This is a genomic window from Dickeya ananatis (genome assembly GCF_019464615.1).
Classification (GTDB): Bacteria; Pseudomonadota; Gammaproteobacteria; order Enterobacterales; family Enterobacteriaceae; genus Dickeya; species Dickeya oryzae.
In genome coordinates this window covers 576,717-634,387 of record NZ_CP040816.1, presented here as the reverse complement: position 1 = coordinate 634,387, position 57,671 = coordinate 576,717, and the positions used below count along the sequence as shown (strand labels likewise).

47 protein-coding genes, 6 tRNA genes, 3 rRNA genes, 1 pseudogene and 1 other annotated feature (2 of these 58 cut by a window edge) are annotated in these 57,671 nt (G+C 50.9%); of the genes and pseudogenes, 19 read left to right on the top strand and 38 right to left on the bottom strand.

Annotation, left to right across the window (positions count from 1 at the left end; genetic code table 11):
- Positions 1–68, top strand: partial view of a ribonuclease HI gene (gene rnhA / locus FGI04_RS02750; protein WP_029456420.1) — the 3' end only. Its footprint begins 499 nt before the window's first position; the window shows 68 of its 567 coding nt (coding positions 500–567); its start codon lies off the left edge, out of view; its stop codon occupies positions 66–68.
- Positions 69–96: 28 nt separating this feature from the next.
- On the opposite strand, the gene FGI04_RS02745 is transcribed toward rnhA, so the two are convergent.
- Complete coding sequence (locus tag FGI04_RS02745; RefSeq protein WP_342700137.1) at positions 97–816, bottom strand: class I SAM-dependent methyltransferase; 720 nt, start codon at positions 814–816, stop codon at positions 97–99.
- A 46-nt stretch (positions 817–862) separates the two neighbouring features.
- On the opposite strand from FGI04_RS02745, the gene gloB reads away from it, so the two are divergent.
- Together gloB and mltD are read left to right on the top strand one after the other, a co-directional pair.
- Positions 863–1,618, top strand: a complete 756-nt coding sequence (gloB, locus tag FGI04_RS02740) for a hydroxyacylglutathione hydrolase (RefSeq protein WP_407273915.1) — start codon at positions 863–865, stop codon at positions 1,616–1,618.
- A 70-nt stretch (positions 1,619–1,688) separates the two neighbouring features.
- Positions 1,689–3,086 (top strand): murein transglycosylase D, encoded by a 1,398-nt coding sequence (gene mltD, locus FGI04_RS02735; RefSeq protein ID WP_342700135.1) that lies wholly within the window; start codon positions 1,689–1,691, stop codon positions 3,084–3,086.
- A gap of 52 nt (positions 3,087–3,138) precedes the next feature.
- Here mltD and FGI04_RS02730 read toward each other — a convergent pair.
- From FGI04_RS02730 to rluD, 10 genes and pseudogenes are all read right to left on the bottom strand, one after another.
- Positions 3,139–4,495, bottom strand: a pseudogene (locus FGI04_RS02730) (IS3 family transposase).
- A gap of 89 nt (positions 4,496–4,584) precedes the next feature.
- On the bottom strand, positions 4,585–5,376 hold the full coding sequence (locus FGI04_RS02725; protein WP_407336207.1) for an endonuclease/exonuclease/phosphatase family protein: 792 nt from the start codon (positions 5,374–5,376) through the stop codon (positions 4,585–4,587).
- A 204-nt stretch (positions 5,377–5,580) separates the two neighbouring features.
- Positions 5,581–5,657 (bottom strand) — tRNA-Asp (locus tag FGI04_RS02720).
- Between the two features lie 67 nt (positions 5,658–5,724).
- A 5S ribosomal RNA gene (gene rrf / locus FGI04_RS02715) occupies positions 5,725–5,840 on the bottom strand.
- Between the two features lie 125 nt (positions 5,841–5,965).
- Positions 5,966–8,871 (bottom strand): 23S ribosomal RNA (locus FGI04_RS02710).
- Positions 8,872–9,064: 193 nt separating this feature from the next.
- A tRNA-Glu gene (locus FGI04_RS02705) sits at positions 9,065–9,140 on the bottom strand.
- Positions 9,141–9,226: 86 nt separating this feature from the next.
- Positions 9,227–10,768 (bottom strand): 16S ribosomal RNA (locus FGI04_RS02700).
- The 16S, 23S and 5S rRNA genes sit together here with 2 tRNA genes alongside, the layout of an rRNA operon.
- 488 nt (positions 10,769–11,256) lie before the next feature.
- Positions 11,257–13,830 (bottom strand): ATP-dependent chaperone ClpB, encoded by a 2,574-nt coding sequence (gene clpB / locus FGI04_RS02695; protein ID WP_407336206.1) that lies wholly within the window; start codon positions 13,828–13,830, stop codon positions 11,257–11,259.
- A 134-nt stretch (positions 13,831–13,964) separates the two neighbouring features.
- A complete protein-coding gene (gene yfiH, locus FGI04_RS02690) occupies positions 13,965–14,690 on the bottom strand; it encodes a purine nucleoside phosphorylase YfiH (protein ID WP_342699949.1) in 726 nt (241 codons plus the stop codon).
- Between the two features lie 19 nt (positions 14,691–14,709).
- Positions 14,710–15,687: a 23S rRNA pseudouridine(1911/1915/1917) synthase RluD gene (rluD, locus tag FGI04_RS02685; protein WP_407321683.1), complete on the bottom strand. Its 978-nt coding sequence runs from the start codon at positions 15,685–15,687 to the stop codon at positions 14,710–14,712.
- 133 nt (positions 15,688–15,820) lie between these two features.
- On the opposite strand from rluD, the gene bamD reads away from it, so the two are divergent.
- The 3 genes from bamD to pheA all read left to right on the top strand — a co-directional run bounded on the left by bamD (position 15,821) and on the right by pheA (position 18,694).
- Positions 15,821–16,552, top strand: coding sequence for an outer membrane protein assembly factor BamD (gene bamD, locus FGI04_RS02680; protein WP_342699870.1), 732 nt, complete (start codon positions 15,821–15,823; stop codon positions 16,550–16,552).
- A gap of 288 nt (positions 16,553–16,840) precedes the next feature.
- A complete protein-coding gene (gene raiA / locus FGI04_RS02675) occupies positions 16,841–17,176 on the top strand; it encodes a ribosome-associated translation inhibitor RaiA (RefSeq protein WP_342699871.1) in 336 nt (111 codons plus the stop codon).
- A 211-nt stretch (positions 17,177–17,387) separates the two neighbouring features.
- Positions 17,388–17,514 (top strand) — a sequence feature (Phe leader region).
- Between the two features lie 22 nt (positions 17,515–17,536).
- Positions 17,537–18,694 (top strand): bifunctional chorismate mutase/prephenate dehydratase, encoded by a 1,158-nt coding sequence (gene pheA / locus FGI04_RS02670; protein ID WP_342699872.1) that lies wholly within the window; start codon positions 17,537–17,539, stop codon positions 18,692–18,694.
- Positions 18,695–18,783: 89 nt separating this feature from the next.
- Here pheA and tyrA read toward each other — a convergent pair whose 3' ends face one another.
- The gene (tyrA, locus tag FGI04_RS02665) at positions 18,784–19,905 is read right to left on the bottom strand and encodes a bifunctional chorismate mutase/prephenate dehydrogenase (protein WP_016942116.1); all 1,122 of its coding nucleotides are present in this window, start codon (positions 19,903–19,905) and stop codon (positions 18,784–18,786) included.
- An 11-nt stretch (positions 19,906–19,916) separates the two neighbouring features.
- Positions 19,917–20,981 carry a 3-deoxy-7-phosphoheptulonate synthase gene (locus FGI04_RS02660; protein ID WP_019845307.1) on the bottom strand — a complete coding sequence of 355 codons (1,065 nt, stop codon included), beginning with the start codon at positions 20,979–20,981 and terminating at the stop codon, positions 19,917–19,919.
- A gap of 370 nt (positions 20,982–21,351) precedes the next feature.
- On the opposite strand from FGI04_RS02660, the gene FGI04_RS02655 reads away from it, so the two are divergent.
- A complete protein-coding gene (locus FGI04_RS02655; protein ID WP_407336205.1) occupies positions 21,352–21,957 on the top strand; it encodes a DUF2799 domain-containing protein in 606 nt (201 codons plus the stop codon).
- Positions 21,958–22,087: 130 nt separating this feature from the next.
- On the opposite strand, the gene rplS is transcribed toward FGI04_RS02655, so the two are convergent.
- From rplS to ffh, 5 genes are all read right to left on the bottom strand, one after another.
- Positions 22,088–22,435: a 50S ribosomal protein L19 gene (rplS, locus tag FGI04_RS02650; RefSeq protein ID WP_012768745.1), complete on the bottom strand. Its 348-nt coding sequence runs from the start codon at positions 22,433–22,435 to the stop codon at positions 22,088–22,090.
- Positions 22,436–22,505: 70 nt separating this feature from the next.
- Positions 22,506–23,255 (bottom strand): tRNA (guanosine(37)-N1)-methyltransferase TrmD, encoded by a 750-nt coding sequence (gene trmD / locus FGI04_RS02645; RefSeq protein WP_248589200.1) that lies wholly within the window; start codon positions 23,253–23,255, stop codon positions 22,506–22,508.
- A gap of 38 nt (positions 23,256–23,293) precedes the next feature.
- Positions 23,294–23,842: a ribosome maturation factor RimM gene (gene rimM, locus FGI04_RS02640; protein ID WP_016942120.1), complete on the bottom strand. Its 549-nt coding sequence runs from the start codon at positions 23,840–23,842 to the stop codon at positions 23,294–23,296.
- A gap of 18 nt (positions 23,843–23,860) precedes the next feature.
- The gene (gene rpsP / locus FGI04_RS02635; protein WP_012885817.1) at positions 23,861–24,109 is read right to left on the bottom strand and encodes a 30S ribosomal protein S16; all 249 of its coding nucleotides are present in this window, start codon (positions 24,107–24,109) and stop codon (positions 23,861–23,863) included.
- Between the two features lie 158 nt (positions 24,110–24,267).
- Positions 24,268–25,629: a signal recognition particle protein gene (gene ffh / locus FGI04_RS02630; protein ID WP_038905329.1), complete on the bottom strand. Its 1,362-nt coding sequence runs from the start codon at positions 25,627–25,629 to the stop codon at positions 24,268–24,270.
- 172 nt (positions 25,630–25,801) lie between these two features.
- Between ffh and FGI04_RS02625 the strand changes: the two genes are divergently transcribed.
- Positions 25,802–26,596, top strand: coding sequence for a cytochrome C assembly family protein (locus FGI04_RS02625; RefSeq protein WP_407273917.1), 795 nt, complete (start codon positions 25,802–25,804; stop codon positions 26,594–26,596).
- A gap of 107 nt (positions 26,597–26,703) precedes the next feature.
- On the opposite strand, the gene luxS is transcribed toward FGI04_RS02625, so the two are convergent.
- From luxS to FGI04_RS02555, 14 genes are all read right to left on the bottom strand, one after another.
- Entirely contained in the window at positions 26,704–27,219 is a 516-nt protein-coding gene (luxS, locus tag FGI04_RS02620; protein WP_342699878.1) for an S-ribosylhomocysteine lyase, read from the bottom strand.
- 166 nt (positions 27,220–27,385) lie between these two features.
- Entirely contained in the window at positions 27,386–28,936 is a 1,551-nt protein-coding gene (gene gshA / locus FGI04_RS02615; RefSeq protein WP_407336204.1) for a glutamate--cysteine ligase, read from the bottom strand.
- Positions 28,937–29,016: 80 nt separating this feature from the next.
- Complete coding sequence (locus tag FGI04_RS02610; RefSeq protein ID WP_342699880.1) at positions 29,017–29,445, bottom strand: YqaA family protein; 429 nt, start codon at positions 29,443–29,445, stop codon at positions 29,017–29,019.
- Complete coding sequence (gene yqaB / locus FGI04_RS02605) at positions 29,442–30,008, bottom strand: fructose-1-phosphate/6-phosphogluconate phosphatase (RefSeq protein WP_342699950.1); 567 nt, start codon at positions 30,006–30,008, stop codon at positions 29,442–29,444. Before yqaB ends, FGI04_RS02610 begins: the two co-directional genes overlap by 4 nt.
- Positions 30,009–30,191: 183 nt before the next feature.
- Positions 30,192–30,268 (bottom strand) — tRNA-Arg (locus FGI04_RS02600).
- 58 nt (positions 30,269–30,326) lie between these two features.
- A tRNA-Arg gene (locus tag FGI04_RS02595) sits at positions 30,327–30,403 on the bottom strand.
- A gap of 73 nt (positions 30,404–30,476) precedes the next feature.
- Positions 30,477–30,553: transfer RNA gene (locus tag FGI04_RS02590), tRNA-Arg, on the bottom strand.
- A gap of 7 nt (positions 30,554–30,560) precedes the next feature.
- Positions 30,561–30,653: transfer RNA gene (locus FGI04_RS02585), tRNA-Ser, on the bottom strand.
- 310 nt (positions 30,654–30,963) lie between these two features.
- The gene (csrA, locus tag FGI04_RS02580) at positions 30,964–31,149 is read right to left on the bottom strand and encodes a carbon storage regulator CsrA (protein ID WP_005972168.1); all 186 of its coding nucleotides are present in this window, start codon (positions 31,147–31,149) and stop codon (positions 30,964–30,966) included.
- Positions 31,150–31,471: 322 nt separating this feature from the next.
- Entirely contained in the window at positions 31,472–34,099 is a 2,628-nt protein-coding gene (gene alaS, locus FGI04_RS02575; RefSeq protein WP_342699881.1) for an alanine--tRNA ligase, read from the bottom strand.
- A 137-nt stretch (positions 34,100–34,236) separates the two neighbouring features.
- Positions 34,237–34,725 carry a recombination regulator RecX gene (recX, locus tag FGI04_RS02570; protein ID WP_407336202.1) on the bottom strand — a complete coding sequence of 163 codons (489 nt, stop codon included), beginning with the start codon at positions 34,723–34,725 and terminating at the stop codon, positions 34,237–34,239.
- 42 nt (positions 34,726–34,767) lie between these two features.
- Positions 34,768–35,850 carry a recombinase RecA gene (recA, locus tag FGI04_RS02565; RefSeq protein WP_168366262.1) on the bottom strand — a complete coding sequence of 361 codons (1,083 nt, stop codon included), beginning with the start codon at positions 35,848–35,850 and terminating at the stop codon, positions 34,768–34,770.
- Between the two features lie 109 nt (positions 35,851–35,959).
- On the bottom strand, positions 35,960–36,448 hold the full coding sequence (gene pncC / locus FGI04_RS02560; RefSeq protein WP_407336201.1) for a nicotinamide-nucleotide amidase: 489 nt from the start codon (positions 36,446–36,448) through the stop codon (positions 35,960–35,962).
- A 1,796-nt stretch (positions 36,449–38,244) separates the two neighbouring features.
- Positions 38,245–38,652, bottom strand: coding sequence for a hypothetical protein (locus tag FGI04_RS02555; RefSeq protein ID WP_342699884.1), 408 nt, complete (start codon positions 38,650–38,652; stop codon positions 38,245–38,247).
- Between the two features lie 111 nt (positions 38,653–38,763).
- Between FGI04_RS02555 and FGI04_RS02550 the strand changes: the two genes are divergently transcribed.
- Positions 38,764–39,273, top strand: a complete 510-nt coding sequence (locus FGI04_RS02550) for an SRPBCC family protein (protein WP_342699885.1) — start codon at positions 38,764–38,766, stop codon at positions 39,271–39,273.
- Positions 39,274–39,332: 59 nt separating this feature from the next.
- On the opposite strand, the gene cybB is transcribed toward FGI04_RS02550, so the two are convergent.
- The 3 genes from cybB to FGI04_RS02535 all read right to left on the bottom strand — a co-directional run bounded on the left by cybB (position 39,333) and on the right by FGI04_RS02535 (position 41,684).
- Complete coding sequence (cybB, locus tag FGI04_RS02545) at positions 39,333–39,866, bottom strand: cytochrome b561 (RefSeq protein WP_038905345.1); 534 nt, start codon at positions 39,864–39,866, stop codon at positions 39,333–39,335.
- A 412-nt stretch (positions 39,867–40,278) separates the two neighbouring features.
- Entirely contained in the window at positions 40,279–40,908 is a 630-nt protein-coding gene (locus FGI04_RS02540) for a LysE family translocator (RefSeq protein ID WP_038905346.1), read from the bottom strand.
- A gap of 122 nt (positions 40,909–41,030) precedes the next feature.
- Positions 41,031–41,684, bottom strand: coding sequence for a hypothetical protein (locus tag FGI04_RS02535; protein ID WP_038905347.1), 654 nt, complete (start codon positions 41,682–41,684; stop codon positions 41,031–41,033).
- 335 nt (positions 41,685–42,019) lie between these two features.
- On the opposite strand from FGI04_RS02535, the gene FGI04_RS02530 reads away from it, so the two are divergent.
- The 3 genes from FGI04_RS02530 to FGI04_RS02520 all read left to right on the top strand — a co-directional run bounded on the left by FGI04_RS02530 (position 42,020) and on the right by FGI04_RS02520 (position 45,476).
- Positions 42,020–42,793 carry a (S)-acetoin forming diacetyl reductase gene (locus tag FGI04_RS02530; protein WP_019845287.1) on the top strand — a complete coding sequence of 258 codons (774 nt, stop codon included), beginning with the start codon at positions 42,020–42,022 and terminating at the stop codon, positions 42,791–42,793.
- A 483-nt stretch (positions 42,794–43,276) separates the two neighbouring features.
- Positions 43,277–44,824: a catalase KatB gene (gene katB, locus FGI04_RS02525; RefSeq protein WP_407273918.1), complete on the top strand. Its 1,548-nt coding sequence runs from the start codon at positions 43,277–43,279 to the stop codon at positions 44,822–44,824.
- A gap of 58 nt (positions 44,825–44,882) precedes the next feature.
- Entirely contained in the window at positions 44,883–45,476 is a 594-nt protein-coding gene (locus tag FGI04_RS02520) for an ankyrin repeat domain-containing protein (RefSeq protein ID WP_342699887.1), read from the top strand.
- A gap of 87 nt (positions 45,477–45,563) precedes the next feature.
- Here the strand turns inward: FGI04_RS02520 and mgtS are convergent, their stop codons facing one another.
- Positions 45,564–45,659 (bottom strand): protein MgtS, encoded by a 96-nt coding sequence (gene mgtS / locus FGI04_RS02515; protein ID WP_012885835.1) that lies wholly within the window; start codon positions 45,657–45,659, stop codon positions 45,564–45,566.
- Between the two features lie 1,022 nt (positions 45,660–46,681).
- On the opposite strand from mgtS, the gene ytfQ reads away from it, so the two are divergent.
- From ytfQ to eutR, 7 genes are all read left to right on the top strand, one after another.
- Positions 46,682–47,638 carry a galactofuranose ABC transporter, galactofuranose-binding protein YtfQ gene (ytfQ, locus tag FGI04_RS02510; protein WP_016942208.1) on the top strand — a complete coding sequence of 319 codons (957 nt, stop codon included), beginning with the start codon at positions 46,682–46,684 and terminating at the stop codon, positions 47,636–47,638.
- An 83-nt stretch (positions 47,639–47,721) separates the two neighbouring features.
- The gene (ytfR, locus tag FGI04_RS02505; protein ID WP_342699888.1) at positions 47,722–49,224 is read left to right on the top strand and encodes a galactofuranose ABC transporter, ATP-binding protein YtfR; all 1,503 of its coding nucleotides are present in this window, start codon (positions 47,722–47,724) and stop codon (positions 49,222–49,224) included.
- 10 nt (positions 49,225–49,234) lie between these two features.
- Entirely contained in the window at positions 49,235–50,275 is a 1,041-nt protein-coding gene (gene ytfT, locus FGI04_RS02500) for a galactofuranose ABC transporter, ATP-binding protein YtfT (protein WP_342699889.1), read from the top strand.
- On the top strand, positions 50,262–51,254 hold the full coding sequence (gene yjfF / locus FGI04_RS02495; RefSeq protein WP_016942211.1) for a galactofuranose ABC transporter, permease protein YjfF: 993 nt from the start codon (positions 50,262–50,264) through the stop codon (positions 51,252–51,254). Before ytfT ends, yjfF begins: the two co-directional genes overlap by 14 nt.
- 416 nt (positions 51,255–51,670) lie before the next feature.
- Positions 51,671–53,095, top strand: a complete 1,425-nt coding sequence (locus FGI04_RS02490; RefSeq protein ID WP_407321691.1) for a phosphatidylserine decarboxylase family protein — start codon at positions 51,671–51,673, stop codon at positions 53,093–53,095.
- A 515-nt stretch (positions 53,096–53,610) separates the two neighbouring features.
- A complete protein-coding gene (locus FGI04_RS02485) occupies positions 53,611–54,957 on the top strand; it encodes an aldehyde dehydrogenase family protein (protein ID WP_342699952.1) in 1,347 nt (448 codons plus the stop codon).
- Between the two features lie 317 nt (positions 54,958–55,274).
- A complete protein-coding gene (eutR, locus tag FGI04_RS02480) occupies positions 55,275–56,318 on the top strand; it encodes an HTH-type transcriptional regulator EutR (protein WP_342699891.1) in 1,044 nt (347 codons plus the stop codon).
- 83 nt (positions 56,319–56,401) lie between these two features.
- Here the strand turns inward: eutR and FGI04_RS02475 are convergent, their stop codons facing one another.
- Both FGI04_RS02475 and yjiA read right to left on the bottom strand, forming a co-directional pair.
- On the bottom strand, positions 56,402–56,848 hold the full coding sequence (locus tag FGI04_RS02475; RefSeq protein ID WP_342699892.1) for a hypothetical protein: 447 nt from the start codon (positions 56,846–56,848) through the stop codon (positions 56,402–56,404).
- Positions 56,849–57,122: 274 nt separating this feature from the next.
- On the bottom strand, positions 57,123–57,671 hold the 3' portion of the coding sequence (gene yjiA, locus FGI04_RS02470; protein WP_407336200.1) for a GTPase. Its footprint extends 444 nt past the window's final position; the window shows 549 of its 993 coding nt (coding positions 445–993); the start codon falls outside the window, past its right edge; it ends in the stop codon at positions 57,123–57,125.

Sequence of the window (57,671 nt, the reverse complement as noted above, 5' to 3'; positions counted from 1 at the left end):
GCGATGAGTTGGCACGCCAGGCGGCTAATGCACCAACCCTTGATGACACCGGCTATCAGCCTGAATAATCTGCACTATCACTCGCCTGTCAGGTGATTAATCATGCCGATACCGGTAGCTTTTCGTCGCCCCTACTGGGCGGTGCATCGGTGATTTTCTTAACAAGCTTTTGCTCGGCGTCATGGTCAGTGGGATGGTACGTTTGCGTGCAACGATCAGATTCAGGCACCCCAGTAGTGGTAGCGTATTGTTCCATTTGCCTTGACCTGGCTCACGCCACGGTAGTACCTGCAAACTATTATGATGCACAACTTCGTAGTTCAGCAGACTCAGCCAATCCATCACCCGCATTTGGCTAAACATACGGCTACAATAGGGTTGGCGTCGGCGCATTCCCGGTACCAGGCGCCCCATCCCCACCAGACTAACCGGGTTGAAACCACTAATGATGACCCATCCATCATTAATCAAAACCCGGTCTACCTCACGCACGATACGGTGAGGATCGGCAGAGTAAGCCAGAACATGGGTCAATAGACAAGCATCCACGGATTTCTCTATAAATGGAAGTTGGTAGGGATCAGCCATAACATGCGCCTGTTGATCGCGACTGACATTCACCTGATGTGGGATAGTGCACGTCTGGCTGTCAATCGCGATACTCAATCCGCCAATTTTCAGCAGATGAAATCCGAATATCCGGCTCCACCAAGGGGCCAGCGCAGTATTCAGGGTGTGAAGATAGTTTTCTCCCCAGGGAATGGCTTCCCAACTATCAGGCGCCACGATTTTCTGGGATGTTTGTGCTGGCTTCATGTTTTAGAATCGTCCACAAGCTAACCATCAACAACGAGGATGCAGCATGAATCTTATCAGTGTACCGGCTTTCAAAGATAACTACATTTGGCTGCTGGCTAATGATGAAAAACACTGTGTGATTGTGGACCCTGGAGATGCCGCCCCCGTACTTCAGGCACTGGAACAGTATGGACTATCTCCCACCGCGATTCTGTTGACCCATCATCACAATGACCATACCGGTGGTGTCCAGCAATTGGCCACTCATTACCCCGACATACACATTTACGGCCCACAGGAAACTAAACACTGTGGCGTGACACATACAGTACAAGAGGGAGACAAGATTACGGCCGCAGGTTCGGAATTTTCTATTTTTTTCGTGCCCGGACACACCGCTGGACATATCGCGTACTATAGCCACCCATATCTGTTCTGTGGCGATACGCTGTTTTCTGCTGGGTGCGGTCGCATTTTTGAAGGTACAGCACAACAAATGTTCGAATCATTGATCAAGTTGGCTGATTTACCCGATGAAACCCAAGTATGTTGTGCGCATGAGTACACATTGTCCAATCTGGCATTTGCCCACCAGATTTGGCCAGAAGATGTAGATATTTATGATTACCTTGTAAAAATCAGGCAATTACGTGAAAAAGGAGAATCATCCCTCCCCTCCACACTGGGTCGGGAACGAAGAATAAATATTTTTTTACGCTACCATGACATTGATTTAAAAAGAAAATTGTCCATTAACTCGGACACCCAGGGTGATTGGCAGATTTTTGCGCATTTACGCGCATTGAAAGACCAATTCTGACGGTTTTTGTTGTACTGAATTGCCAATCAAAGTATCATTGCCTGTCTTTTAAGCAACTATTGACACAGATATGAAGACTAAAGCGATATTCATCGCCTCAGTCGTGTTGACAGGTTGCCAGGTGCCACCCAATGACACCTCTCAACCCAGACAGCATGCACAGAGTCTGTCTTCGGCAGGTCAAGGTGAAGCAGGAAAGTACACAGATGGTCGAGAGACCGGTACGCGATGGCTGGATGATGAAAGCATCGCGCAGCAAGACCTGTGGAACTTCATTGGCGACGAGCTGAAGATGGAGGTTCCGGAAAATACCCGGATCCGCGAGCAAAAACAGCGTTACTTAAAAAATAAGAGCTATCTCCACGATGTAACATTACGGGCAGAGCCGTACATGTACTGGATAGTCGGGCAGATTAAAGAACGTAAGATGCCGATGGAACTGGTACTGCTACCCATAGTGGAGAGCGCTTTTGACCCAAATGCCAGATCATCATCCAACGCCGTAGGGCTTTGGCAAATTGTTCCTGGCACAGGGCGCAATTATGGGTTGAAACATACCCAGTGGTACGATGGACGTCGTGATGTTGTTGCATCTACGACTGCTGCGCTGGACATGATGCAGCGTCTGAACCGTATGTTTGACGGCGATTGGTTATTGACCGTAGCCGCCTACAACGCCGGTGAAGGGCGAATCATGCAAGCGGTGAAAGCGAATAAAGCGAAGGGTCGTCCAACAAATTACTGGGCGCTGGCGTTGCCATATGAAACGTCAACCTATGTGCCCAAAATGTTGGCGCTGAGCGATATTCTCAAGCACAGCAAAAAGTACGGAGTTGAACTGCCGAAACCTAATGAAAATCGTGCATTGGCACGCGTTGATTTAGGCCAGCAGATGGAGTTAACACAAGCTGCCGAGCTGGCAGGATTGTCTGTCACTAAGCTTAAGAGTTACAACACGGGCTACACACGTGATGTTACCGCACCTAACGGTCCGCATTACATTATGGTGCCCAAGTCCCATGTAGGACAGTTGAAAGACTCATTGGCTGATGGTGATATTGCTGCGATCCAGCCGACTAAAACTGTTCAGCCGACTGTGGCGACTCGCTCTGCCGGATATAAAGTTCGTTCTGGTGATACATTATCGAGTATCGCTAAACGAATGAATGTCCGTACGCAGGACCTGCAAAGCTGGAACCACCTTAAGGGTAGTGCCCTGAAAGTGGGTCAGACATTGCAGGTTGCTAAGGCAACCACACCCGTGACGGCAGGTGTAGTAGCAAGCAATAAGTCGAACTCGATTATTTATCAGGTTCGTAAAGGTGATTCGCTGGCAAGCATTGCCAAACGCCACGGCGTTAACATTGCTGATGTCATGCGCTGGAATACGGTTATTAAAGATGCCAACCTTCAGCCAGGCGATCGATTGACACTTTATGTCACCAGAAGACAATCACCCGACTCCTGATACAAAAAAACCGCCACTTATGAACTGACCCCATAAAGTTGGACGGTTTATATCAGGCGGCTATCTGGGCCTGGGTTCGGTACTCTACCGGACTCAGGCCTTTTAGTTTCTGTTTTATTCTTTCATGGTTGTAATAGTAAATGTACTCGTCAATAGCAGCTCGTAATCCACTGATACTGCTATGTTCTTCCAGGTAAAAACATTCTGACTTCAGCGTGCCAAAGAAGCTTTCTATCACCGCATTGTCATAGCAGTTTCCCTTTCGCGACATACTCTGTTTCAGCCCCGCTTCTTTCAGCCGCTTCTGATAGTGCGATATATGATACTGCCAGCCCTGATCTGAATGCAGCATCGGATATTCACCTTCACTCAGAACTGATAACGCCTTAGACAGCATGCTATCCACCATCGACAGTTGCGGTCGATGATCCATTTGATACGCCACGATCTCTCCGTTATACAGGTCAAGCACCGGAGATAAATAGAGCTTTTCCCCACCGACCTTAAACTCCGTCACGTCCGTTACCCACTTCTGGTTGAGCTTATCCGCACTAAATCGCCGGTTCAGGACATTACCGGCGGCCTTACCGTAGCGGCCTGTGTAAGAGTTGTATTTTTTCACCCTGATACACGATACCAACTGTAACTCCTGCATCAGCTTCTGAACCGTTTTATGATTCAGTGAACTCCCTTCCCGACGGCTGGCAAGCGTGATCCTGCGGTATCCAATCGCCCTTTATGTTTATGGAATAACGTTAGAATCCGGCGCTTGTCATCAGCGTATTTGTCCGGTTTTTTTGCGCAGGATAACTGCCAGTAGAACGTGCTTCTGTCCAGTCCTGCTGCCCTTAACAGGCGAGTCAGAGAATACTGTTGCCTTAACTCATTCACGACCAGCGCTTTGTCGCGCGTTTTGGTGTGTTTTTTTCCCTGAGTAAGGCCTGCAGCTTTTTTAGATAAGCCACTTCAACGCGTAACTGCTCAAGCTCTTCGCGTTCGTCCGGGTTGAGAACGGCCGAAGCTGGAGCGACTGTCTTATTTTCAGGGAGTTGCGGCATCGTTTTTTTCCTGCGTCGGCTGTCTGTGAAGGCTTCAAAACCGCCTTCATCATACAGTCGTTCCCACTGACAAACCGAGGAAAAGGCAGGGATAGTGAACTTTGCACACCCTTCGCGAACAGACAGACGATGTTCACGCATATGAAGGATAACGGACTCTTTGAAGGCCGGAGAGTAGATGAAATGCCGGGTCGTCAGTCCTGCTTCACCATGAAGTTTCCAGGCGGCAGACCGCTTTCGAACGGTACTGTGATCGATACCAAAACGCTTTGCCGTCGCCTTTTGTCCCTCTATCCCGGAGATATAGTGCCGCACGACCTTAAGCTTGAAACTGAGGGAATACTTATTCATAAAAAACTGCACCCCAAAAGTTGGGTATCCAACTTTTGGGGTGCAGTTCACACAAGGCGGGTTTTTTATTGGTAGTGATATAGCAGCTCTCACGCAATACCGAACTCGACCAATAAGGGGTTGTGATCTGAAGCATCTGTAACCAGTACCGATGAATCAGTTACCGCCAGTTCCCGATAAAAAACAAAATCCAGTGGTCTGCCAAACGCCCTACGCCGCTGATCATTGGAAAACAACACTTCACAAAGCCCCATCCGATGTGCAAACCGATAAAGTGCACTCACCCTAGGCTGACTCCATGCATTAAAATCCCCTGCCATAATCACTGGCCCAGAGTGACGCTTCAATTGCTCACCAATGGTCTCAAGCTGATTGGTATAGGCCTCTACTCCCAGGCTAAAGTTGACAGCATGGATATTAATGACCATTAACAATCGTCCATCACTCAACGAATACACGGTGATCAATGCTGATTTGGCCAGACGAATTAACGGCTCTCGTTCACGTAGAGGAAAGCAATACATGGGCTGGGTAGAAGATAACGTCATTACGCCTGAAGGATGGGTAGGAAGTACAAAAGCGGGTACCTGTTCAGCGGAAAGATAGTGTGTTGTGGCAAAACGAATCAGCTCGGGGGACGATTGCGCTTCCTGCAATAACATGAGCTGTGTGCATTCACAAAAATGCTTCAGGACGGACAACCAATTCGTACGTTGTTGTTTAAAAATATTCCATACCATTATCCGTAGAGGATCCTCCGTTACCATCAGAGGTCCTGAGGATGCCGGCTGCTGTTTTAAATAATGCATTGCCGAGGGCTGAAAGATACGCTCCACCGGTTGCCCGGCGACGTACCTCATCGCATAGGTTTTCTTGTGCACTTTATTCCTGCTATACCCGTGTACTGTTAATCGTTATAGGGTTTTTACCTTCACGTTTCAATGGGTATAAGCCGTCAGATGAGAAATTCGACACAGTAAGCCATGATAATACGACGGATAGGAGAAGAACGGCGTTGTCTCTTTCGAAGATAGAGTCTTAGAAAAGTAAAAAGCCCCGAGCTTATGCTCAGGGCTTTTATAAGTTGGCGGTGCGGACGGGACTCGAACCCGCGACCCCCGGCGTGACAGGCCGGTATTCTAACCGACTGAACTACCGCACCACCGATTCTGTATGTTATCAGAGGAGTCAATCCGATAACCGGTGTCTTACTTACACCACAATTTGATGCCTGGCAGTTCCCTACTCTCGCATGGGGAGACCCCACACTACCATCGGCGCTACGGCGTTTCACTTCTGAGTTCGGCATGGGGTCAGGTGGGACCACCGCGCTCTCGCCGCCAGGCAAATTCTTTTGACGTCTTTCAACGTCCTGATTCTTCATGTCGCCGTGTATCGCTACACCACGACATCCAATCCTCGAACAAGCTAAAAATTCCGTCTCTCTCACCAAAACACCTTCGGTGTTGTAAGGTTAAGCCTCTCGGGTCATTAGTACTGGTTAGCTCAACGTATCACTACGCTTACACACCCAGCCTATCAACGTCCTCGTCTCGAACGTCCCTTCCGGGGAATCAAGTTCCCAGGGAAGACTCATCTCGGGGCAAGTTTCCCGCTTAGATGCTTTCAGCGGTTATCTCTTCCGCACGTAGCTACCGGGCAGTGCCATTGGCATGACAACCCGAACACCAGCGGTGCGTTCACTCCGGTCCTCTCGTACTAGGAGCAACCCCCCTCAATCTTCCAACGCCCACGGCAGATAGGGACCGAACTGTCTCACGACGTTCTAAACCCAGCTCGCGTACCACTTTAAATGGCGAACAGCCATACCCTTGGGACCTACTTCAGCCCCAGGATGTGATGAGCCGACATCGAGGTGCCAAACACCGCCGTCGATATGAACTCTTGGGCGGTATCAGCCTGTTATCCCCGGAGTACCTTTTATCCGTTGAGCGATGGCCCTTCCATTCAGAACCACCGGATCACTAAGACCTGCTTTCGCACCTGCTCGAGCCGTCACTCTCGCAGTCAAGCTAGCTTATGCCTTTGCACTAACCTCCTGATGTCCGACCAGGATTAGCTAACCTTCGTGCTCCTCCGTTACTCTTTGGGAGGAGACCGCCCCAGTCAAACTACCCACCAGACACTGTCCCCGGCCCGGATGACGGGCCCAGGTTAGAACATCAAACATTAAAGGGTGGTATTTCAAGGTTGGCTCCATGCAGACTGGCGTCCACACTTCAAAGCCTCCCACCTATCCTACACATCAAGGCTCAAGGTTCAGTGTCAAGCTATAGTAAAGGTTCACGGGGTCTTTCCGTCTTGCCGCGGGTACACTGCATCTTCACAGCGAGTTCAATTTCACTGAGTCTCGGGTGGAGACAGCCTGGCCATCATTACGCCATTCGTGCAGGTCGGAACTTACCCGACAAGGAATTTCGCTACCTTAGGACCGTTATAGTTACGGCCGCCGTTTACCGGGGCTTCGATCAAGAGCTTCTCCTTACGGATAACCCCATCAATTAACCTTCCGGCACCGGGCAGGCGTCACACCGTATACGTCCACTTTCGTGTTTGCACAGTGCTGTGTTTTTATTAAACAGTTGCAGCCAGCTGGTATCTGCGACTCCCGTCAGCTCCATCCGCAAGGGACTTCACCAACAGGAGCGTGCCTTCTCCCGAAGTTACGGCACCATTTTGCCTAGTTCCTTCACCCGAGTTCTCTCAAGCGCCTGAGTATTCTCTACCTGACCACCTGTGTCGGTTTGGGGTACGATTCAATGTTACCTGATGCTTAGAGGCTTTTCCTGGAAGCAGGGCATCTGTCACTTCAGCACCGTAGTGCCTCGTCATCACGCCTCAGTGTTGACAGCAGACCGGATTTGCCTGGTCCACCCACCTGCACGCTTAAACCGGGACAACCGTCGCCCGGATGACATAGCCTTCTCCGTCCCCCCTTCGCAGTAACACCAAGTACAGGAATATTAACCTGTTTCCCATCGACTACGCTTTTCAGCCTCGCCTTAGGGGTCGACTCACCCTGCCCCGATTAACGTTGGACAGGAACCCTTGGTCTTCCGGCGTGCGGGTTTTTCACCCGCATTATCGTTACTTATGTCAGCATTCGCACTTCTGATACCTCCAGCAGCCCTCACAGGCCACCTTCACCGGCTTACAGAACGCTCCCCTACCCAACAACACATAGTGTCGCTGCCGCAGCTTCGGTGCATGGTTTTAGCCCCGTTACATCTTCCGCGCAGGCCGACTCGACCAGTGAGCTATTACGCTTTCTTTAAATGATGGCTGCTTCTAAGCCAACATCCTGGCTGTCTGGGCCTTCCCACATCGTTTCCCACTTAACCATGACTTTGGGACCTTAGCTGGCGGTCTGGGTTGTTTCCCTCTTCACGACGGACGTTAGCACCCGCCGTGTGTCTCCCGTGATAACATTCTTCGGTATTCGCAGTTTGCATCGGGTTGGTAAGCCGGGATGGCCCCCTAGCCGAAACAGTGCTCTACCCCCGAAGATGAGTTCACGAGGCGCTACCTAAATAGCTTTCGGGGAGAACCAGCTATCTCCCGGTTTGATTGGCCTTTCACCCCCAGCCACAAGTCATCCGCTAATTTTTCAACATTAGTCGGTTCGGTCCTCCAGTTAGTGTTACCCAACCTTCAACCTGCCCATGGCTAGATCACCGGGTTTCGGGTCTATACCCTGCAACTAGACGCCCAGTTAAGACTCGGTTTCCCTGCGGCTCCCCTATTCGGTTAACCTTGCTACAGAATATAAGTCGCTGACCCATTATACAAAAGGTACGCAGTCACACCTAAAAGGTGCTCCCACTGCTTGTACGTACACGGTTTCAGGTTCTATTTCACTCCCCTCGCCGGGGTTCTTTTCGCCTTTCCCTCACGGTACTGGTTCACTATCGGTCAGTCAGGAGTATTTAGCCTTGGAGGATGGTCCCCCCATGTTCAGACAGGATACCACGTGTCCCGCCCTACTCATCGAACTCACGACCTGTGCATCTTCGTGTACGGGACTGTCACCCTGTACCGTGCGCCTTTCCAGACGCTTCCACTGACACACAAGCCGATTCAGGTTCTGGGCTCCTCCCCGTTCGCTCGCCGCTACTGGGGGAATCTCGGTTGATTTCTTTTCCTCGGGGTACTGAGATGTTTCAGTTCCCCCGGTTCGCCTCATTAACCTATGGATTCAGTTAATGATAGTGTGACAAGTCACACTGGGTTTCCCCATTCGGGTATCGTCGGGTATAACGGTTCATATCACCTTGCCGACGCTTTTCGCAGATTAGCACGCCCTTCATCGCCTCTGACTGCCTAGGCATCCACCGTGTACGCTTAGTCGCTTAACCTCACAACCCGAAAGTGTCTCGGGATGCGAGTATTTTGAGAGACTCGAACAACACATGAATTCTCATTCACATGCTGTCGTTTCAATTTTTCAGCTTGTTCCGGATTGTTAAAGAGCAGATAACATAAACCTGACTATCTCTAATCAGTTTTAGGTTAGCGTTGACCGTGCCTTTCACCCACTGTCAGTCATACTGGCGTCCCCTAGGGGATTCGAACCCCTGTTACCGCCGTGAAAGGGCGGTGTCCTGGGCCTCTAGACGAAGGGGACATCACTTGTCAGCTTCGCAAGACGCTTTTGACTCTTTCTTATCATCAGACAATCTGTGTGGACACCACGCAGGCACTTCTACTCGGTAAGGAGGTGATCCAACCGCAGGTTCCCCTACGGTTACCTTGTTACGACTTCACCCCAGTCATGAATCACAAAGTGGTAAGCGCCCTCCCGAAGGTTAAGCTACCTACTTCTTTTGCAACCCACTCCCATGGTGTGACGGGCGGTGTGTACAAGGCCCGGGAACGTATTCACCGTAGCATTCTGATCTACGATTACTAGCGATTCCGACTTCATGGAGTCGAGTTGCAGACTCCAATCCGGACTACGACGTACTTTATGAGGTCCGCTTGCTCTCGCGAGGTCGCTTCTCTTTGTATACGCCATTGTAGCACGTGTGTAGCCCTACTCGTAAGGGCCATGATGACTTGACGTCATCCCCACCTTCCTCCGGTTTATCACCGGCAGTCTCCCTTGAGTTCCCACCCGAAGTGCTGGCAACAAAGGATAAGGGTTGCGCTCGTTGCGGGACTTAACCCAACATTTCACAACACGAGCTGACGACAGCCATGCAGCACCTGTCTCAGCGCTCCCGAAGGCACCCTCGTATCTCTACAAGGTTCGCTGGATGTCAAGAGTAGGTAAGGTTCTTCGCGTTGCATCGAATTAAACCACATGCTCCACCGCTTGTGCGGGCCCCCGTCAATTCATTTGAGTTTTAACCTTGCGGCCGTACTCCCCAGGCGGTCGATTTAACGCGTTAGCTCCGGAAGCCACGGTTCAAGACCACAACCTCCAAATCGACATCGTTTACAGCGTGGACTACCAGGGTATCTAATCCTGTTTGCTCCCCACGCTTTCGCACCTGAGCGTCAGTCTTCGTCCAGGGGGCCGCCTTCGCCACCGGTATTCCTCCAGATCTCTACGCATTTCACCGCTACACCTGGAATTCTACCCCCCTCTACGAGACTCTAGCCTGTCAGTTTTGAATGCAGTTCCCAGGTTAAGCCCGGGGATTTCACATCCAACTTAACAGACCGCCTGCGTGCGCTTTACGCCCAGTCATTCCGATTAACGCTTGCACCCTCCGTATTACCGCGGCTGCTGGCACGGAGTTAGCCGGTGCTTCTTCTGCGGGTAACGTCAATGAACAGACGTATTAAGCCTGCTCCCTTCCTCCCCGCTGAAAGTGCTTTACAACCCGAAGGCCTTCTTCACACACGCGGCATGGCTGCATCAGGGTTTCCCCCATTGTGCAATATTCCCCACTGCTGCCTCCCGTAGGAGTCTGGACCGTGTCTCAGTTCCAGTGTGGCTGGTCATCCTCTCAGACCAGCTAGGGATCGTCGCCTAGGTGAGCCTTTACCTCACCTACTAGCTAATCCCATCTGGGCACATCCGATGGCAAGAGGCCCGAAGGTCCCCCTCTTTGGTCTTGCGACGTTATGCGGTATTAGCTACCGTTTCCAGTAGTTATCCCCCTCCATCAGGCAGTTTCCCAGACATTACTCACCCGTCCGCCGCTCGCCGGCGGGGAAGCAAGCTTCCCCCCGCTGCCGCTCGACTTGCATGTGTTAGGCCTGCCGCCAGCGTTCAATCTGAGCCATGATCAAACTCTTCAATTTAAAGTTTGATGTGTTTTCCGAAGAAAACGGTGCTCAAAGAATTTACTGTTTATTCGTAATGAATTAACTGTTGTCACTCTTCAAGACTTTCACTAAATATTTTTAGTGAAGTGTCCTGCGAGTGCCCACACAGATTGTCTGATTGATTGTTAAAGAGCAGTGCGACCGGCCTGAGCCTGCTGTCGCGAGGTGGCGTATACTACGCTTTCCTCATGAAGTGTCAACGATTATTTTCGTTTCCGCTTCCTGACACCGCGCTGCGTTGCCGCTGTTGCCGTGTCAGTGGAGGCGCATTATAGGGAGTTATTCCGGCCTGACAAGCGTAATTTTCACAAAAAAACGCGACAGCTCACTTTTTCACCCAAAACACCATTATCAGAATATTTTTTATACAGATCGGTGATAAAAAACCCGAACTCCAGCAGTAAACCGGTGTTCGGGTTTTAAAGACACGGCTCTTCTATTCGTGATCAACGACTCGTGAACAACTACTGTCGGGCAACAATGGTGTCGTTTTCTACATCCAACGTCACTGCTTTCCCAGGTACTAAAGCCCCAGACAGTATTTGCTGTGCCAACGGATTTTCAATCATCTGCTGAATAGCTCTCTTCAGCGGACGAGCACCGTAGACAGGGTCAAACCCTGACTTACCCAGTAATGCCAGAGCAGCATCAGAGATAGACACGGTATAACCCCGCTCTTCCATGCGTTTATAAAGACGCTGCAATTGGATCTGAGCAATAGACGTAATATGGGCTTGTCCCAATGGATGGAACACCACGACCTCATCAATACGGTTGATGAACTCAGGGCGAAAATGATGGCTGACAACGCCTAACACCATGTCACGCATCTGACCATAATTCATTTCGCCGAATCGCTCCTGAATAAGGTCCGACCCGAGGTTAGAGGTCATGATCACCACCGTATTGCGGAAGTCCACCGTACGGCCTTGCCCATCAGTCAAGCGCCCATCATCCAGCACCTGAAGCAGAATATTAAACACATCAGGATGCGCTTTTTCCACTTCATCCAGCAAAATAACGGAATAAGGCCGACGACGTACCGCTTCAGTCAGATATCCGCCTTCTTCATAACCAACGTATCCAGGAGGCGCACCGACAAGCCGAGAAACCGAATGCTTTTCCATAAACTCGGACATATCAATACGCACCATCGCGTCATCACTATCGAACAAGAATGACGCCAGTGTTTTGCATAACTCGGTTTTACCCACACCGGTCGGGCCAAGAAATAAAAATGAACCAATAGGACGATTGGGATCCGACAACCCGGCACGGCTACGGCGAATCGAGTTAGCGACAGCCTCTACCGCTTCATTCTGTCCAATGACCCGCTGGTGTAGCTCTTGCTCCATACGCAGCAGTTTTTCTCGTTCGCTTTCCAGCATCCGTGAAACCGGAATCCCCGTCCAGCGGGCCAGAACCTCAGCAATCTCAGCATCAGTTACGCGATTGCGCAGCAGATGCATGGTTTTACCTTCAACCTGCGTGGCTGCCGCCAGCTGTTTTTCCAGTTCAGGGATTTTGCCGTACTGCAGTTCTGACATTCTCCCTAAATCCCCCTGGCGTCTTGCCTGCTCCAGGGAAATCTTGGCTTGTTCCAGTGCTGCTTTAATATTTTGCGTACCAGTCAGCGACGCTTTTTCCGCTTTCCACTCTTCTTCCAGTTTCGAGTATTCGCGCTCTTTCTGCTCCAGTTCGGTATTGAGGATCTCCAAACGTTTCAGACTGGCCTCATCAGACTCTTTCTTTAAGGCCTGTTGTTCCAGTTTTAACTGAATAATCCGGCGATCAAGACGATCCAACGGCTCTGGTTTCGAGTCAATCTGCATGCGGATACTGGAAGCGGCCTCATCAATCAGGTCGATAGCTTTATCCGGTAATTTTCTATCTGAGATATACCGATGCGACAGCATAGCCGCAGCAACAATCGCGGGGTCGGTAATTTGCACGTGATGGTGCAACTCATACCGTTCTTTCAGACCACGCAGAATGGCGATAGTGTCTTCAACCGTCGGCTCAGCGACGAACACCTTCTGGAAACGACGTTCGAGTGCCGCATCTTTTTCGATAAACTGGCGGTACTCATCCAGTGTGGTAGCACCGACACAGTGCAGTTCGCCACGCGCTAACGCTGGCTTCAGCATGTTGCCTGCATCCATCGCACCATCAGCCTTACCAGCACCGACCATGGTGTGCAGCTCGTCGATGAAGAGAATAACGCTACCTTCCTGTTTAGACAGGTCATTCAGTACGCCTTTCAGGCGTTCTTCAAACTCACCACGGTATTTTGCCCCGGCAACCAGTGCGCCCATATCAAGTGACAGCACTCGTTTATTTTTCAAACCTTCGGGGACTTCACCATTGACGATACGCTGCGCCAGTCCCTCGACAATCGCCGTTTTACCGACGCCGGGTTCACCAATTAAAACCGGGTTGTTCTTGGTTCTGCGTTGTAGCACTTGAATGGTACGGCGAATTTCCTCATCACGGCCAATCACCGGATCCAGTTTGCCTTGCTCAGCGCGTTCTGTAAGGTCGATCGTGAATTTTTTCAGCGCCTGACGTTGATCTTCAGCGCTCTGATCGTTGACTTGCTGCCCACCACGAACCTGCTCGATTGCGTGAGTCACGTTCTGTTGTGTCGCTCCAGCGTTCTTTAAGAGATCGCCAAGCGTCCCGCGCGATTCAAATACCGCCAGCACAAATAATTCTGAAGAAATGAAAGTGTCGCCCCTTTTCTGCGCCAGCTTGTCGCAAATATTGAGCGTCCGTACCAGCTCGCTGGACGGTTGAACATCGCCACCGGTGCCTTCCACCTGTGGTAAACGACTGATTGCCTGCTCGATTTCATTTTTAAGGCGATTGACGTTCGCACCGGCGGCCGTCAGCAACGGGCCGACAGTCCCCCCTTCCTGATTAAGAAGGGCGCTCATCAAATGCAATGGTTCCATGAATTGATGGTCTCGCCCGAGGGCGAGAGATTGGGCATCAGCGAGGGCAAGCTGGAATTTGTTGGTAAGACGATCCAGACGCATAACTCCTCCCATACATACTGGTCAAAATTGCTACTGGAGATTAAATGAGGTCATTCCTCAAAAATTCAAGATTATTTTGCCAGTAATAATAGAAGGAAAAACGTTAATCCTCCGGATCGTCTTAATTCAATAGGTTATATCAGCCAAATCAAAGTTGCCATACGCCCGGTCATACCATCGCGTCGATAGGAGAAAAATCTACCCGAATCGCTGACCGTACAGTACTCGCCACCAAACACCTGGGTGACGCCAGCAGCCTCCAAACGCAAACGGGCCAGCTGATAAATATCGGCAAGGAATTTACCATTGCGGGGAACGAAAGCGCAATCGGCGATGGGGTCAACTTGCAGAAAAGCCTCACGAACCTCCCCCCCGACTTCAAATTGCTGCGGACCAATAGCAGGCCCCATCCACGCCAGAATATCTGCTGGGCGAGCATGAAAATGGCGTAGCGTCTCTTCGAGCACACCGGCCTGTAAACCCCGCCAGCCTGCATGTGCAGCTGCAACTTCATCGCCATTAGCAGAACAAAACAGAACCGGTAAACAGTCTGCCGTCATTACTGCACATACCCGGTCCTGACGGGTGGTATAAGCGGCATCCCCTGTCAGTGAATCAGATGACACCTGATCAAGATTAATCACTTGAGTACCATGCACCTGCTGTAGCCAATGTGGCATGACAGGCAATCCGGCGGTGGCGAGCAGACGCTGCCGGTTGTCCTGTACGTGCAGCGGAGAATCTCCCACATGATTCCCCAGATTGAGTGAATCATAGGGCGCGTTGCTGACCCCACCTAAACGTGTAGTACTGCAGGCCCGCACCCGAGCCGGAGCAGGCCAGTCCGGTATTAACATCATGCTGTCAAACGACATGCCATCACCAGTCAAGTTGATCTTTGAACGCTTCGGTATCCGCTTTCAGTGCGGCGATCAGATCTACCATATCCTGCGGCAAAGGTGCATGCCACTCCATCTGAATACCACTAATAGGATGATAGAGTCGTAACATGGTGGCATGCAGCGCCTGGCGATCAAAATTGCGCAGTGTTTCGATAAATGCGTCAGATGCCCCTTTAGGCAGACGCGGACGACCGCCATACAGCGGGTCTCCCACCAAGGGATGATTGATGTGTGCCATGTGGACACGGATCTGGTGGGTTCTTCCTGTTTCCAACCGTAAACGCAAGCGGGTATGCGCACGGAAATGTCCCATAATACGATAGTGCGTGACGGCAGGTTTCCCCATCGGATGCACCGCCATATGGGTACGCTTGGTCGAATGGCGTGCGATTGGCTCATCCACTGTACCGCCTGCTGTCATTGTACCGATGGCTACTGCTTCGTATTCACGGGTGATTTCACGCGCCTGCAGCGATTCAACCAATCTGGTTTGTGCGGGCACCGTCTTCGCTACCACCATCAGTCCGGTGGTATCTTTGTCTAAGCGGTGAACAATACCGGCACGTGGCACATCCGCAATCTCCGGATAATGATGTAACAACGCATTCAACACCGTACCATCCGGGTTGCCGGCACCAGGGTGTACGACCAGATCGCGAGGTTTATTGATCACCAGGATATCGTCGTCTTCGTACACAATATCCAGCGAAATCGGCTGGGCTTCCCAGCGAGCGTCTTCCTCAATAAGGGCATCAATGGCAACGGACTCTCCACCAAGCACTTTCTCTTTTGGTCTATCGACCATATTGCCGTTAATCTGTACCCGCTGTTCCAAAATCCATGTTTTTATGCGAGAACGCGAATAATCAGGGAACAATTCGGCCAAAGCCTGATCTAAACGTTGTCCAAGTTGAGATTCGGCCACCGTCGCGGTGAGTTGTACTTGTTGGGACATAGTATGCTGCTTCTTATTAACGTTGGGTTTTAACGGCGATGCCGTTTAAAATAATGTACCATTGTAGCTGGTCTTAATCGGGAGCTTAACGGACAGTTTCCCGGAAAAACACTCTGAGGATAATCAAATCGTCATGACGCGTATGAAATACCTGGTGGCTGCTGCCACGTTGAGCCTGACGCTGGCTGGTTGCTCCAATTCCAAAGATGCGGTTCCCGACCGTCCACCTTCAGAACTGTATGCCACCGCCCAGGAAAAACTGCAGGACGGCAACTTTAAAGCAGCCATCACGCAGTTGGAAGCGTTGGATAACCGTTATCCATTCGGCCCTTACTCCCAGCAGGTCCAGCTAGACCTGATTTACGCCTATTACAAATCCGCCGAGTTGCCGTTGGCTCAGGCGTCGATTGATCGTTTCATTCGCCTTAACCCAACACATCCAAACGTGGACTATGTCCTCTATATGCGTGGGTTGACCAACATGGCGCAGGATGACAGCGCACTGCAAGGTTTCTTTGGCGTCGATCGTTCAGACCGTGATCCTCAGTATGCCCGTGCGGCATTTAAGGCGTTCAATCAGTTACTCCAGGGGTACCCGAACAGCCTGTACGCAACGGACACCAGTAAACGCCTGGCATTCCTGAAAGAACGTTTGGCCAAGTATGAACTCTCTGTCGCACAGTATTACACGAAACGCGGTGCCTATGTTGCGGTGGTTAACCGTGTAGAGCAAATGCTGAAGGACTATCCAGACACGCAGGCGACGCGCACTGCGCTACCGCTGATGGAAAATGCCTATCGGGAATTGCGACTGACTGCAGAAGCCGACAAGGTGGCCCGGATTATTGCCGCCAATCCTGCCTGAAGGAACACCTGAATCTGCATTATCACGGCAACTGAGGTTGCCGTTTTTTTTACCGTCGTATCGACGAATTTCGCCAATTTACCTGCAAAAATCAGTCAATACATCCAATAGATAATGGCACACGCCTGATGAAGCGACAAGCCCGCCGCACCGATTCTCCAAAGCCGCTCACAAATCAATTCACATGACGGAAAAGTGACCAAAAAAAGTGATCAAAATCACCCACTTTGCATCATCTAGGGGTATGCTGAAATCACCAAGACGGAAAAGGCAGAGAGGTAAGTTTTTATGACTATCAACATTACCAGCAAACAGATGGATATTACCCCCGCAATACGTCAGCATGTCGAAGACCGTCTCACCAAACTGGATAAGTGGCAGGCCCAGTTGATCAATCCGCACATAATCCTGTCTAAAGAACCTCAGGGGTTTGTGGCTGATGCGACCATTAGCACGCCAAATGGCCCACTGGTGGCCAGCGCCAAACATGAAGATATGTATGCTGCCATCAATGAACTTATCGCCAAACTGGAGCGGCAGTTGAACAAAGTCCAGCATAAAGGCGAAGCTCGCCGGGCAGATACTGGCATCAAAGATGTAAACATACAGGCTTCGGCGGAATAACAGGAGCTGGTGGAGAAACTACCGCATCCTTATGTTGAGTGACAGATTCTCTCCGTTGTCTGAAACGCGCCGTAAGGCGCGTTTTTTGTGTCGGCAGCGTCGGTACTGCTAAACGGCACGCGACATTGCTCATCAATCCCTGTGATTTTGTGTTGACAGGATGAAAAGGCAACAGTTACCTTAAACAGCATTCCCCATAAGGATATAGTCACATGACGCCACAACTGTTTTTCTTCGTATTCTTCTTTACTCTCCCCAACGCGGGGGCCGATTTGTCGTGTGAGTAAGAATACGAAGACGAACAAAAAAAGCCTCCTCACCCAGGAGGCTTTTTTATTGGACAGCAAACAGGTACACACCATGACCGATAATCCATTACTGGCACTGCGCGAACGTATTACCGCGCTGGATACACAACTACTCGACCTGTTAGCGCAACGGCGAGAACTCGCGCTCGATGTGGCGAGGGCCAAACAGCATTCTCATCGCCCCATTCGCGACAAAGAACGTGAGCGGGATTTACTGTCCCGGTTGGTTGACGAGGGGAAAAAACGGCAGCTCGACGGTCATTATATTACCCGTCTATTCCAGTTGATTATCGAGGACTCCGTTCTGACTCAGCAGGCGCTGCTGCAGCAGCATCTGAACGCGGGCGAATCTCACTCTGCCCGCATCGCTTTTCTCGGCCCCAAAGGTTCCTATTCCCATTTAGCCGCGCGCCAGTATGCAGCTCGCCATTTTGACCAGATCGTGGAATGTGGCTGTCAACGTTTTCAGGACATCGTCAACCTGGTGGAAACCGGGCAGGCAGATTACGCCGTGCTGCCGATAGAGAATACTAGTTCCGGTTCAATCAACGATGTTTACGACCTGCTGCAACATACCGGGTTATCCATCGTCGGCGAACTGAGCACCCCCATTGACCACTGTGTGTTAGTAGCAGTAGATACGCAGTTGGATCAAATCCAGACTGTTTATAGCCACCCACAACCTTTCCAGCAGTGCAGTCATTTTATCAACCGGTTTCCACACTGGAAAATCGAGTATTGTGAAAGTACTGCGGCTGCCATGGCAAAAGTCGCTGAACTCAATTCTCCGCATGCCGCGGCCCTGGGCAGCGAGGCTGGTGGAATGCTTTATCAATTGCAGGTGTTAGAACATAACCTGGCTAATCAGGCGCAAAACATCACCCGATTCATCGTTCTGGCTCGCAAACCTATTGACGTCACCGAGCAAGTTCCGGCTAAAACCACCTTGATCATGGCGACAGGCCAGCAATCCGGTGCACTGGTGGAGGCACTGTTGGTGCTACGTGAACATGGTATTGTGATGACAAAACTCGAGTCACGCCCCATAAATGGCAACCCGTGGGAAGAGATGTTTTATATTGATGTGCAGGCGAATCTACGTAACGACACAACCCGTAAAGCACTACAGGGACTGGCGACGATTACACGTTCACTCAAGGTTCTGGGCTGCTACCCTAGTGAAAATGTAGTGCCGGTAGAGCCGTCATAACCGGTGTGAGGCCAGGCGCACACTGCGATTTTATCAGCAAAAAAACCACCATCTCGGATGGTGGTTTTTTTATGAAGACCTATGACTGACTACTGGCGAATATCGTTCGCCTGGCGCAACAGAGTGCGACTTTCCGCCATGAACCGCCGGGAATAATCGCCGAACCAGTGTTCAACCTTCTCAAAACTGCGGACAAAGGCCTCCTTGTCCCCCGCTTCCAGCAACGAAATCGCTTCACCAAAACGCTGGTAGTAGCGTTTGATCAACGCAAGATTATTGCCCGAAGACATGATGATGTCGGCGTAGAGTTGCGGGTCTTGTGCAAACAAGCGCCCCACCATCGCCAGCTCAAGGCGATATATCGGCGAAGAGAGCGCCAGCAATTGTTCCAGTTGCACATTTTCTTCTGCCAGATGAAGCCCATAGGCAAAGGTCGCGAAATGACGCAACGCCTGAATGAACGCCATGTTCTGGTCATGCTCCACAGCACTGGTGCGATGTAACCGGGCTCCCCATACCTGGATTTGCTCAAGCAACCATTGATAGGCTTCAGGTTGACGCCCATCGCAATACACCACAACCTGTTTAGCCAGGCTGCCTGTATCTGGGCCAAACATGGGGTGCAATCCCAGAACCGGACCATGATGTGCCGCCAACATCGCCTGCAGAGGCCCATTTTTAACCGAAGCCAGATCAACCAGAATACAGTCATCAGGTAGTCGGGGAAGACGAGCAATAACCTGCTCAGTCACATGGATAGGAACGCTCACAATAACCATGCCAGCATCGGCCAGCAGGGCTTGTGCCTGTGGCCAATCCTCTTGCTCCAGAATACGCACCTGATAGCCAGACAGCGTCAGCATTCTGTCAAACAGACGCCCCATCTGCCCACGTCCCCCGACGATCACAATCGGTCGTAGCGACGGGGACAGTGTTTTAAATCCTTTGTCATTCTCACTGGCATAGGACTCTCGCATCACCCGACGCAGAACATCCTCGATCAAATCAGGAGGAACACCTAACGCTTCGGCTTCCTTACGTCGTGAACTCAGCATTGCTGCTTCCCGATCAGGCGCATAAATTGGCAAACCATAACGACTTTTCACCTCGCCGACTTCCGCCACCAGGCGCAACCGGCGCGATAACAACGCCAATAATGCTTTATCTACCTCATCTATCTGATCACGCAATGCGGTCAGTTCAGCGACCATTGTTCTTCTCCTTACTGATTGGCGCTTATCGCACCCAGTTCCTTATGAACCGAGCGCAACAATGTTTCTGTGCTTTCCCAACTGATGCAGGCATCGGTCACCGACACACCATAGCGCATGTTCGCTCGCGGTTGCTCGGATGACTGATTGCCTTCATGGATGTGACTTTCCAGCATCAATCCGATGATAGAACGATTGCCCGATTTGAGCTGTTCAATCACAGACTCGACTACCAGCGGCTGCCGACGGTAGTCTTTGTTGGAGTTACCGTGGCTACAATCTATCATCAGCGCCGGATTCAGTCCCGCATCGCGCATCTGTTTTTCGCATTCAGCGACGTCTTCTGCACTGTAATTCGGCGTTTTACCGCCACGCAGGATTACATGCCCATCTGGGTTCCCGTGTGTTTGCAGCAGACATACCTGCCCACTCTGGTTGATGCCCACAAAACGGTGTGGCATTGAAGCGGCTTTCATCGCATTGATAGCCGTCCCCAGACTACCGTCTGTACCGTTCTTGAACCCTACAGGCATAGACAACCCGGAAGCCATTTCCCGATGGGTCTGGGATTCGGTGGTTCTGGCGCCAATCGCCGACCAGCTAAACAGATCACCCAGGTATTGCGGGCTATTGGGATCCAATGCCTCGGTCGCCAGCGGCAACCCCATATTGACCAGTTTCAACAACAGGTCACGGGCGATATGTAACCCCGCCTCCATATCAAAGGAACCATCCATGTAAGGATCATTGATAAGCCCCTTCCAGCCAACGGTAGTACGAGGTTTTTCAAAATAGACACGCATAACGATATACAACCGATCGCTCAATTCGGCTGATAAAGACTGCAGACGACGGGCATATTCCAGTGCGGCATCCGTATCATGAATAGAACAGGGACCACACACCACCAACAGACGCTTATCATTGCCATGAATAATGTCAGCAATGGTTTTACGCGCTTGCGCTATCGCCAGTTGTTCCGGCTCGTTAAGCGGGAATTTGGCTTTCAGTTCGTCAGGCGTGATGAGAATCTGTTCGGCGCTGATATGGATATTATTGAGCGTGTCTTTTTGCATGATGGTGATCCTGTTTATTCCTTTGGTATGAAGGGAGCGGTCGTCATTATCAGTAACAGGCTCCCACCTTAGCACACAGACCGTAAACACCACAAGCCATAAGTGTAAAGTTAAAGTTACTAGTGGAAAATCGTACCTGCATCACAGATGCTGGCAGTGTGGATTAAAAGAATATGTTGTCACTACAGCAAAACAGGAAAGAAGTAACGTACCACTCCGATCTCTTTTTACAAAACCTCGCTAAAAATACGAAAAAAAACCAATAAATATGAATACATTAAAGAACAAACACACTGTTTCTCACCAATAACGATAAATGAATGCAATCTGATTATTGGACATCTTGTCACCGACTCCTGGTTGAAACCAGTTGGCATACACAAACCACAACCGTAAAGTATTTTATACACAACCTATTCTTTACGCTATCAACATCCCCTACTCGCTTTCAACATCACGGTTGAAGGGAGAGCTCAGGCGTTCAATCTGGCAGCAAAAAGCCGTGAATAGCCGTTCTCTATCTGAAATCATTAAAGGAAAAACAGGGAATTGCGTAATATTAGGGGTAATCATCTATCCAGCAGCAAATAGTACAGGTTCAATCATGAGAAACGGTATGGTACTCGTGGGGTTATTGCTTCTTGTCGGCTGTCAGCCTCCACCATCAACGTCACCGACTAAAAACGAGCATAGCGTCTGGTATGAGGCTGGGTATAACGACGCAAGCAGTGGACTTATCGTCAAAGATGACGAAACACTGTCAGAATGGTTTGGTAACCCAGATGTAGATCGCCACGCTTATCTGGATGGATATCAGGCCGGTCAGCGCGCATGGTGCAATACCAGTAACATTGATGCCTGGGGACGAGCGGGAAAACCCTTTCCTCCCAGTTGTGATGGGGCCAATGACGCAGAAACGTTAAAAAAAGTGTGGCAGCGTGCTGCAGATGCTCTCCCAGTCCATTCATCCCGCTAGCGCTTTTATCATACAGACCGGCTGGAAACGCACTGCATATACCATAAAGGTACACATACCATAGGTACAAAAGAAAAAGGGGTGGCAAATGCCACCCCTTATCGCTTTCGGATGTTGCGAAAGCGGATGCTTAGTTAAGACGCTCTTTGATACGAGCAGACTTACCAGCACGCTCACGCAGGTAGTACAGTTTGGCTTTACGCACAGCACCACGACGTTTAACGGTAATGCTATCCACTACCGGAGAGTGCGTCTGGAATACGCGCTCTACACCTTCGCCGTTAGAAATCTTGCGAACAGTGAATGCAGAATGCAGACCGCGGTTACGAATTGCGATAACCACGCCCTCGAATGCCTGCAGACGTTTTTTAGAACCTTCAACGACCCATACCTTAACTTCCACGGTGTCACCCGGACGGAATGCAGGTACGTCTTGCTTCATCTGCTCTTGTTCAAGCTGCTTGATAATATTGCTCATAATATGTCTCTTACCCTAGGTAAACTGATATTTGGGTTCGCCCGGCACTGCCGCAACGCCCCCCTAATACTCATTGTTGTTCAGACTGATATTCCTGTTGAAATTCAGTCAACAACGTTGCTTGCTCGTCAGTCAGAGCTAGGCTTTTCAGAAGTTCAGGTCTTCTAAGCCAGGTTCGGCCCAGCGACTGCTTCAAACGCCAGCGGCGTATTTCAGCATGATTGCCCGACAGCAACACCGCCGGTACATCCATACCTTCCAACACTTCAGGACGGGTATAATGGGGACAATCCAGCAATCCATCGGCGAAAGAATCTTCTTGTGCCGATGCCTCATGACCCAGAACACCGGGAATAAACCTGGCGACCGAATCAATCAGCGTCATTGCTGGCAGTTCGCCACCACTGAGAACGTAGTCACCGATTGACCATTCTTCGTCAATTTCGGTTTGAATGACTCGCTCATCAATGCCCTCGTACCTTCCACAAACCAGAATCATCTTCTGGTGTGCGGCGAGTTGACGTACGCCTTGCTGATCCAGTTTGCGACCCTGCGGTGACAGATAAATCACCCGGGCCCCTTCGCCTGCCGCTGCTTTCGCTGCATGGATGGCATCCCGCAAAGGTTGCACCATCATCAACATACCGGGACCGCCGCCATAAGGGCGATCGTCCACAGTACGGTGTCGATCGTAAGTGAAGTCTCGAGGACTCCAGTACTGTACGCTCAGCAGGCCATTTTTAACTGCCCGGCCAGTGACTCCATAATCAGTAATAGCGCGGAACATCTCAGGAAACAGGCTAATCACCCCAATCCACATAGTACCGTTCCACTCATTGACTGCAGACTCTATAGAGTTCAAAAACCAGGATCCCAGTCTACTTCAATACGATGCGTAGACAGGTCAACATGCTTGATAACCTGTTCAGTCAGAAACGGAATCAACCGTTCCTTAACCCCGTAAGCATCTTTCAGGTTGGCTCTTACGACCAAAACGTCATTAGAACCGGTTTCCATCATATCGATGACTTTTCCCAGTTCGTAGCCACCTACGGTGACAACGTCGCAACCAATAAGATCCTTCCAGTAATAATCACCCTCATCCAAGTCAGGCAATTGAGCCGAATCCACGACAATTTCGCAATTGGTCAATAAATTCGCTGCTTCCCGATCGTCAATATCTTTAATCTTGATGACCAGGTCCTGATTATGGTGCCGCCAGCTCTCGATCTCGATCGGTTGCCACAGCCCTTTATTCCGGATAAACCAAGGTTGATAATCAAAAATGCTTTCGGCGTCTTCGGTGGATGAAAACACTCTGAGCCAACCTTTAATGCCGTACGTCGACCCCAATTTTCCCAATACAACCGGGTTGACCGGGGCTTTCGGGCTGAGTTGCTTGCTCATTACCACCACCGCAACAGATTATGCTGCTTTTTTCGCGTCTTTGATCAGCGCGGAAACGCGATCAGAAACGGTAGCGCCCTGGCCAACCCAGTGCTCGATACGGTCAAGGTCCAGACGCAGAGCTTCTGCTTTACCGGTAGCGATCGGGTTGAAGAAACCTACGCGCTCAATGAAACGACCGTCGCGCGCATTGCGGCTATCGGTCACAACGACTTGATAGAACGGGCGTTTTTTAGCGCCGCCACGTGCCAAACGAATTGTTACCATAACATCCTCTTTAGTTAATAAAACAACCGGGCCCCATCGAGGAACGGGGCCCAGTGTCATATAAAAAGCCCGAAGATTTTACTCATTTTGGTGCAAAAAGCAATCTAAAACCATGCGTTCACACCATCGACTTTTCTTTCGGGGTCATACATTACGTCTTAACGGCCCGGAAAACCTGGCGGCATCATTCCTTTCATGCCACGCATCATCTTGGCCAGACCGCCGTTCTTCATCTTTTTCATCATGCGCTGCATATCGTCAAACTGTTTCAGCAACCGGTTAACGTCCTGCACCTGCATACCAGACCCCATTGCGATGCGACGCTTGCGCGACCCTTTGATGATTTCTGGTTTGGCACGTTCCTGTAGCGTCATGGAGTTGATGATAGCCTCCATACGCACCAGCACTTTGTCATCCATCTGCGATTTGACGTTATCTGGAATCTGCCCCATGCCCGGCAGCTTGCTCATCATGCTGGCCATGCCACCCATGTTGCGCATCTGTTTGAGTTGATCCAGAAAATCGGTCAGGTCAAAGCCATCGCCCTTTTTCAGTTTCTTGGCCAGCTTTTCTGCCTGAGAGCGATCAACCTTGCTTTCTAACTCTTCGATCAACGAGAGTACGTCGCCCATCCCCAGAATACGGGAGGCGATACGATCGGGGTAAAAAGGCTCCAGTGCGTCGGTCTTCTCGCCCACACCTAAGAACTTGATAGGCTTGCCGGTGATATGACGGATGGAGAGCGCCGCACCGCCGCGAGCATCACCATCGATCTTGGTCAAAATCACCCCAGTCAACGGCAACGCTTCATTGAAGGCTTTCGCGGTATTCGCAGCATCCTGCCCCGTCATCGCGTCAACAACGAATAGCGTTTCTACCGGGTTGATCGACGCGTGCACCTGCTTGATTTCGTCCATCATCGCGTCATCAACATGCAGACGGCCGGCGGTATCCACTAACAGCACATCATAGAACTTCAGTTTGGCATGCTGTAGGGCGTGATTAACGATATCAACGGGTTTTTCATTCGCATCAGAAGGAAAGAAATCAACACCAACAGTCTGTGCCAATGTTTCCAACTGTTTGATAGCTGCCGGGCGATACACGTCCGCCGAGACAACCAGAACTTTCTTTTTCTGCTTTTCACGCAGGAATTTACCCAGTTTAGCAACACTGGTAGTTTTACCTGCCCCTTGCAGGCCAGCCATTAACACGACAGCCGGTGGTTGAGCCGCCAAATTGAGCGCCTGGTTGACTTCGCCCATGGCTGCCACCAGCTCGTTTTGCACAATTTTGACGAACTCTTGACCCGGCGTCAGGCTCTTATTGACCTCATGGCCCACCGCTTGTTCTTTGACACGGTTAATGAAATCACGCACCACTGGCAGCGCCACATCCGCTTCCAGCAAAGCCATACGGACTTCACGCAACGTATCCTTGATATTGTCTTCCGTCAGCCGCCCACGGCCGCTGATATTGCGCAGAGTGCGCGATAGTCGATCGGTTAAATTTTCAAACATATCTCATGCTCAATGTGAAACTGGCCGCTACCGCGACGCGAATGGCGGTAAGTATAACACGAAAGCCAGACCAATCTGCGTGCAACGGCACGGATAACTGGTTGGTGGCGGTGTCGACTACGGCTATACTGACCTTTCATTTTACTTAGTTGATAGCGAATAACCCATTGCTATGTCTGTCTTCGCCATTGTAGCTTTAGCGACCTATTTCCTCAGTCTGGGATTGATTATTCCGAGCCTGGTGCGGAAAAACGGAGCCTACCGCCGTCTGGCCGTCGTCTCCGCCACGATCGCCCTGATCTGCCATGCAGTGGCCTTGTATCAGCGTATTTTCAACGTACAGGTTGGGCAAAACCTGAGCCTGCTCAATATGGGCTCACTAATAAGCCTGATTATCTGTACCGTGATGACTATCGTAGCGTCACGTAATCGCGGCTGGTTTTTGTTGCCCATCGTCTACGCCTTTGCCTTCATCAATCTGGCCTTTGCCAGTTTCATGCCTGGTGAATTTATTACCCACCTCGAAGCACAACCAGGCCTGATGGTACATATCGGTCTGGCGCTGTTTGCGTATGCCACGCTGATGATTGCCGCGTTGTATGCATTACAACTGGCACTGCTGGACTATATGCTGAAAACCAAGAGGCTGGGGTTTACCGCTGATATGCCGCCATTGCTAGGTATCGAACGAAAAATGTTCCACATTACCCAGATCGGCGTCATTCTGCTGACGCTCACGCTGTGTACCGGGCTTATCTACATGAATGATCTGCTCAGCAATAAAGAGAACCTGCATAAAGCGCTGTTCTCCTTGCTGGCATGGTTTGTCTATATTCTGCTGCTTTGGGGTCACTACCACGAAGGTTGGCGCGGGCGCCGGGTTGTATGGTTCAATCTTATTGGCGCATTACTCCTGACGCTTTCCTACTTTGGCAGCCGGGTCATCCAGAACTTTCTGGCACACTGACGCTCGTAACCTGCCGAAGGCGGTGGGCGCGATGAGGTATAAAAAAAAGAGAGCAATGCTCTCTTTTTTACAACGCGAGTGTTTACAACGCGAAGTATTCACATCGCTTAGATATGCAACTCGGCCAGCTTGTCTTCCGGCAGCGCCAGATCGTCGTTCTTATTGACGAGAACCCCCTGATCCAAAATATGACGCGCAATATCCTGTGCCTCGATCAGAGAATGCATCTCATAGGTACCGCATTGATATTCGTTCAACTCAGGGATCTTACGTTGATCCGTAACCTTGAGCACATCCGCCATCGCCGCTTTCCAGGCATCAGCCACACGCTGCTCTTGCGGCGTACCAATCAGGCTCATGTAGAAACCGGTGCGACATCCCATTGGAGAGATATCGATAATTTCCACACCATCACCGTTCAGGTGATCACGCATAAATCCAGCGAACAGATGCTCCAGAGTATGGATACCGCGCTCTGGCATGACCTCATGGTTCGGGCGACAGAAACGCAAATCAAACACGGTAATCGTATCACCATGAGGGGTTGTCATGGTTTTGGCTACCCGAACGGCAGGTGCAGCCATACGAGTATGATCGACAGTAAAACTATCCAGTAATGGCATGTTGCTACCTCCTCGTGAAAAATTTATTTCTCGTTTCCAGGAAACTTTTCTTATCGATACCGGTCATAACATATGAAAGACGCGCATTTATTATCATCATCCCTATTATCAGAGATGTTTCTTTGGCCACCCGATGACAATCGGGTGGCGTTTTCTTTTATAGACCTTACTGATCGGCCAGATAAACGTCAAAGCTTAGCGTATCTTCCGACTCCAGTTGACGCTGGTGCTGCCATGAGCGCTCACACTCTGAAGCAAACTGGGTTTCAGACAAAATTTCCAGTGGCTCTTGCAATAATTGCTCACGGTATTGAGCGGACAGTTGAAGGCCCACACCACCGCTCCCCTGCTCCAGCATCATCGCCAGTATCCGGGCGGAGAAAGTCTTGTCGGGATCATCGAACCCTTCCACCAGTTGGTCACAGACCTGTCGATAGTACGGCGTAGTCTGCTCTTGATCCAACAGTTCCGCCACACGACGTAAATCAGCAAACAACGCGCGCCCAACCTCTGCGATAGGTTGACGGGCCGTGTCACATCCCACCCCTACTGTTTGTCCGGGCTTACGTCCTTCCAGGATAACCTGATTCCAGTTTTTGCGTGTACAGAGCAATTCTGCTTCGCTCATTTCCGGCGCATCCGCCAGTGCACACCAGATCAGGAACAGATCGAGGAACCGAACCTGCTCTTCGCTGACACCTGTCGCCGAGAACGGGTTGATATCCAACGAACGCACTTCAATATACTCAATACCGCCCCGCAGCAACGCGTCGGAAGGTGACTCTCCAGGACGAGTGACGCGTTTGGGACGAATCGGGGCGTACAGTTCGTTTTCAATCTGCAACACGTTGGTATTCAGTTGCAGATAACGCCCATCTTTCTTAAGACCAATCCTGGCATACTCTTGCGAGGGCGTTCGAATAGCCTTTTTCAGTGCCGATACATAGCCTTCGAGGCTATTAAAGGTAATACCGAGATTGCTCTGCGACTTATTGGTATAACCCAGGTCGCTCAATCGCAATGATGTAGCATAGGGCAGATAGAGCATGCCTTTTGAACGCTCAAACGGCAGATGAGTTTCTTTACCTTGCAAGAAAGAGGAACAAATAGCCGGAGAGGCTCCAAACAAATAAGGGATGACCCAACCGAAACGGTAGTAATTACGGATCAGTTGGAAATACCCGGCAGAAATCGCTTCCTTACCGCTGTCGGCATCGGCAATCCCTGCCCGGGCCTGCCAGAATGCTAACGGCAGCGAAAAATTATAGTGCACACCGGAAATGGTCTGCATCAACGCGCCATAGCGATTCTTGAGCCCTTCACGATATAGGGTTTTGAAGCGACCAATATTCGATGATCCATATTGAGCCAGTTCGATATCCTGCCCTGCTTCAATAAAGCAAGGCATGCTCAACGGCCACATGCGCTCATCATCCAGATGACGGGCAACATACCGATGAATATCACGCAAAAAGGCCAGGAGGTGATCAATATCCTTGTCAACTGGCGTTATGAACTCTAGCAGCGCCTCGGCAAAATCCGTCGTAATCCAGGGATGAGTCAACGCCGCCCCGAGATTCTCTGGATGCCCAGTCGTCGCAAGATGCCCATTTGCCATCACACGCAGTGTTTCACGCTCAATACCACGCTGGATCCCTATTATCGACTGAGGATGTTTTTCCAGCCAGGACAGCGCTTTTGATACGTCCGGGATCAAATTGACCTCCCGCTATGAAGATGTAGTTGTGTTAATAAGAATAATGGATGGTATATGGGGGCAACAATCATGATTACAACTCACCCGGCTCCCATCGTCCATTGCAGCGTTACACCAGCGATGATCAGGTAGCGCAACGTTTTTCCGATAAAAATACACATGACTGAACCCACCCAGGGCATCCTCAGCCAACCTGCCAGTACACACAATATATCGCCGACTATCGGCACCCAGCTAAATAATAGTGCTGCCGTACCATAACGCTGCAACCAGCGGCGCGCCGTCTCCAGCCCTTTTTGCGGTTTAAGCTCAGGAGCCAGACGCCCGATAACAATATTGGTGATGCCACCGAGCGTATTACCGATAGAAGCAATCAGAATGAGCCACAGCGGGCTAGCGCTGTGGGTCGATAGCAACGAGATCAATACGACTTCTGAGCTGCCCGGCAACAACGTTGCACTCAGAAAGCTACTCCAGAACAGGGAAAATACTGCCCAGAACTCACTCACAACGTTCTTACGTCAACAACAGCCATACCAGCGCTGATTGCTGCCTGTACGCCAAAGTCAGCATCCTCAAACACAACACAATGCGCAGGAGCAACCTGAATCAATGCCGCACAACGCAAAAACGTATCCGGAAAAGGCTTGTGTCGTTGCACATCGTCAGCCCCTACCAGCGCAGTAAAATAATCACGCAATCCCAGGTGGCGTAATAAACGCTCAGCCAGACCATGCGTACTGCCGGTCCCCACCGCCATCGGACGGCGACCATGATATGCCTTGACAACCTCAATGAGTGGTAACGGTTGCACCGTATCCATCAACATGGTTTCAGTCACAGACGCCTTTTCAGCCGCCAGTACATGCGGATCAAGGTCTGATTGATGGTGATGGAGAATAACCTCAGCAATACGCCAGGTCGGCGCACCATTCAGTGCCGTCATCGCATCGTCGTCATAGCTCATACCGTACTTCGCTAGCACCTGTTGCCATGCGCGGCTATGGGTGGACTCTGTATCAAGGATGGTGCCATCCATGTCGAATATGAGGCCCTGATAGCGATCGTACATCATGATTCCGTACCTATCGAAAAGAGAGGACTACTTTAACGCAAAGTAAAAATATTGTCGCTTACTCAATAACCCCATTAAAAACAGTGAAATGGCTATGACTAAGGACATAAAGCCACATGCGTTTAATACGCGATATAAAAGGAGCGACGTCAGGAAGAAGAAAGAAGATAAATCAGGAGATGGTGCATCCGGGAGGATTCGAACCTCCGACCGCTCGGTTCGTAGCCGAGTACTCTATCCAGCTGAGCTACGGATGCATTTCGGAAACTAATCAGATTCTACATTTTACAACAAGAGGAAACAGCATCAGGAGAATGGTGCATCCGGGAGGATTCGAACCTCCGACCGCTCGGTTCGTAGCCGAGTACTCTATCCAGCTGAGCTACGGATGCATTTCAAGACTTACTGAAAACTTCTCTTAAATTGTATTGCTGACAACACTGTTGTCATAACGCATCCATTAAATGGTGCATCCGGGAGGATTCGAACCTCCGACCGCTCGGTTCGTAGCCGAGTACTCTATCCAGCTGAGCTACGGATGCAATTTAATGGCGGTGAGGGAGGGATTCGAACCCTCGATGCAGCTTTTGACCGCATACTCCCTTAGCAGGGGAGCGCCTTCAGCCTCTCGGCCACCTCACCGTACCGACACATAACCGCTGAATTTCGTTTTCATTCAGCGCTCACCTGTCTGCGTGGCGCACATATTACTTTCCCGGTCTTATAAGTCAAACAATTTTTCCGATATCAGTTCCGTTTGAACACTTCGCACCCAACAAGAACAGATTAACAACAAAAAGCATGCTTTATCGCCAATAAAACAACCAGTTATTCAGATTCACAAAAGCAAATACCGGGTAACCATTTATTGACGGAAATAAGGAAACACAGGGAGCAGACGAAAAAACATTCGAACAACAACAGCGCCTCGTCAACACGAGACGCTATTCAATCAGTAGGAGGTAGGCTGAGATTTCTCTGCCTGAATACGCTGGTAGATCTCTTCACGGTGTACAGACACTTCTTTCGGTGCATTAACACCGATACGAACCTGATTGCCCTTTACTCCTAGTACGGTAACCGTAACCTCATCGCCGATCATGAGGGTTTCGCCAACTCGACGAGTTAAAATAAGCATTCTTTGCTCCTTGAAAGATTATAAAGAGTCAGGTCTCTCCGTTCTCCCGTCATTATCCATCATGGTTGGGGAAGACGTAAACCTGGATGACGAAAATGTCTCATCATCGCACTCATTGTTTGTTACTAGTGTTCAGTTTAGTCGATATAAGACAGCTTGCGCTTTTTGTTATCACAACCAAAACTGGCCTCACAGGCCGTCTCTGGAGTCCCACAGACGACCTATTCATCAGTCTTGTTTACGGCCATCCTTACCGCAAGCCAAAAACGCCAAAACCACTCAAAGTCATGGCGTTTTTGCCGGGATAACACGTATTTAGTATTTATAGCTTATCAACCACCCAAGCTTCAACGCTGGTCAACGCTGATGGCAACGCATCCACATCACTACCACCTGCCTGGGCCATATCCGGACGACCACCGCCCTTACCGCCGACCTGATTTGCCACAAAGCCAATCAACTCACCCGCTTTGACACGGTCAGTCAATTCTTTGGTCACACCCGCGATCAGGCTGACTTTACCATCCGCGACTGTCGACAGCACGATCACTGCAGAACCCAGTTGATTCTTCAGATCATCTACCATAGTCCGTAACAACTTAGGTTCAACGTTGTTCAATTGCGTGACAAGTAACTTCACACCGTTGATCTCTTTCGCCTTACTGGACAGTGAAGAACTCTCCTGAGCGGCCTGCTGTTCTTTCAACTGCTGCAACTCTTTTTCCAGCCCGCGGTTACGCTCCAGCAACGAACGCACTTTGTCAGCCAGATTGTTACTATCCCCCTTCACCAGCTGCGTGACTTCATGCAATACATCACTCTGCTCATGTAGGGCAACCATTGCATTTTCACCGGTAACGGCTTCAATGCGGCGGATACCTGCTGCGGTACCAGACTCAGATACAATCCGGAACAAACCGATATCACCAGTACGACGAGCATGTGTACCACCGCACAATTCAATGGAAAAATCACCCATTGACAGCACGCGGACATGCTCATCGTATTTCTCGCCAAACAGCGCCATCGCGCCTTTCGCTCTGGCAGCATCCAACGCCATCACATCCGTATCAATCGACAGATTACGACGAATCTGGGTATTGACGATATCTTCTACCTGACGAATCTGCTCAGGTTTCATCGCTTCTGGATGAGAAAAGTCAAAGCGCAGGTAGCTGTCATTGACCAGTGAACCTTTCTGTGCGACATGCTCACCCAAGACCTGGCGCAAAGCCGCATGCAGCAAGTGAGTCGCAGAATGGTTCAGACGAATGCGGTCACGACGGACATGATCCACCACCGCATTCACCTTGTCATTGACCCGCAGGACCCCATGGGCCAACGAACCAATGTGCCCGATTGCCTGACCGTATTTCTGTGCGTCAGCAACGGAGAAACGGGCAGCAGCGGATACCAACTCACCCTGATCACCAACCTGACCGCCAGACTCACCGTAGAATGGCGTTTCGCTCAGAATCACAACCGCATCGTCACCCGCCTGAATTTCCTGCACGGATTCACCCTGACGGTAGATAGCGACGACCGTCGATTGCTGCTCGGTGCGTTCATAACCACAAAACGCGGTAGACGCATCCACACGGATCAGGCTGTTATAATCAGCACCAAAGCCGCTGGCATCACGCGCCCGTTGGCGTTGCGCCTCCATGGCACGTTCAAACCCAGCTTCGTCTACTTTCAGATTACGCTCACGGCACACATCTGCCGTCAAATCAACCGGGAAACCGTAGGTATCATAAAGACGGAACGCCGCTTCACCGCTCAGCGTATCGCCTTTAAGCTGCTTGATTTCTTCATCCAGCAACAGCAAACCACGTTCCAGTGTGCGGGCAAACTGTTCTTCTTCATTCTTCAGCGCTTGTTCAACCAGGCTTTGCTGGCGTTTAAGCTCTTCGCCTGCCGCCCCCATCACTTCAATCAGGGTACCGACCAGCTTGTAGAAAAATGTTTCTTTCGCTCCCAGCATATTCCCGTGGCGGATCGCACGGCGAATAATGCGACGCAACACATAACCGCGGTTTTCATTCGATGGCATGACACCATCGGCAATCAAAAATGCACAGGAACGGATATGGTCGGCAATAACGCGCAGCGATTTATTGTCCAGATCGTCGGTTCCCACCACACGGGCTGCCTCGGCGATCAACGTTTTGAACAAATCGATATCGTAGTTGGAGTTCACATGTTGCAGAACAGCGGAAATACGCTCCAGCCCCATGCCAGTATCTACCGATGGTTTCGGCAGCGGCAACATCGTACCGTCAGCCTGTCGGTTGAACTGCATGAAGACCAGGTTCCAGATTTCGATGTAACGATCGCCATCTTCTTCAGGACTTCCTGGCGGTCCTCCCCAGATGTGATCGCCATGATCGTAGAAAATTTCAGAGCATGGGCCACAAGGACCGGTATCACCCATTTGCCAGAAGTTATCTGATGCGTACGGTGCGCCTTTATTATCACCGATACGGATAATACGCTCACGCGGTACACCTACCTCGTTGGCCCAAATGTCATAGGCTTCATCATCGGAGGCGTAAACCGTAACCCACAGTTTTTCCTTGGGTAAGCCAAACCATTGAGAACTGGTCAACAATTCCCAGGCATAAGTAATAGCGTCGCGTTTGAAATAATCACCGAAGCTAAAGTTGCCCAGCATTTCGAAGAACGTGTGATGACGCGCCGTATAGCCCACGTTCTCTAAATCGTTATGTTTACCACCAGCACGGACACAACGCTGAGACGTCGTGGCTCGCACATAGTTGCGTTTGTCCAACCCAAGGAAAACATCCTTGAACTGGTTCATCCCGGCATTGGTAAACAACAGTGTGGGATCATTATTCGGCACCAGCGAACTGCTGGCGACAATCTGATGTCCTTTACTATGGAAAAAGTCGAGAAACGCTTGACGGATCTCAGCGGTGCTCTTGCTCATAATTGTCCTGAAATCAAGCTAAAAGAACAGTCGCGGGCAAGGTGGGTGCAACATACTGACGTGACCGAGCCAAACGCGAACAAAAAAGTGGGAATAAGATAAATTTTCTTAGGAGGGAAGTAAAATCCCGTATGCGTTCAATCGGAAAAATTCATATATATCGACTGAATTTCATCGTGGGAAAAGCCGCGATACAGCAAATAACGTTGAACTTTGGCTCGCTTCTGCCAGCTCGTTGGCAATGGTGAGCCAAATTTACGGTTCGCAACTTCTTGAGCTTGTAAATACCAGTCAATGTCGCAGGACTGCAGGGCTACACGCTGAACTGATTTGTCAATGCCCCGCTGACTGAGCTCAGCGCAGATACGCTGTGTACCGTATCCTTTGCGGCTGCGGCTGCTGATATAACGCTCGGCATAACGCTCGTCATCCAGCCAGCCTTGCTGTCGGCAGCTGATGACTGCCTGTTCGACCTGGGCATCAAATTCAGAAAGTACAGCGCAGCGTTCCGTACTCTCACATTCAATATTTGATTGTAAATACGCCGCAATCTTGCGGCGTAATTCCATTTCACTGTGATCTCGCACAGCCAGCACATTCATTGCATAGCGGAGTACGTTAGGCATACCGATTACCCTGAGAACATGCTGTCTGCGTCACGACGTCCATTAAAAGTCGTCGTTCAGTTCGCCAGCTGCCTCTTCATTGTACTCGGCACTTTCACTACTGCTGACGCCACCCGATACCGCTTCGTTACCTTTATGCAGCAACAATTCGCGCAGCTTCTTGTCGAGCTCAGCAGAGATGGCCGGGTTCTCTTTCAGGAAATTACAGGCGTTCGCCTTACCCTGACCAATTTTGTCACCATTGTAGCTGTACCAGGCACCGGCTTTTTCAATCAGCTTAAACTTCACGCCAAGATCAACCAGCTCACCGAAGGTATTAATCCCTTCGCCATACAGAATCTGGAATTCAGCCTGCTTGAATGGCGCTGCAACCTTGTTCTTCACAACTTTAACGCGGGTTTCACTCCCGACAACTTCTTCACCTTCTTTGATAGAGCCAATACGGCGAATATCCAGACGGACAGACGCATAGAATTTCAGCGCGTTACCACCGGTCGTGGTTTCGGGGTTACCGAACATCACACCAATCTTCATACGGATCTGGTTGATAAAGATCAGCAGTGTATTGGATTGCTTGAGGTTACCGGCCAGCTTACGCATAGCCTGACTCATCATACGAGCCGCAAGCCCCATGTGGGAATCACCGATTTCCCCTTCAATTTCTGCTTTCGGCGTCAGCGCAGCAACGGAGTCGACGATAATGACATCAACTGCACCAGAACGTGCCAGCGCATCACAAATCTCCAGTGCCTGCTCGCCGGTATCTGGCTGGGAACACAGCAGATTATCGATATCAACACCCAACTTTTTAGCGTAGATCGGATCCAGCGCGTGTTCGGCATCAATGAACGCACAGGTTTTACCTTCACGCTGCGCGGCAGCAATCACCTGCAGTGTCAGCGTCGTTTTACCAGAGGACTCCGGACCGTAAATCTCAACAATACGGCCCATTGGCAAACCACCAACACCCAGTGCGATATCAAGCGACAAGGAACCTGTGGAGATCGTTTCAACATCCATTGAGCGATCCTCGCCCAAACGCATGATAGAACCTTTACCGAATTGTTTTTCGATCTGACCCAGCGCTGCCGCCAGTGCCTTTTGTTTGTTCTCATCAATAGCCATTTTTACTCCTGTCGCGCAGCCTGCCGCTGCTTCTACGCTGTTGCTTATTCATGATTCACCGAACCGATGGCTGCATTATACTGTATACTCATACAGCATCAAGCCTATTTTATAAAAATCTCTCCTGCAACGTTTGCAGAGCAAAAGCCACGGCCTGCAAGCGAACATCGTGACGATCGCCGTCAAACTGCATCCGCTGAGTGATGATGTTGCCCGCTTTATCGCTAAAACCGAACCATACGGTCCCTACCGGTTTATCTAACGTTCCACCATTAGGACCCGCAATACCGCTGATGGATACCGCAAAATCGGCTCCAGAACGGCTCAGCGCCCCACGGGCCATTTCCATCACAACTTCATGACTGACTGCGCCATACTGTGTCAGCGTATTTTCCTGTACGCCGATGAGCGACTGCTTCGCCTGATTGCTGTAAGTCACAAAGCCATAGTCAAACCATGCAGAACTGCCAGCCACATCCGTGATCGCTTTCGCCAACCACCCACCGGTACAGGACTCAGCACAGGTTATCTTCGCCTGACACGCTTTCAGCCGCTCTCCAAGCTGTACGCTCAGTTGCAATACATCTTTTTCTGTCATCACGGTATCCCGTTTTATCCATCGCGGCCCAATAGTAAGGTGCCCCTTCTTTTTCAGGGTAGCATTTTTCCTTTGAAAACCTTTTTACGTAACAGGAATGCGAAGCAACGCGCAACATCGTTTAGCAGACTGTCGTAGTATTGTCACCGTCTCGGTATATGCTCTACATACAATAATAACGGCGATAGCGTTTTATGACATGCATGCCCCGCCTCGGGGCTTTTTTATTGGTGTAACAGAGCATCCCGGCGCACAGCCGAACACCGCACCGCAATGTCCGCGCCGAATTGAATGTATATACCTTAAATAATTCGAGTTGCAGGACAAAACGCAATGCGTTGGCCCTTTAGGACAAGGCTCGTTAGAGCCTTGTCACGCGGCAAGAGAGTGGATCCCGAATCACTTACTTAAGTAAGTGATTCGGGTGAGCGAACGCAGCCAACACACCTGCAACTTGAAGTATGGCGGGTATAAGTACTAATTAGCCACACGGTCTCTGACGCTAAAATAATGCAGGCCTGTCAGCTGACAGGCCTGGTGGGAATGGCATCCAGGAAGGTATAAACACTCTTGCTACGCAATACCGTATGCTACATGGTGGATTAACGCATCAAGCGAGCAGACTACGTATGCTATTACCGTTACCTTGCCAGTTGCAGGAACATCGCTTACTCCCGTTCATTTCTGATGGTCTTTATACCAGAAACAGAGCTTGCGACAGGGCGACAACGTGGCTGGCAATCAATAATAGAAACCTTATTTATTCTTGTTTTTTCATCCCTGGTGGGTATTTAGCGCGATACATTCACTCTCCCGTTTCCCCTTTCGTTTTTCGCATTTTTTTACATGCAGTGCGTATTAAAAAATTGACTTACCCTATCATCTATTTTATTTATCGGAAGAAAAAACGCCAACATGATACCAACAAAAAAATATTTTTAATCTCCATCATGATTATCCCTTACTAAATCATATTATTTTAAAATAAAATCGATAACGGATAAAAAAAAGCCCACCATAAAGGTGGGCAAAGCTATTGGGTTTTTCAACAGCAAGGATTTCGTAGTACTGGCACGACAGTTATCCATCCACTGTCTGTTTATGAATCTACCCGACTATCCTTAAAATAACCTTAGTTTTATCCTGGAATCATAAAAATTTAATAAGAAATGGAAAATACAACTCACTATTATCGAACCAAAAAAAAGCCCACCGCTAGGGTGGGCAAATGACACTATTCTCTGGCATGAAGCATCCTGAAGACACAGGTTGGCGGTTTTCCTCCGCCTGAAAGCTATCCTATGGGATTAAGATTAAGCCAACATTAGGAAAACAAAAAAAAACAGAATTTTTTAGATATCTCTTTCAGCTCCATTATTACCGCCTTGTCTCTCAACTATCATGGGAATGCGAAAAATGAAAAAACCGCTTATTTCCCGACAACCAACGCAACAAGCGAACATCCAAAACCACTTAGGTATAGCAAGAAAAAAAAGAATGAACTCAGCCTATACACTCGCATGTTGAAGTATGGCAATCACAAAAAGGAAAGCCCACCTGACGGTGGGCAAAGAGGCTATATTATTATGAGTAAAACCCTGGTGTTTTGGCGCGGAGAAAGTTTTTAACTGAAAACAACATTACACCAGAGAGATTAAATAAACCTTAACAATAAAAATAAAAACCATTTTTTCTGTGACAATGGAAACATTTATTCAAGATGATTCAATCTGCAGAAAAACACGCCAACCACCTGAAGTATGACGGGTATAAACATGAAAAGTAAGAACACGCAGCTAATAATACTTACCGTTATTATCAGAAAACAAAAAGCCCATCAGGCGATGGGCTAAATAAGAATGAACATCGAAAATAAAATTCTTACTTTCCAACATGGCACAGCAGTCAATTAATACTAAGTAAAGTGTAACAGATACCGGCCATTCTGCCCAAAAATCGACCACTATTCTTCGTGTTTTGTGAGTACACGCATTTCTCCGCTCACTGCAAAACATCATGCCCTGCACCAGGACCACGCCACTGAGCGACCGGTACCCAATCACGTCCATACTCCCTGGATAACCAATAGTCCTGCGATAGCCAATAGTACCGCCACAGCCACACCGCAAAAGCAGGCTTTTATTTTGCCGGATTTGCAGGTTTACCCAGCCATCACGTACACTCGCCAAAACAGATAATTGCACCGTATTCTACAGCCCGCGTTTGCCGCAATGTCATGACCGTGTCGACATAATAATCGCGAGACATTGCCTGTTTCGGGCAGCATTCGGGCGGCATTGAAGGGAGAAGACACTATGCCATCAACATTCCCACGCAGACCCGGCATGATGGACAGCCATGCCGATCAGCTCAGCAGTTCGCTGATTATTCGCCAATCGGCTGATGTGCTGTTTGATTTGTGGCGCAACCCCGAAACACTTCCGGTATTGATGAACCATGTCGCTCATATCGACATCATTAATCACACAGACTCACTGTGGCGAATGAAGGCCCCCTTCGGCCAGTATATCGAATGGCGGGCACGTATTGAGGATGAGCAACCCGGCCAGTTTATCTACTGGCGTTCACTCCCCGGCGCCAAAATTCCTAATGAAGGATGCCTGGTCTTCCGCCCTATACCAAACAGCGAGAATACTGAAGTCACACTCAGCATCCGGTTTGACCCGCCAGGCGGCTTTCTGGGAAAGGCTCTCAGTCAGGTGTTTCAGCTGTTACCGAAAGAGATGCTGCACAAGACATTACTGCGCTTTAAGCAGATGGCTGAGCACCCTGGCCCCCCGACCTCCTCTAACCAGAATGCATAAAAAAACGGGCGGCGAGGAATCCCCAGCCGCCCGTCGTCTTTTACTTTACACCCACAACATTATTTCTTGTTGGGCATCATTCTCAGCAGCGTATTGTCACGCACCACATAGTGATGATACAGGGCAGCAACGGCATGCAGCCCCACCAGGAAATACCCTGCGTTAGCAATCAGTTCATGAATGCTCAGCAGTGTGTGCCTGATGTCGTCATTCGGATCAGCTGCAAACGGCATCGCAATACCGAAGACTGACCAGGCATCACCACGATAATACATCCCCACGACGCCTAATACCGGCAGCGCCAGAAACATCAGATACAAAAAGCCATGCACCGCATGAGAAGCAATCATCATCAGGCGATCAGGTTGCGGCGTAATAGGCGGTGTAGCATGACGGAAACGTTGCACTACCCGCAGGATCATCAACACCCAAACGGATACACCGCAACTGTAATGGATCGTCGACATTAGCGCCCGTGCACTGCTTCCACGCGGAGCAAAACCTCGCAGTTCCATCGCTGCATAGGTTGCCACCACCAACAGAAACGCCAGCCAGTGCAACAGAATCTGAGATGAATGATACTTAGTCTTCATGGAATTCCTTCTCTGTATTGAGCATACGATCAGTGTGTAAGCATAGGACGCATATAGCCTAGCTTCACTCTATTAAGCCAACATTAGTTTTTCGCTCACTGTAGCAAGACTTTTTGATAACCCCAAAAATCTTACGGGCAAAAAAATCCCGCCTTGATGGAAGGCGGGAAAAAAACTACTACTCTCTGACAGGGATGAATAACACAACATCAACAAGGGTTGAGACAAACATTACCAGCTTCAGTGTATAGAACTGTCATCGGTCAGTAAGGTTGATTGGTAGGATGTAAGTCGAATTTGGCGGGGATAGCATCATTTTACCGGGTAAATCGGAGAAGAGCGCAGAAGAGGTGTGGGATACATGAAAAACGGCTGACGCTTGCCAGCCGCATGCCTGACTACCTGCGACTTATTATCGCCGACTGTCTACCAGCATTCTAACCGCCAGCCCCGCCAGTACCGTTCCCATCAGCCAGCGTTGCACTCGTTGCCACAACGGGCGTTCAGCCAGAAAGGCGGCGATATAGCCCGCGACCATGATAAGCGAAGCATTAACCGTCATGCTGATAAATATCTGGGTGATACCAAGCGTTAACGACTGCCCCAGGACATTGCCCTGCTCCGGGCGGATAAACTGCGGCAGCAGGGAGAGATAAAGTACGGCGGCTTTAGGATTAAGCAGGTTGGTGACCAGCCCCATCACGAACAAGCGACGATTACTATCAGGTTTAAGTTGGCGTAACTGGAAAGGCGATGCGCCACCCCGTATAGCCTGCCAGGCCAGCCATAACAAATATAGCGCCCCCGCAATTCGCAGCGCATCGTAAGCTAATGGCACCGCCATCACGATCGCAGTAATACCGAGCGCCGCCGCGGTCATATAGAACAAAAAACCCAGCGCCACGCCAGATAACGACACCAGTCCTGCCCGACGCCCCTGACACACAGTGCGAGAAAGCAGGTAAATCATATTAGGGCCAGGCGTCAGCACCAACCCTAACGCAATAGCAGCAAACGGTAACCATTGGGACACACTCACCATCACTCACCTCAGTCAATCACACAGAATGCCAGATAAAACGATTAGTTAAATCCCCGATCTATTGAGCCTGCATCACTGCGGGCTAACGTCAGATACCTTCTACCAGTACACCACCGCAACGATCACTCTTCCGGTGGATAACGGTAATCCCACCGGAAAAAACCGTGATCCTGAAATGAACCAGACAGTAATGATTGCTTTCGTGTTTTGACATAATTTGGCGGCGGACAGGTGACATTGCACATCCAATATCCCGGAAACCACGCCTCCATACCGGGCAACAGCGCCATCGCCGTGTCGAACGGATTCAATTCCGGCAACGAGTAGTAAACAAACTCGCCAATAGAGTGTTCAATCCATTCTTCCGCACTCCCCATTTCCGATAACGGGTTAGGGTGCAACGGCGAGTGAGCCAAATCGACAAACTCTCTGACGTGATTCATCGACCAGCCACAAAACTCCAGCGCACGAGGTCGCTCCGCCATTTCGTACAAGCGATCGACCGAGACTATCGGTAGCGGGTCTGGCTGCTCAGGGAAAAATTCATTGTGCTTTTGCAGGCATAACAATAGGTAGGACGCCACCAGCGCCCCCAGCTCATGGATAACCAGCGCCGGATGCTCACCCGCACCACCGCCAATAATCAAATTGTCGGGTGTACATGAAAAATCATCCTCACCCCAAGGCGAATCCGCCACCTCTTCCAGCGGATGATAGATTGGCAGCCCGTTCAGGAAACCAACCAGTTCGTGTTTGATGGTATCGATGTAGCTCATGGTTACCGGCTTTTAAACAGTCATCAAGACAGATATCAGCGGGGCACGGCCCGGATGATGCTCTTCGCAGAGTACACTGTGTTTATCGCCTTCTCCACACCAATCTTTCCCCCCAACGGGCAACCCATACCAACACCCTCACACAGAAACATCAGAATAAAAAATCATAAAAAAGAAAAAATCAGGATGTAAATCCATAGGGTTAGAGTAAAAGCAAAAAAGTTAGTCCATTAGAATGATAGTTATCGATATTTACTATAAGTTTTCATTCCAATTACCACGCGCTAGCCTGCCTGTCATGGCTGTATTTTTATTCACAACACAGGAAAAGACCCATGAAACAGAAAGTCGCATTGGTCACTGGCGCGGGCCAGGGAATCGGCCGGGCCATCGCTATCCGTCTGGCAAAAGATGGTTTTGCCGTAGCCGTCGTGGATTACAACGGCGATACCGCAGGCCAGGTAGCGCATGAAATCAAGCAGCACGGTGGCAACGCTATAGCACTCACCGCGGATGTCTCAGACCGTGACCAGGTATTTAACGCGGTTCGCACCGCACACAAACAATGGGGGGGTTTTCACGTTATCGTCAATAATGCCGGTATCGCCCCTACCACGCTGATTGAAGACATCACGCCGGAAATCGTTGATAAGGTCTACAACATCAATGTGAAAGGCGTTATCTGGGGAATACAGGCTGCGGTAGAAGCCTTCAAAGCCCAGGGACAGGGAGGCAAAATCATCAATGCCGCCTCTCAGGCAGGTCACGTCGGTAATCCGGAGTTGGCGGTTTACAGTTCCAGTAAATTCGCCGTACGCGGCCTGACCCAGACCGCTGCCCGCGATTTAGCGCCGCTCGGCATTACCGTTAACGCGTATTGCCCTGGTATCGTCAAAACGCCGATGTGGGCAGAGATTGACCGCCAAATTTCCGAAGCAGCAGGTAAGCCACTCGGTTACGGTACGGCAGAGTTCGCCAAACGCATCACGTTGGGTCGTTTGTCCGAACCGGAAGACGTGGCTGCTTGTGTCTCCTATCTCGCCGGCCCTGATTCTGACTATATGACGGGTCAGGCGCTGTTGATTGATGGTGGTATGGTCTTCAACTGATTGACTCAGCGCCAGTGCGCCTCGTCACACGGCGAGGCGTGTTCTTCTCATCACCGATATCCGCTCCCCCACAGAGACAAGCCCCAAACGCACAGAACACGTTTCTTGCTGTCTTGACGCTATCTGTATTCCTGCTCTTGTCTGTGGTCACTTTCACTCTTTTCACAAATCCCTACTCAGGGCATACCTATTAATTCGATAGAAACAACTGCCATTATCCGTTTTGTCAAAAAAGGTAAAGTAGTCAGGTAGCCGCAGGTTATTCACACCGTCGGCCATGAGTACAACCCCATTTCTTACCCGTCATGACGACAGGTCAGGAACAGGGAAAACAGATAAGCCGCAATCACCAACAGGGCATGAGCCTTATCAGTGCCGCTGATGGAGAACTTTCTCTGCTGATAGCTTAAAGCAGTGCAATGGAATCACAGCAATAATCAAAACCTATTGTTGATAATAATCATACGGAAAATGAGGAAAGTTATGAGCAATCATACCGCCACACATCGTATTCCCGGCTGGAAAACACCACTGGCCATCATCTCTTCACTGTTGATAGCCTACCCGGCACTGTCAGCCACACTGACCCGTGATAACGGCGCGCCGGTGGGTGATAACCAAAACTCGCAGACTGCAGGCCCCAATGGCCCGGTTTTATTGCAGGATGTTCAGTTACTGCAGAAATTGCAACGCTTTGACCGTGAACGCATTCCCGAACGCGTCGTGCACGCCCGCGGAACCGGTGCACACGGCACATTTACCGCCACCGAAGACATTTCGGACCTGACTATCGCCGAGGTATTCAAAAAAGGCAGTCAAACGCCGGTATTTGTACGCTTTTCAAGTGTTGTGCACGGTAACCACTCCCCAGAGACCTTGCGAGATCCGCGTGGTTTCGCTACCAAGTTCTATACCACACAAGGCAACTGGGATCTGGTCGGTAACAACTTCCCTACCTTCTTTATCCGCGATGCGATCAAGTTCCCGGACATGGTGCATGCGTTCAAGCCAGATCCGCGTACCAACCAGGATAACGATGGGCGCCGGTTTGATTTCTTTTCTCACGTTCCGGAATCGATCCGCACCCTGACCCTGCTCTACTCCAACGAAGGCACACCGGCCAGTTACCGCAACATGGACGGTAACAGCGTTCATGCTTATAAACTGGTCAACGCCAAAGGCGAAGTGCATTACGTCAAATTCCACTGGAAGACACTGCAGGGCATAAAAAATCTCGACCCCAAACAGGTTGAGGAAGTTCAGGCTAAGGATTACAGCCACCTGACTAACGATCTGGTCGCCGCCATCAACCGTGGCGACTACCCGAAATGGGATCTTTACATTCAGGTACTGGCCCCGGGCGATCTGGCTAAGTTTGATTTCGACCCGCTGGATGCCACCAAAATCTGGCCTGGCGTTCCCGAACGTAAAATCGGCCAGATGGTACTGAACAAAAACCCGGACAACTACTTCCAGGAAACCGAGCAGGTCGCCATGGCACCGGCGAATCTGGTTCCGGGTATCGAGCCGTCAGAAGACCGTCTGCTACAAGGCCGACTGTTCTCGTATGCTGACACCCAGATGTATCGACTGGGAGCAAACGGCCTGAGCTTGCCAATTAATGCGCCACTGAAAAAGGTCAACAACATCAATCAGGATGGCAGTTTGAATAGCGGCCACACGCAAGACAACGGGGTGAATTACCAACCAAGCCGGTTGTATCCACGTGAAGAACTGGTTTCTGCTCGCTACAGCCAGACACCGCTGAGCGGCACTACCCAGCAGCGCAAAATCCAGAAAGAGCAGAACTTCAAACAGACTGGCGAGCTGTATCGCTCTTACAGTAAGAAAGATCAGGATGATCTGGTTCAAAGTCTGGGGTCTGCGCTGGCGATGGCGGATACCGACAGTAAAACCATCATGCTTTCCTACTTTTATAAAGCTGATGCCACCTACGGTACCCGCCTGACCAGTGTCGCCAAAGGCGATCTGAGCAAAGTACAGTCACTGGCCAGCAAACTGGCTGATTAACAGAATGCCGTCGCCCGGTTGCTCTACGGGCGACGCCAACGACCAGGGAATCGTCATCATGAAATCATTTCGCCTCTTTTTTTGCCTGCTGGCACTCATTCACGCCACCGCACAGGCACAACCGCCCGTGTCTATTACAGAGCCGTCGAATTCAGTCGCCACAACGCCTGTTGTGCAGGCGACGGATGAAAGACAAGTGCAGAACCAGCTTAATCAGTACCTGTGGGATGCAGCCCGTACGGGTAACGATACCGTACTCAAGGAGTTCATCAGCGCGGGCTATAACCTCAACGCCCGTGATGAAAAAGGCTATACGGCAATCATTCTGGCGGCTTACCACGGCCACTACGACACGGTTTCACTGTTGCTCAACCACGGTGCTGACCCCTGCTTGCAGGATAGTCGTGGCAATACCGCACTGATGGGAGCGGTGTTTAAAGGTGAACTGAAAATTGCCCACTTGTTGCTGAACGCAAAATGTAGCCCGGATACCCGTAATAACGCCGGACAGACTGCAGCGATGTATGCTTCGCTGTTTCAGCGCACAGAAATTCTTAAGGCATTACAGGAAAAAGGGGCGGATATGAATGCTACCGATGCACTGGGCAACAGTGTGCAGGCATTAGGCAGGGGTGAAGTGAAAGGGCAATAATCGACACGTATCAACGAAAATGACACGCCCCGCACGAATGTACTACCTTCAGGCGGGGCGTGTGATATCAGGCTGGGTTAGCATTATTCAGTCATCCCATTTGGGGCTCAGAAAAGCGGCCAGAAATCCCGGTACAACAATAACGGCCAGTATCGCCAAATAGACAGTCACTTGTTCGAACATAACAACCTCCTACGTCAGCATGTAAAACGACCTCATGGTTCCATTACAGATTCATTCAACTACGATTCAACTACCATTCGACGGCAAGTTTGCTCACTACACAGTTATTCTATCGGCCGAACGTTAAGCAAACATTAACGTCTCTTTAATAGATAAGAAATCGGATCAGGACGAAAGCACTCAAACAGCACGGTCTCATCCACTTTTTCCGGCCCCCGATTAAGCTACCGGCAGTCCATCGAGTATAAACCCTCAAAAAAATACATTATTTTTTAATGTGTTACGAGCATGCAGCACTCGGTTTATCATATCCGGAATTATACGCGTGAATATATATTATTGGTGTAATGAATCTTATTGATAATAATAAAAACCTATATTTATAGTCAGCGATACCGGCTGAAGAAAAAGAGTGTCATTTTTTCAGTGATATGGCTGACAATACTTTTCAAATAGTCAGCATTCATTCTTAATGTCATTAGTTCACAGCGCTGACAACAAAAATTAAAATCGATTAATGATGAATAACCGTTATACCCCAATAATTCGTATAGCGTTAATTCATAATTACCCCTCTTAATTAAGCGCAGTATCACATCACTAAAAGACACCTTAAATATCCATATCCCGACGGTATTCCAGGAGGAGAAAACGAGCCCACTGGCAGGACACTCAAACCCGCCACCTCTCGCCAGAACCGGTAAATATCACGATTTAAAAAAAACATGACGCCGCTAGCAGAATACAGCACTCATCTAACCCATACCGAAAAAATGACCTAAAACAATATTTGCGTGGGGTCACAGATTCCCCGCTGATGGCGATTTTATCCATAAGATCAGCGAATACGGCCTGACCCTCCTCCCTCAGCAAAAACTACTGTTTTGTTATGAGTAGCTGGAAGAGGAAAAATAATCACGCCTGCCGTACCCCAAGACGGGGGCAATACTGAATACCGAATAACACCATTGTCCCTAAGAATGAAAAACCGATAGCCAATGATTACCAGAGAGGACACTTTTATGTGGAAACGCGTCATTTTAGCTTCAGCTGTGTGTGCGTCCCTGTCATCGGTCGCGCTGGCCGCACCATTAACGGTAGGGTTTTCTCAAGTCGGCTCGGAATCAGGCTGGCGCGCAGCTGAAACGACCGTAGCCAAAGAACAGGCCAAAGCGCGCGGTATTAACCTGAAAATTGCCGATGCCCAGCAAAAACAGGAAAACCAAATCAAAGCCGTGCGCTCTTTCATCGCACAAGGGGTGGACGCTATTTTCATCGCCCCAGTGGTAGCGACCGGCTGGGAGCCGGTATTGAAGGAAGCCAAAGAAGCCAAGATCCCCGTTATTCTGCTGGACCGTGGCATTGACGTCAAAGATGACTCACTGTATCTCACCACGGTACGCGCCGATAATATTAAGGAAGGGGCATTAATTGGTGAGTGGCTGATTAAAACCGAAAACGGCAAAAATTGTAATGTCGTTCAGTTAGAAGGCACCGTCGGCGCAAGCGTTGCGATTGACCGTAAAAAAGGGTTTGAAGACGCTATCGCCAAAACACCGAGTATTAAAATTATCCGTTCCCAGTCCGGCGACTTTACCCGTAGCGGCGGCAAGCAGGTTATGGAAAGTTTTATCAAGTCAGAAAATAACGGCAAAAATATCTGCATGGTTTTCGCCCATAACGATGACATGGTGATCGGCGCGATTCAGGCTATTAAAGAAGCGGGGCTAAAACCGGGCAAAGATATTCTGACCGGGTCGATTGACGGTGTACCGGATATTTTCCGTGCCATGCTGGCAGGCGAGGCGAATGTCTCGGTTGAACTGACGCCAAATATGGCCGGTCCGGCGTTTGACGCACTGGAAAAATATAAAAAGGATGGCACGCTGCCCGCCAAACTGATTCTGACACCGTCCACCCTGTTTAAACCAGACAGCGCACAGGCCGAGCTCGATAAGAAAAAGAACATGGGATATTGATTGTTTAACGTCAGCCCACGTCCTGCCATGGCTAGCTACCACTACCATGGCAGGACATCACCTGTTTTGTAAGGAAGAATCGCATGAACGATTTCGACAACCAGGAAATCTTGCGTACGGAAGGGCTGAGCAAAATTTTTCCCGGGGTTAAAGCGCTGGATAAGGTCGATTTCAGCCTGAGGCGCGGGGAAATCATGGCGCTGCTGGGAGAAAATGGCGCAGGAAAATCCACGCTGATTAAAACGCTCACTGGGGTGTATCAACGTGACGAGGGCGCTATTTATCTCGAAGGGCAGTCTATCTCGCCTAAAAATACGGCTCACGCCCAACAACTGGGCATCGGCACGGTGTACCAGGAAGTCAACCTGCTACCCAATTTATCGGTGGCGGATAACCTGTTTATCGGTCGCGAACCCAGACGCTTCGGATTATTACAACGCACCGAGATGGAAAAGCGTGCGACAGCGCTGATGTCCTCTTACGGTTTTGAGCTGGATGTGCGCGAACCACTGAACCGCTTTTCCGTCGCGATGCAGCAAATCGTCGCTATTTGTCGTGCTATCGACCTGTCTGCCAAGGTTTTGATCCTTGATGAGCCGACCGCCAGTCTCGATACCCAGGAAGTGGAAATGCTCTTTACCCTGATGCGCCAGCTGCGCGATCAGGGTGTCAGCCTGATTTTCGTTACCCACTTCCTCGAGCAGGTTTATCAGGTGACCGATCGCATCACGGTTCTGCGCAACGGTGCTTTTGTCGGTACCTGTGAAACCGCCTCGCTGCCACAGATAGAACTGGTAAAAATGATGCTGGGCCGCGAGCTGGAGCAGAATGCGCTGCAACGTGCCGGACGTACGCTACTGAGCGACAAGCCGGTGGTGGAATTCAAAGGGTACGCGAAAAAAGGCGTAATTGAGCCATTCGAACTGGCGGTACGGCCCGGCGAAATCGTCGGTCTCGCCGGATTGTTAGGCTCCGGGCGGACAGAAACCGCCGAGGTGATTTTTGGTATCAAACCGGCCGATCGCGGCGAAGCGGTGATCAAAGGTAAATCCCAGACGCTGCGCTCGCCACATCAGGCCTCCTGCCTTGGCATCGGCTTTTGCCCGGAAGATCGCAAAACCGACGGTATCATCGCTGCCGCCTCGGTACGGGAAAATATTATTCTGGCGTTGCAGGCCCAACGCGGCTGGCTGCGCCCTATCCCCCGCAAGGAGCAGATGGCGATTGCCGAACGATTCATCCGTCAGTTGGGTATCCGCACCCCCAGTACCGAGCAACCTATCGAATTTCTATCCGGCGGGAATCAACAGAAAGTGCTGTTGTCTCGCTGGCTACTGACCAAACCACAATTCCTGATCCTGGATGAACCCACGCGCGGCATCGACGTCGGCGCCCACGCCGAGATCATCCGCTTGATCGAAAGCTTGTGTGCCAACGGGCTGGCGCTGCTGGTCATCTCGTCGGAACTGGAGGAACTGGTGGGATACGCCGACCGGGTGTTGATTATGCGTGACCGGCAGCAGGTGGCGGAAATCCCGCTCGACCAGCTATCCGTCTCCGCCATCATGAATGCCATCGCGGCATAAGGAGGGCATAGTGATGCCTCGATCATTGATCAAACCGGGCTCCGATAAGCGCCCATTCCGTTGGCCGTCGCTGCGGTTTTCACAAGGCATGCCGCAGATAACCGCGCTGGTGCTGGTGTTGTTGGTAGACAGCCTGGTATCCAGCCACTTTTTCCAGATAGTGGTGCAGGATGGCCGCCTGTTCGGTAGTCCCATCGATATCCTTAACCGTGCCGCACCGGTGGCCTTGCTGGCGATCGGCATGACGCTGGTGATTGCCACTGGCGGCATCGATCTGTCCGTCGGGGCTATTATGGCGATTGCTGGTGCCGTGGCCGCCTCGCTGACCGTGCAGGGCTACAGCCTGACGGTAGTACTGCTGGCCGCACTCGGTGTCGGCATGCTGGCGGGCCTGTGGAACGGTATTCTGGTTGCGATTCTGAAGATTCAGCCGTTTGTCGCTACTCTCATTCTCATGGTGGCCGGTCGCGGTATCGCGCAGCTGATTACTGCCGGGCAAATCGTCACCTTCAACTCGCCGCCGCTGGCCTGGCTCGGTAGCGGTGCGCTGTTCTACTTCCCAACGCCTATCATCATCGCGTTGGTCACCTTGATTCTGTTCTGGCTGCTGGTGCGGCGCACCGCATTGGGGTTATTTATTGAGTCGGTGGGGATCAACATCCGGGCGGCGAAAAACGCCGGGGTCAGTACCCGCGCTATGGTGACCATGACGTATATCCTGAGCGGGCTATGTGCCGCCATCGCCGGGGTCATCGTCACTGCCGATATTCGGGGTGCTGATGCCAACAATGCCGGTCTGTGGCTGGAGATGGACGCCATTCTCGCCGTGGTGATCGGTGGCGGTTCGCTGATGGGCGGTCGCTTCAACATGGTTCTTTCCGTGTTAGGCGCGCTGATTATTCAGGGCATGAACACCGGTATTCTGCTGTCAGGTTTTCCACCGGAGCTCAATCAGGTGGTGAAAGCCGTCGTGGTATTGTGCGTACTGATAGTCCAGTCGCCCCGTTTTGTGACCTTGCTGAAAGGAGCTCGCCGCCATGATAAAGCGTAACTTGCCGCTGATGATCACCCTGGCGGTATTCGTGCTCGGGTACCTGTACTGCCTGACGCAATTTCCAGGATTCGCCTCCACGCGTGTCATCTGCAACATTCTTACCGATAACGCCTTTCTCGGTATTGTCGCCGTCGGCATGACTTTTGTGATCCTCTCTGGCGGTATCGACCTGTCCGTCGGCTCGGTGATTGCATTTACCGGTGTGTTTCTCGCCAAAGCTATCGGCGTTTGGGGGCTGTCACCCCTGGTGGCGTTCCCGCTGATTTTAGTGATGGGATGCGCCTTTGGCGCGTTTATGGGCTTGCTCATCGACGCGCTAAAAATCCCGGCGTTTATCATCACGCTGGCGGGGATGTTCTTCCTGCGTGGTGCCAGTTATCTGGTGTCGAAAGAATCGCTGCCTATCAACCACCCTATCTATGAAACGCTCTCCAGCCTGGCGTGGACGATTCCCGGTGGCGGTCGGCTTAGCGCCATGGGACTACTGATGCTGATGGTGGTTGCCGTCGGCATCGTGCTGGCGCGCTATACCCGTTTCGGTAATCAGGTCTATGCGATTGGAGGTAACAGTACCTCCGCTAACCTGATGGGCATTTCTACCCGCAGTACCACCCTTCGTATTTATATGTTGTCGACCGGGCTGGCGACCCTCGCCGGGATCGTATTTTCCATTTACACCTCGGCGGGTTATGCGCTGGCAGGGGTCGGCGTCGAACTGGATGCTATCGCCTCGGTAGTGATCGGAGGAACGCTATTGAGCGGCGGTGTCGGTACCGTACTCGGTACCCTGTTCGGTGTGGCGATCCAAGGCTTGATCCAGACCTACATCAACTTTGACGGTACGCTAAGTTCCTGGTGGACCAAGATAGCCATCGGCATATTGCTGTTTGTGTTTATCGCCTTGCAACGCGGCCTGACCGCACTGTGGGAAAACCGGCAGAACGCCCCAGTTAAACGTGTCGCCCCACACGGATAACGATAGAACCGGTCACTCTCCCAAAACGTAGGGTGAGATTCCCCTAAATCTCACCCTACGTTTGTACTCGTCTGACACCACCTCTCGCACCATTGAACCCAACGCAGTGGATTGCCGGCAGCAAACTTGCCATCGGCCAGAATACGCCTATGTTTGAATACAGGAGGCGCGCAGGTTGTCATCGGGCAACTATACCCATAGCGACCCATAGCGCGTTTCCCCTTTGCCACCCTTCGCTTTCCTTTCGCCACACCACCAGGTTGTACGTTGTCCGCACATAACGAGATGAGGCTACCGTCAGCACGGCTGTTAGCCTGTGCATCGGTTTTTCCGGGTGGTGACACATTGATTGTTTGACGATTGTTCGACATTGACACGTTCTATTGAATTGACACGTTCTATCGAGAGGAAATGCTATGACTCACACCAAAAGCCACACAGCAAGTACACCTGAAACAGAACAGTCACCACATTACGAAAGCAGCGGGCACAGCCTGCTGACGCTGGATAACGCCGGGCCAATCCAAATGGGATTTTGGGTGCCCAACCGGGTATGGGCCACCGCCAAATTCCTGATACCACTGCGCGAGCATATCGCCAACAAGAAGCAGACCAATACCCTGGCCCCCATGCAGCCGGTGCTCCAGAATTTTAAAAACTGGGTGACCAACAACAGTGTCTACCGCATGTGGCTCAATAGCATGATCGAACAATCCAACGCCTATGTAGCTTCGCTGCCCGAATCCACCCGCAAGGAGATCAGCGACGATGGCGACGCAACCTGGATAGACAGCTACGACAGCTTCTTTGAGATCCTCAACGAAATCATTACCACCTCGCCATCATTCAACACCACCGCACAAGTCGGGACACCAATGAATGCGTTTTTGGCCGTGGCGATGGGAACAGAAGCGGGCGTGGCCTTGTTCCACGACGCGACGTTCAATCAGCAGTTCCGTCAGGTGCTGGATGCCTGGAACAGTTTCCTGAAAAGCAGTGCCTCACTCGATAAACTCGATATCGCACAACCGGAAAAACCCGGCTCCTGGATTTCCAAAGCCGCTTATCAGGCCGGTGTCTGGAACCAGATGCAGCACGACCCCAACCTACAGGGTTACGGCTTCGCCAGTTGGAACGATTTCTTTATCCGCCAGTTCGTACCCGGCGCACGCCCATTTAAAGGCGATCCGAACACCCAGATAGACATCGGCTGTGAAACCACACCGTGGCGTTATGCCAACCAGTTGCAACTGGAAAGCCGGTTCTGGGTCAAAGACATCCCTTATTCGCTGCTCGACCTGTTCGGTGGTCAGCGGCAATGGGCCAGGTTGTTCGAGGGCGGGCAGCTCTATCAAGGGTTCCTTTCTGCAACTCACTATCATCGCTGGAACGCGCCGCTGGATGGTTTTCTGGTACGTTCCTGGGTTGAACCGGGTACTTACTTTGCTCAGCGTCCCGGGCAGGGCGAAAATCAGGGCACCTGGGAAGGCACCGAGTCACAGCCCTACCTCGGCCATGTGGCCGCGCGCGCCGTGTTTATTTTCCGGCACAAGACCTGTGGCTACGTGGCGCTCATCTGCATCGGCATGGTGGAAGTGTCCAGCTGCGTGATCGAACCCAGCACGTTTATCGTTGAAGAGAGTGCCGAACCGGTCAGTATCACCCGCGGCGTCGAAATCGGTCACTTCGAGTTCGGCGGTTCGACTCACATGATGATCTTCCAAAAAGATCGGGTCGCGTTGGAAAAATGGGCCATCGATGCCGTCAGTCACCGCAACGATAAAAATCCTGTCCCGCTGGGCAGCGTGATCGCCACCGCTCTGCACAACAAAGGCGAATAAACGCCCGCATCGGGCTCCGGCTGCGGTCGGGGCCCGTTTCTCTGTTTAGGTCGCCCCACCGCCCCCGACCATGTCTTTTCTGTTAATCAACGGTTCTTTTTTCGTGATCTCTTTCAACCTTTATGTCGAGTTGCCGAATTTTGTTATTCGCTTTGACCCGCCATTGCCACAATAACCGCAAGTCAACACAGGAAACACCGGGCCGCCTCCATCAGAACAGGCGCGGCATGAAAGAATGGAAGGGCTCTCTCAAGGATGAGATTTCCCCCAGACGCGACACAGGCGATCAGTCTCGCGCCTCATGCTGGGACAGTCGTTTTCGTGCGTACCGAGCCGACCCCAGCCCGACCTGAACAAGACACCGAATTCGCATCCGTACTTTTAACCACAACATGGCTTTTTACCACAACCTGCCTGCTCACCCTGATGAAGACGGTGATCAACGTGGTTTAAACAGGTGACATAACTAGAGGATAAACCCTATGGAACACTCCGTGATCGAACCGACTGTACCGATGCCGATGCCTGCAATGTTTGACGCACCGAGCGGCATTTTCGACTCGCTTGACGACGCCGTTCAGGCCGCGGCGTATGCGCAACTACAGTTGAACAGCGTCGAGCTGCGTCAACAGGTGATTAAAGCCATTCGGGTCGCAGGCGAGCGTTATGCACAAGTGCTGGCGGAAATGGCCGTGGCCGAAACCGGCATGGGCCGCGTAGTCGATAAGTACATCAAAAACGTGTCACAGGCGCGCCATACACCGGGGATCGAATGCCTGTCGGCGGAAGTACTGACCGGCGATAATGGGCTGACGCTGATCGAAAACGCCCCCTGGGGTGTCGTTGCGTCGGTTACCCCCTCAACCAACCCGGCAGCGACCGTTATCAATAACGCTATCAGTATGATAGCAGCCGGTAACAGCGTGGTGTTCGCCCCTCATCCGTCAGCGAAAAACGTATCGCTGCGTACCATCAGCCTGCTCAATAAAGCTATCGTCGCCACTGGCGGCCCAGAGAACCTGTTGGTCAGCGTTTCCGACCCTAACATCGAAACCGCGCAACGTCTGTTTCGCTACCCCGGTATCGGGCTGTTGGTGGTCACCGGCGGCGAAGCGGTGGTGGAAGCGGCGCGCAAGCATACCGACAAACGACTGATCGCCGCCGGAGCGGGTAACCCGCCAGTGGTGGTGGATGAAACGGCGGATATTCCGAAAGCAGCCCGCGCGATTGTTAAAGGTGCCTCATTCGACAACAACATTATCTGTGCCGATGAGAAGGTGCTGATCGTGGTAGACAGTGTGGCCGATGCCCTACTGGCAGAAATGCAACGCAATCATGCCGTGCTCCTTACTCCGGCACAAACTGAACAGCTGCTGCCGGTACTGCTGAGCGACATCGACGAGCAGGGTAAAGGTCGCGTCAACCGCGACTATGTCGGCCGTGATGCCACGAAACTGGCTGAAGCCATTGGGCTTGAGGTCAACGAATATACCCGCTTACTGCTGGCTGAAACCGACGCCAGCCACCCGTTTGCCGTCACCGAGCTGATGATGCCGGTACTGCCCGTGGTGCGGGTGAAAAACGTAGATGACGCTATTGCGCTGGCACTCAAACTGGAAAATGGCTGCCGCCACACCGCCGCGATGCACTCCACCAATATCAGGAACTTAAATCGCATGGCTAACGCCATCAACACCAGTATTTTCGTCAAGAATGGCCCTTGTATCGCCGGGTTGGGGCTGGGTGGCGAAGGCTGGACATCGATGACCATTTCAACGCCGACCGGTGAAGGTGTCACCTCTGCTCGTACCTTTGTGCGCCTGCGACGCTGTGTGCTGGTGGATATGTTCCGTATTGCCTGACTATGGTGTATTACCCAAACAGGTTTGCCGCGCGGTTGCCGTTGGTTTATGACCAGCGGCAATACCACAACGCAATAACCGCTTAAGGAGAGAAGCAAGGGTCAGGTGATGAAGGAGTAAACCGTACCGAGATGGGAGAAGCCTGAAATTAGATCGTACCAGAGAGAAGGAAAAGTGTGCTTTAGCGCCTGTTCCTCCCCAGCTGAATACCGTATAACGGGGAATGCTTTGGTCTGTCTACGCCTCATCCCTCGATACGGTGTGACCATCACGCTCTGGCAGACCCCGCCCGACATTGTCAAGGAGGTGAGCTGACGATGAAACACAATCCAGTTAACCTGCATCATCTGGATACAGAGCACCGGCTTCCAGCCACAACGCTGATGCCGCCGGATGACAGTGTGCACCAGCGCCAGACACAGGATGTTTACGCCCAATCCCGCACCATCACAGACTGGCAGCAGATTTACGATCAGGTATCACCGGGACATTTCAAAGGGGAATTACGCGAAATCCTGCTTGACGGTATCCAGATTTGCCACGAATACACCAATCTGGCACTGCGCCAGTCCTGCATGATATGGCCTGACGCCTTCTGGTTTGGTATTCCGGCCCGCCATGCCGGGACCGGCTTTATCGGCTCCCACCCCATCAGCGACAACGCCATCGCGGTCAGCCCAGGGGGGAAGGAGTTCGAACTGAATACGCCAGATGACTACGCCATTTTGGGTGTCGCTATCTCACGTGACGAACTGTTGCAGTACACCGATGTGCTGGAAGAGCCGGAACAACTGACGCGGTTACTGGCACAAAGCACGACCTTACTGGTAGAACCCCACAGGCGGGAAATCCTCTGGTCGTTTGTACGTGAAGCGCTGTGGTATGGCTGCAACGAACCGCAACGTTTGCAGCACAGCAACGCGGCCAAGGTACTGAAACACAACTTGCTGACCACCGTGATTTCATTTCTGGAAAGCGCCCAGCCCGCCGATGTCAGCCCATCCCATACCAACAAACGCATCGGTTATCGCAGCCTGATCGGTCGCGCCAGAGAATATGTGCTCAGCCAGCAGTCGGAACCGGTCACGGTGCTTGACCTGTGCCGTCGCCTGCATGTCAGCCGCCGCACGCTGCAAAATGCCTTTTGTGATGTCATGGGATGCGGTCCCAACGCCTGGCTGAAGATGATCCGCCTCAACGCAGTACGCCGCGAGTTAGTCAGCCCCTACTCCCATCATCACACCGTACAGGATGCCGCCATGCAATGGGGCTTCTGGCACCTGAGCCAGTTCGCCAGTGATTACCAACGGCTGTTTAATGAAAAGCCATCGGTGACGCTCAAAACTCGATTAGCAGGATAAAAAAGAGAAGCAGACGCGCAGAGGTCATGAATATCAGGCTGAGTACACAGGGCCGACGTGCGTCGGCCCTCTATTTCACGTAATTAGTCTTTCCATTTTTCAATGATGACTTTCACCGTGCCCGAATTGTCAGAACGTTGCCAGTCCTGAAGATACAAATCGAAGCCCCCGGTTTGAGGAAATGCGTGAATGATCGCAGCAGCATGCATACCATCATCATTCAGACCGTAGTAGCTGACTGCAGCCGTCTTATCAGCGGTACTCGTGCGATCATACACCATCAGTGCCGCAGATTTTGAACGTGTATTGCCGCCCTGCCCTGTTGCATAGTCAACACCATCGGAAGTCGGATCAATGCGGAAACGGTACACTCCCGATGCAATCGTTGTTTCATTGTAAGCACTTCCCCCAGGGACAGTATTGTTATATCCATCCAGTGTCACCGTTTTATACGGCTGCCAGCCCGCCATCACTGAGTAAGAGGCTAATAACGAGGCCGTAGCCACTAAAATTTTTGTCACATTCTTCACGATTCAACATCCTTATGAATAAGATTAAACAGCCATCAGATAATCATATAAATATTATTTAAAATCAAACAACTAGATATAACGATTCGTTTTAACCAGACATTATTGGTAAGCAATACTGGTGATTAGCGATTAGCACCAGAGTAGCAAGAAGCACCTGATGGCAACGAGCGCTTTTTCTTGAATATCACTATGCTGGCAGGGAGAGACGTAAGCAGCAGTAAGCTGAAACAAGGAAGGTAGTATTGCCGGATTTTCACCCGGCAAGCCTGTATCACGCATTCAGTGCAGCAAACGCGCGGCGGATATCGTCTTCCGGCAGACGAATACCGATAAACACCATGACACTCTCGCGTGGTTCATCGTCGTTCCATGGGCGATCCCAGTCGGCACTGTAGAGTCGTTGTACCCCCTGGAATAACAACCGGCGATCATCGCCCTCGATTGCCAGTACCCCTTTGTAGCGCAGCAGGTTATCGGCACAGTCTACCAACAGCTGCTCCATGACTGCCGATACCGCGACCATGTCTACCGGTCTTGTCAGTTGCACCACCAGCGAGGTGATGGCGTTATCCTGTTCGATCAGCGGTCGAAAACGCGGTAAAGACACCTGTAGCCGATCGTCTAGCATAAAACCATCGACGCCGAAGATCTGGCGGTGGTCGATCTGACCGTTTACCACACGATACAGGCTGGCACGGGCGTTGATACGCGCCAGTCTCTCTTCGAGTGCCTGCGTCTCGCCTGCCAGATCGGTTTTGGTCAGTAGAATGCGGTCGGCATAACCGACCTGCGCCTGCGCCACGGTATGTCGGCTCAGTTG

What these genes read in the sequence shown, in the direction of transcription:
- raiA (WP_342699871.1), top strand. Translation starts at nt 16,841, where the DNA reads ATGACTATCAACATTACCAGCAAACAGATGGATATTACCCCCGCAATA.
- yjfF (WP_016942211.1), top strand. Translation starts at nt 50,262, where the DNA reads ATGATAAAGCGTAACTTGCCGCTGATGATCACCCTGGCGGTATTCGTG.
- FGI04_RS02660 (WP_019845307.1), bottom strand. Translation starts at nt 20,981, where the DNA reads ATGCAAAAAGACACGCTCAATAATATCCATATCAGCGCCGAACAGATT.
- recX (WP_407336202.1), bottom strand. Translation starts at nt 34,725, where the DNA reads ATGCCTAACGTACTCCGCTATGCAATGAATGTGCTGGCTGTGCGAGAT.
- rimM (WP_016942120.1), bottom strand. Translation starts at nt 23,842, where the DNA reads ATGAGCAAGCAACTCAGCCCGAAAGCCCCGGTCAACCCGGTTGTATTG.
- ytfQ (WP_016942208.1), top strand. Translation starts at nt 46,682, where the DNA reads ATGTGGAAACGCGTCATTTTAGCTTCAGCTGTGTGTGCGTCCCTGTCA.
- katB (WP_407273918.1), top strand. Translation starts at nt 43,277, where the DNA reads ATGAGCAATCATACCGCCACACATCGTATTCCCGGCTGGAAAACACCA.
- FGI04_RS02485 (WP_342699952.1), top strand. Translation starts at nt 53,611, where the DNA reads ATGCCGATGCCTGCAATGTTTGACGCACCGAGCGGCATTTTCGACTCG.
- ytfR (WP_342699888.1), top strand. Translation starts at nt 47,722, where the DNA reads ATGAACGATTTCGACAACCAGGAAATCTTGCGTACGGAAGGGCTGAGC.
- cybB (WP_038905345.1), bottom strand. Translation starts at nt 39,866, where the DNA reads ATGAAGACTAAGTATCATTCATCTCAGATTCTGTTGCACTGGCTGGCG.
- pncC (WP_407336201.1), bottom strand. Translation starts at nt 36,448, where the DNA reads ATGACAGAAAAAGATGTATTGCAACTGAGCGTACAGCTTGGAGAGCGG.
- eutR (WP_342699891.1), top strand. Translation starts at nt 55,275, where the DNA reads ATGAAACACAATCCAGTTAACCTGCATCATCTGGATACAGAGCACCGG.
- alaS (WP_342699881.1), bottom strand. Translation starts at nt 34,099, where the DNA reads ATGAGCAAGAGCACCGCTGAGATCCGTCAAGCGTTTCTCGACTTTTTC.
- bamD (WP_342699870.1), top strand. Translation starts at nt 15,821, where the DNA reads ATGACGCGTATGAAATACCTGGTGGCTGCTGCCACGTTGAGCCTGACG.
- FGI04_RS02745 (WP_342700137.1), bottom strand. Translation starts at nt 816, where the DNA reads ATGAAGCCAGCACAAACATCCCAGAAAATCGTGGCGCCTGATAGTTGG.
- gloB (WP_407273915.1), top strand. Translation starts at nt 863, where the DNA reads ATGAATCTTATCAGTGTACCGGCTTTCAAAGATAACTACATTTGGCTG.
- csrA (WP_005972168.1), bottom strand. Translation starts at nt 31,149, where the DNA reads ATGCTTATTTTAACTCGTCGAGTTGGCGAAACCCTCATGATCGGCGAT.
- FGI04_RS02550 (WP_342699885.1), top strand. Translation starts at nt 38,764, where the DNA reads ATGCCATCAACATTCCCACGCAGACCCGGCATGATGGACAGCCATGCC.
- luxS (WP_342699878.1), bottom strand. Translation starts at nt 27,219, where the DNA reads ATGCCATTACTGGATAGTTTTACTGTCGATCATACTCGTATGGCTGCA.
- tyrA (WP_016942116.1), bottom strand. Translation starts at nt 19,905, where the DNA reads ATGGTCGCTGAACTGACCGCATTGCGTGATCAGATAGATGAGGTAGAT.
- ffh (WP_038905329.1), bottom strand. Translation starts at nt 25,629, where the DNA reads ATGTTTGAAAATTTAACCGATCGACTATCGCGCACTCTGCGCAATATC.
- FGI04_RS02530 (WP_019845287.1), top strand. Translation starts at nt 42,020, where the DNA reads ATGAAACAGAAAGTCGCATTGGTCACTGGCGCGGGCCAGGGAATCGGC.
- rluD (WP_407321683.1), bottom strand. Translation starts at nt 15,687, where the DNA reads ATGTCCCAACAAGTACAACTCACCGCGACGGTGGCCGAATCTCAACTT.
- FGI04_RS02490 (WP_407321691.1), top strand. Translation starts at nt 51,671, where the DNA reads ATGACTCACACCAAAAGCCACACAGCAAGTACACCTGAAACAGAACAG.
- yqaB (WP_342699950.1), bottom strand. Translation starts at nt 30,008, where the DNA reads ATGTACGATCGCTATCAGGGCCTCATATTCGACATGGATGGCACCATC.
- clpB (WP_407336206.1), bottom strand. Translation starts at nt 13,830, where the DNA reads ATGCGTCTGGATCGTCTTACCAACAAATTCCAGCTTGCCCTCGCTGAT.
- FGI04_RS02625 (WP_407273917.1), top strand. Translation starts at nt 25,802, where the DNA reads ATGTCTGTCTTCGCCATTGTAGCTTTAGCGACCTATTTCCTCAGTCTG.
- trmD (WP_248589200.1), bottom strand. Translation starts at nt 23,255, where the DNA reads ATGTGGATTGGGGTGATTAGCCTGTTTCCTGAGATGTTCCGCGCTATT.
- mgtS (WP_012885835.1), bottom strand. Translation starts at nt 45,659, where the DNA reads ATGTTCGAACAAGTGACTGTCTATTTGGCGATACTGGCCGTTATTGTT.
- pheA (WP_342699872.1), top strand. Translation starts at nt 17,537, where the DNA reads ATGACCGATAATCCATTACTGGCACTGCGCGAACGTATTACCGCGCTG.
- rpsP (WP_012885817.1), bottom strand. Translation starts at nt 24,109, where the DNA reads ATGGTAACAATTCGTTTGGCACGTGGCGGCGCTAAAAAACGCCCGTTC.
- FGI04_RS02535 (WP_038905347.1), bottom strand. Translation starts at nt 41,684, where the DNA reads ATGAGCTACATCGATACCATCAAACACGAACTGGTTGGTTTCCTGAAC.
- FGI04_RS02520 (WP_342699887.1), top strand. Translation starts at nt 44,883, where the DNA reads ATGAAATCATTTCGCCTCTTTTTTTGCCTGCTGGCACTCATTCACGCC.
- recA (WP_168366262.1), bottom strand. Translation starts at nt 35,850, where the DNA reads ATGGCTATTGATGAGAACAAACAAAAGGCACTGGCGGCAGCGCTGGGT.
- rplS (WP_012768745.1), bottom strand. Translation starts at nt 22,435, where the DNA reads ATGAGCAATATTATCAAGCAGCTTGAACAAGAGCAGATGAAGCAAGAC.
- yfiH (WP_342699949.1), bottom strand. Translation starts at nt 14,690, where the DNA reads ATGATGTTAATACCGGACTGGCCTGCTCCGGCTCGGGTGCGGGCCTGC.
- FGI04_RS02540 (WP_038905346.1), bottom strand. Translation starts at nt 40,908, where the DNA reads ATGGTGAGTGTGTCCCAATGGTTACCGTTTGCTGCTATTGCGTTAGGG.
- mltD (WP_342700135.1), top strand. Translation starts at nt 1,689, where the DNA reads ATGAAGACTAAAGCGATATTCATCGCCTCAGTCGTGTTGACAGGTTGC.